The following is a 57,671-nucleotide window of genomic DNA, read 5'->3' as shown; positions in this document are numbered from 1 at the left end:
GGCCCTCCTGGACGATCCGGCCGTCCTCCATCACCAGGACGCGGTCGGCGTCCAGGACCGTCGACAGGCGGTGCGCGATGACGATCCGGGTGGCGTTGAGGGCCTTGGTGCTCTCGATGACCGTGCGCTGGGTGTCGTTGTCCAGGGCGCTGGTCGCCTCGTCGAGGAACAGGATCCGCGGACGGCGGATCAGCGCCTGCGCGAGCATCAGCCGCTGCCGCTGGCCCCCGGAGACCGAACCGCTGCCGGAGACGAGGGTGTGCAGCCCCATCGGCATCCGCCTGATGTCCTCGGCCAGCCCCGCCAGTTCGGCCGCCGCCATCACCTCCTCCGGCGAGTGCGGCTCGGTGCCGCTGATCACGTCCATGATCGAGCCGGTGAACGGCTGGGCGTGCTGGAGGACCACCCCGCACTGCCGTCGCACCGCGGACTGGTCGAGCGCGGCCAGGTCCTGACCGCCGTACAGGACGCTGCCGGAGGCCGGGCGGTCGAAGCCGATCAGCAGGCGCAGCAGCGTCGACTTGCCGCAGCCGCTCGGGCCGACGACCGCCACGAACTCCCCGGGCCGCACCGTGAGGGAGACGTCGTCCAGGACCAGCGGGCCGTCGTCGGAGTAGCGGAACGACAGCCGCCGCGCCTCCAGCGCGCCGGTCAGCGGACCCGGCCGGGTGCTCCCGGCACGCACCTCGGGCGCCGCCCGAAGCACTGGCTTGATCTGTTCGTACAGCGGCAGCGCCGCCACCACGGAGACGAAGGCGCCGGTCACCTGGGTGACGGCGGTGAGCAGCATGGTCACCGACGTGTGGAAGGCCAGGAAGTCCGCCGCCGACATGCTGCCCCGCGCCGGGCCCGCGAGTAGCACGAACATCAGCAGCGAGCACAGCGGCAGGTAGACCGCGCCGAGCACCGTGGTGAGGTTCCTGATCCGGCCCACCCGCTGCTGGAGCACCCGGCTGCGCGCGAACTGCTCCGCCCAGGCCGCGTAGGCGTAGTTCTCGGCCGCCGCGACGCGCAGCTTGGGCAGTCCGCGCAGGGTCTGGAAGGCCTGGTTGTTCAGCTTGTTGGTGAGCACCACGAGCCGCCGCTGCCAGCGCACCTGCCACACCCCGAGCCCCAGGAACACCGCCGCGACGACGGCGAGCATCCCGAGCGCCGCGAGCGCCATCGGCACGCTGAACCACAGCAGCAGCCCCAGGTTCACCGCGCCGACCGTGACGGACTGGGCGAGGGTGGGGCCGACGCCCGCGAGCATCCGGCGGATCGCGCTGATCCCCATCGCCGCGCTGGCCAGCTCGCCGGTGGAGCGACCGGTGAAGAACCGGGTCGGCAGCCGCAGCAGCCGGTCCCACACCGCGGGCTGGAGCGCGGACTCGACCCGGCCCTCCAGGCGCAGGACCGTCAGGTTCTGCAGCAGCAGGAACGCCGCCGCGACCACACTGCTCACCAGCACCGCCAGACAGACCAGCCCGATCAGCCCGGCCCGCGCCGTCGGCACGTACGCACCGAGCACCCGGCCGGTGGCGACCGGCACCAGCGCGCCGACCGCCACCGTCACCAGACTGCTCAGGAGCAGCGCCGTCAGATCGCCGCCGGTGCCGCGCAGCGTGAAGCGCAGCAGGCCCAGCGGGCCCAGCGGGCGGTCGGGCAGCGGCCGGTAGAACATCACCGCGCGCGGCTCGAACTCCGCCGCGTTGGCCTTCTCCACCGGTGTCTCCCGGCCGGTCGCCGGATGGACGGCGACATAGCCGCCGCGCCGCCACAGCAGCGCCACCGGCGCCCCGGACAGCGCCCGGTGGCCGACCAGCGGGCCGACGTTCTCCCGCCACCAGCGCCCGGAGAGCCGGACCGCACGGGTGCGTACCCGGGACGCCAGAGCGATCCGCTCCACCGGGTCGAGCCGGTCGTTCCCGGCGTCGCCGTGGCCCGGATCGGCGAGGGCGATCCCGTGGGCGCGGGCGACCAGACGGCACGCCGCGTAGGTGGCGTCCGCGTCGGCGGCCGTGGCACGCCGCGCCGACGGCCTGCCGATCGCGGCCAGCAGCGTGCGGTCCGCCTGGTCCCGCACCGCCTCACCGGCGCGGATCCCGGCCGCCGTACGGGTCTCGTGGGTGCGCTCCAGCTCCTCGATCCAGCGGTCCAGTGTGGTCAGCAGCCGGTACTGCTGGCCGACCATGGACTGCCACACCGCCGGGTCCACCAGCAGGTCGGCCGCCGCCTCCGCGCCGTACGGCGCCCCGTACCGCACGCTCCCGGGCGGCACCCGCATCCAGAACACGTCGTCGTCGGTGACGACCTCCGCCGCGCCCGCGCTGGCCAGCGGCGCCTGGAAGAGCACCGACAGACCGCGGCCGACGCCGAGGGCGAGGGCGTACTCCAGCGGGCTGGTGGTCGGCGGCACGTACCGCGGGTTGCCCCACTCGTCGTAGGACCAGGTCTCGGTGGCCGCGGGCTGGTACAGCTCGCGCAGCCCGATCCGGCGCAGCACGCACTCCCGCAGCGGCCGGGCCACCAGCGTGTGCCGGGCGCCGGAGACCGGGCCCAGCAGCAGCGTGCCCGCCTCCAGACGGCCGAGGTGGTGCCAGTGCCCCCGCCGCGCGGCGTCCACCGCGAACAGGTCGAGCGCCCCGGCCGTGACCAGCCACAGCACCTGCGGCCCTTCGAGGTCGAGCCGGGTGGACCCGGCGCAGTCCACCGCCGTACCCAGCGGCCCCAGGGCGCCGAGCACGAGGTCGCCTTCGGCCACGGACGTCATCTCACCGCTCCCGGACCAGCGCCGCGTACGCCCCACCGCGCGCCACCAGTTCGTCGTGCCGCCCGCGCTCCACGACCGTGCCGTGCTGGAGGACGACGATCTCGTCACTGTCGCGTACGGTGCTCAGCCGGTGCGCGATCACCACACAGGCGCAGCCGCGCCGCCGCAGGTTGTCCATCACCACCTGCTCCGTCTCCGCGTCGAGCGCGCTGGTCACCTCGTCGAGGACGAGGATGCTGGGGCGGCGCACCAGCGCGCGGGCGATCTCCAGCCGCTGCCGCTGCCCGCCGGAGAAGTTCCGGCCGTCCTGCTCCACCGGGCTGTGGATGCCGCCCGGCCGCCGCGCCACCACGTCGTACAGCGCCGCGTCGCGCAGCGCCTCCACCACCGCCTCGTCCGGGATCGACGGGTCCCACAGCGCCACGTTGTCGCGGACGCTGCCCTCGAAGAGGAACACCTCTTGGTCGACGAAGGAGACCGACGCCGCGAGCGCCCCGCGCGGGATGTCCTCAAGGCGCCGCCCGTCGACCCGGATCACGCCCTCCCACGGCGCGTACAGGCCGGAGATCAGCCGCGACACCGTGGACTTGCCGCTGCCGGAGCCGCCGACCAGCGCCACCTGCTGCCCCGGGCCCACGGTCAGGTCGAACCCGGTCAGCAGCGGCTTGTCCAGCGGGCTGTAGCCGAAGGAGACGTTCTCCAGCTCCACGTGCCCGTCCAGTCGGCGGGTGGCGTCGGGCCGGTCGCCCGCGCGCTCGTACAGCGGGTCGGCGCGGAAGTTCTCCACGTCCTTCAGCCGGGCCATGTCCGCCGCGAAGTCCTGGATGCGGCCCGCGACGCCGTTCAGCCGGGTCAGCGGCGCGGTGAAGCGGGTCACCAGCGCCTGGAAGGCGACCAGCAGACCCACCGAGAGATGCCCCTCGATCGCCCGCAGCCCGCCGATCCACAGGATCAGCGCGCTGTTCACCGTCGCCAGCGTCGGCGCGACCACCCCCAGCCACGCCGTGGGCACCCCGAGCCGCTGCTGTTCCTCAAGAGTGGTGGCGTGCTGCCCCGCCCACCTGCGGAAGTACCCGTCCTCCCCGCCGGTCGCCTTCATCGTCTCGATCAGCTGGAGCCCGGTGTAGGCGGTGTTGGTGAGCCGCGCGCTGTCGGCCCGCAGCTTCGCCGTACGCGTCGCGCGCAGCCGTACGACGACCCGCATGGCGACGAGGTTCAGCAGGGCCACGCCGATCCCGACGAACGTCAGCTGCGGGTCGTAGGTGTAGAGCAGCAGGGCGTACAGCACCACCACGACCGCGTCCACGCCCGCCGCCGCGAGGTCGCGGGCCAGTGTCTCGGCCACCACGTCGTTGGACTGGAGCCGCTGCACCAGGTCGGCCGGGCTGCGCTGGGCGTGGAAGGTGACCGGCAGCCGCAGCAGGTGGCGCAGGAACCGGGCGCTGGAGAGGGTGGAGGAGATGATCCGGCCGTGGTGCAGGTTGGCCTGCTGGAGCCAGGTCAGCAGCACCGTCAGCAGCACGCAGGCGCCCATGGCCGCGAACAGCGTGCCGAGCAGGGAGGTCTGACCGCCGATCAGGAACGTGTCGATGTAGGTCCGGCTGAGCGCGGGCACGGCGGCCCCGACCAGCACCAGCAGCAGACTGGCGAGAACGGCGGCGGGCAGCGTCCCGGCGGTGCCGCGCAGCCGGGCGGGCATCGCGCCCCAGACGCCGGGGCGGCGCCCGCCGCCGGTGAAGGCGTCGCCGGGCTCCATGGTGAGGACGACCCCGGTGAAGCTGCCGTCGAACTCCTCCAGCGGGAGGAAGCGGCGGCCCCTGCCGGGGTCGTTGACGAACACCCCGCGGCGTCCGAAGCGGCGTCCCATGCCGTCGTAGACGACGTAGTGGTTGAACTCCCAGAACAGGATCGCGGGCGCCGGGACCTCGGCGAGCGCCGCCAGGTCCATCTGCATCCCCTTGGCGGTCAGGCCGTAGGAGCGGGCCGCCTTCAGCAGGTTGCTGGCACGTGAGCCGTCGCGGGAGACGCCGCAGGCGATGCGCAGTTCCTCCAGCGGGACATGGCGGCCGTAGTGGCCGAGGACCATCGCGAGCGCGGCGGCGCCGCACTCCACGGCCTCCATCTGCAGGACGGTCGGGGTGCGTACGGTCCGTGCGCGGGCCCTGGGCACCGGGCGGCTCGGCGGGGCGGCGCGGCGTCGGCCACGGGTGGCGTGGGCAGGGGTCATGGCAGCAGCCAGTCGACGGGACGCTGGTCGGCCAGCCGGATCGCGCCGGTGGCGAGCGTCATGGAGGTGAGGGGGTGCGGCGGGCCGTCCGCCGAGGACCACCGGTAGCCGCTGTCGGTGCTGCCGGAGGTGTCCAGGCGGACGGTGACGGCGACCGGACGGCCGTCCTCGGTGAACTGCTCGCCCAACCGGGCGTCCCCGAGGAACGCGGCGATCCGCTGGGCGGACCGGGGCGTGGGGTCCACCGATGTCACCCGGCCGCGCAGCACGCCGTACCGGTCGGCGGGCACGGTCTGGACGGTCAGGTCCACGGCGGCGTCGGCGGGGATGGCGGCGGCCTGCTGGGCGGGGACGTACACGGTCGCGTACAGCGGGTCGTCCGTCCCTGCCGTCTTCTCCACGGCGGCCAGGTCGGCGCCGGTGGCGACGATCCGGCCGATGGTCGCGGCGAGCGCGGTGAGACGGCCCGCGGCGGGGGCGCGCACCACGGTCTCCCCGTCGGCCGTGCGGACCTTCAGCACGGGGGAGTCGGCGGGCAGCCGCGCGCCCTCCTTCGCGAGGACCGCGGTGACCTGCCCGGCGACCGGGCTCTGGAGGACGTAACTGCCCTGTCCGTGGGTGAGGATGGCGGGCGCGCGCACCGTGGCGGAGACGGTGCCGGTCACCGCCCACACGGACGCGGCGGCCAGGGCGAGGACCGTCACGGACAGCGCGAGCCAGCCCCGTGGGCGGGCGAGCCGTACCGGGAGGTCCAGCTCCTCCGGCGACTGGAGCTTGGCGAGGGCCTGTTGGCGGAACTGCACGGGATGTCCTCTGGGCGCCCCGTGGTCCCGGAACCGGGCGACGGCTCCGGGACCACGGGGACGCACCCGGGTGCGATCAGAGACCGGCGACCAGGTTGGTGACCGGCGCGGTGCTCAGGCCGGTGGCGCCCTCGACGGTGCCGACGGCGGTGTTCACCAGGCCGGAGACCGGGGCGATGCCTTCCACCAGACCGGTGACGGTGCCCACGGCGTTGACCTGGAGGCCGCCGGAGACGTTGTCGAGGTCGGCGTCGGCGATCTCGGCGGTCTCAACCTGGGGGGTGGAGTTCATGATGGAACTTCCCTTCCTATGGATGTCTCACAAGGGGGAGCGGCCCCTTCCGGGACCCCTTCCGGGGACGGGCGGGCGGGCCGCCACCGCGGCGCCGGGCGCCCCGGCGGGTGCCGTGGCGGGCCCCGCGGTGCGATGGATCAAAACACGCCGCCGCCGCGCCCTTCCAATCCATCACCCCCTCCCACCTGCGCACTTGACCCGCGGTAGCGGCCAACCGTGCAGAGCCGGGCACCGCTTGCCAGCGACTTCTTCACAGCCCGCGCGGGATCGTCGCAGCCGCCCCCTTGCCGACCCGCGGCCGATTCCGGCACTCCCGGCCCGAAGACGTGCCCGGCGGGGCGCGGTTGTGCAGATCCCACGGGCTCGGTGCCCCCGATGGGCAATCGGTGTGCAGATTCCCTGAAGCCGGGATTCCGCCCCGCGTTCGCGACGGACCGTCGTGGGCCGACTACCTCGGGTGCCGACCGGGCCGCGACGCGCCGTCAGCCCCGGCGCGCGGAAACGGAATTGAACGCCCCGCGCGCCCCGTCCGTACCCATGGCCGTCCAGGCGCCCCCGACAGTCGCCGACCGGCGGCCCCGCAGACCCCGTCCCCCAGGAGGTCGAGAAGGTTGAGTCACCAGCGAATGCCGAAGCGCAAGGCCGCGATAGCGGTGGGCGGCGCGGCGGCGCTCGGCGCGGCGGCCCTCCTGCTGCCGCACGCCAACGCCTCCCAGGACGGCACGACGGACCGCGCCGCGCCGAAGACCCTCAAGGCGGCTGACGCCTCCGGACTCGCCGCCCGGCTCGCCGGAGCGCTCGGCGACGCCTTCGCGGGCTTGTACGTCGACTCCGGCAGCCAGCGGCTCGTCGTCAACGTGGCCGGCGACGACGACCGCGCCGTCGCCCGGGCCGAGAGGGCCGGCGCGGAGGTGCGCCGGGTCGACAACAGCATGGGCGAACTGGAGTCCGCCGCGTCGACCCTGAAGAGCGAGGCCACCATCCCCGGCACCGCCTGGGCGGTCGACCCCCGCACCAACAAGGTCCTCGTCACCGCCGACTCCACCGTCACCGGCGACGACTGGAACCGGCTGGAGTCGACGGTCGACACCCTCGGCTCCGGCATGGCCACCCTCAAGAAGTCCGCCGGTACCTTCCGGATCTTCGCCTCCGGCGGCGACGCCATCTTCGGCGGCGGCGCGCGCTGCTCCCTCGGCTTCAACGTCACCGCCTCCGACGGCGCCCCCGCCTTCCTCACGGCAGGGCACTGCGGGGTCGCGGCGCCGCAGTGGTCCGACGCGCAGAACGGGGCGCCGATCGGCACCGTCGACCAGGCCGTCTTCCCCGGCGCGGGCGACTTCGCGCTCGTCCGGTACGACGACCCGGCCACCGAGGCGCCCAGCGAGGTCGACGTCGGCGGCGGACAGCTCGTCCCGATCGTGCGGGCCGCCGAGGCGGCGGTCGGCCAGCAGGTCTTCCGGATGGGCAGCACCACCGGCCTCTTCGACGGCACGGTCACCGGCCTCGACGCCACCGTCAACTACCCCGAGGGTACGGTCACCGGCCTCGTCCAGACCGACGTCTGCGCCGAGCCCGGCGACAGCGGCGGCTCCCTGTTCACCCGGGACGGCGGCGCGGTCGGCCTGACCTCCGGCGGCAGCGGTGACTGCACGGCCGGCGGCGAGACCTTCTTCCAACCGGTCACCACCGCCCTCGAAGCGGTCGGCGCGACCCTGGGCGACGCCCAGGGAGCCGGAGCAGACGAGGACGCGGCCCGCCAGGTGCCCGGCCACGGCGACGAGGTGGGCCTCGGCGCCCGCAGGGGGCACGCGCGGGAGAACTGACGCCACACCCCCGCAGACGTCCGCCGACCGCCCCCCACCAGCGGCGGCGGACACCGCGGTCCGGTCCTTCGGCGGAGGGGCCGGACCGCGTCGCGGGCGCGGGGGAGCGCCGGTCAGGCGTCCTTGCGCCCCCGCGCCCGCAACAGCAGCAGCGCCACGTCGTCGTCCCGTTCCTCCTCCGCCGCCTCCGGCCCGACCAGCGTGTCCGCCAGCTCGTCCAGGGGCAGGTCACCCGCCTCGGCGAGCCGTCGGCCCAGGGCGGCGAGGCCGTCCTCGATGTCGACGCCGGGCGTCTCGACGAGGCCGTCGGTGTAGAGGACGAGCACGGAACCGGGGGCGAGATCGACCTCCGTCGTCGGGTAGGCGGCGTCGCCGTCGATGCCGAGCAGCGGGCCCCCGGCCAGGTCGAGGACCCGGACCCGGCCGTCCGGGCGGCGTAGCAGCGGCGGCAGATGTCCCGCCCGCGCCATCACGGCCCGCCCGCGCACCGGGTCGAGGCGCAGGTACAGACAGCTGGCGAACAGGTCCGAGCCCAGGTCGATCAGCATCCGGTTGGTGCTGGCCATCACCTCCTGCGGGGACTGCCCCACGGCGGTGTACGCGCGGACGGCGGTGCGGAGCTGCCCCATCAGCCCGGCCGCGGTGACGTTGTGGCCCTGCACGTCCCCGATCACCGCCGCGGCCTGTCCGCCGGTGGGCACCAGGTCGTAGAAGTCGCCGCCGATGTCCATGCCCCGGGTGCCCGGCAGGTAGCGGGCGGCGGCGTCGATGCCGGGCAGCGGCGGCAGCGAGTGCGGCAGCAGCGCGTCCTGCAGCCCGTGCGCGAGCTGGTGCTTGGCGTCGTAGAGCAGCGCCCGCTCCAGGGCCAGCGCGATCAGCCCGCCCAGACTCGTCAGCACCGCCCGCTCGTCCGCCGGGAAGGAGTGCGGCTCGGCGTAGGCGAGCACACAGGTGCCCACCGGCCGCCCGGAGGCGATCAGCGGCAGGAAGGCCCAGGAGACGAACCCGTCAGGGGTGGCGGGCCGCGCCGGGTACAGCCGCTCCAGCTCCTCCCGTGACTCGAAGAACGCGGGCACCCCGCTGGTCAGCGCCTGCGCGCCCGGGGTCGTCGAGTCCAGCGGCAGCCCGTCGAACTGCTCCACCACGTGCGGGTCCGGATAGCCGCGGTGCCCCAGCACCCGCAGCCGCCCCGACGCCGTCCCCAGCAGCACCTGCGCCTGGCTGCCCACCGCGGGCGCGATCTCGTCGGCGACCAGTTGCACCACGTCCTGCACGCCCGCCGCCTGGGTCAGCGCCCCGGCCAGGCTCAGCACCTGCGACATGGTCACCAGCCGGGACGGCCCGTCGCCGGACCGGGGCGCGTCCCGCGCCAGCTCCGCCACCGCCCGTGCCCTGCTGATCCGCACGCTCAGCCCGGTCCGGCTCGGGTACATCCGGAACGACAGCCAGTCGCCCGGCGGGCGCAGCGCCACGAACGAGGTGACCTGCTGGCTGAAGAGGGCCGCGCGGTACCGGTCCTCGTACACGGGGTCGTTGAGCCAGGGCACCGACGCCCACAGCTGGGTGCCGACCAGCCGGTCCAGGGCCACGCCGAGCAGGTCGGCCGCGGCCGGGTTGGCGAACGTGATCCGCCCCTGCATGTCCAGCGAACACAGCCCGTACGGCAGCCGGGCCACCATCCGGGGCGCCTCGACCGACCCGAGCGTGCCGGAGGCGCTGTCGATCAGCGGGGCGGCCAGCAGGTCGGGCTCCGGGCGCACCGGCAGCCCCTCCCGGGTGGCCCGCTCCAGCCGGACGGCGAGCCGGTGGCAGGCGGCCGTCAGCTGGTCCCGCTCCCGCCGCGACAGCTCCGGGGGGTGGCCGCTGGGCCAGGTGATGAAGACCGCCCCGTACACCGTGTCCTCCGTCGCCACCGGCACCGCGGCCAGCGCGAACGGGTACGGCAGCACCACGGCCACCCGGGGGAAGCGGCGCGCCATCTCCTCCTCGTCGCCGACCCAGACCAGCGTGCGCTCCCGGGCCGCCTCGGCGACCGGGATCGGCGCCGCGAGGCCCACCCGCTCCCAGGGGGCGGCGAACGCCCGGGGCAGCCCCGCCATCACCGCCATCTGGAGTACCGGCTCGTCGGGGGTGAGCAGGTAGACCGCGCCGGAGTGCGCGTGGACGTCGTCCATCATGGCCGCCAGTGTCCGCGACAGCAGCGGCAGGCCGACCGGCAGCCGGGAGGCCGGTGCCTGCCAGCCGGTGTCCTGCCCCTCGGACACGCCGACCACCTCCTCGCCGTGCCACGCGACGGGCCCCGGATCAAATCTCTCTCTCCCACGCCGGTCGCGCACGGCGAACGCCCCGCCCTCCCGGCGGGCACCCCACACCCGATCCGGCCCCTGGCCGGAACCGGACGTCCGCCCCGGCCGCCCCACGGAACGCTCCCAGGGGCTGCGCCCGCGCCCCATAAGCGCTGTAATACCCACGTGGTCAGTCATGGTGCCGCAGGACGCAGGGCGGGAACGCCGCGGACCGAAGGTGCCCTGAAGGCGCTCATGGCCGAACCCGACTCCCCCGAACGGCGGCACCGGGTCCTGGAGCAGGCGCTCGTCTTCGCCGGGGCGTCCTTCGCCGCGGTCTACACCCCGAGCGAGGACGGTGCCTCGCTGTGCCTGGTCGAGTCCGCCGGGGTGCCCCGCACCCTGTACGGGCTGCGCGACGCCTACGCCGTGGACGGCCGCTCCCCGGCCGCCGACGCCCACCGCACCGGACAGGCGGTGTGGCTCGGCCCCGACGAGCTGGCCGACCGGGCCGACTCCCGGCGCACCCCGTCCCCCGCCTTCCACCTGGCCGCCCTGCCCGCGCACCGCGAGGACGAGGGCGGCTGCCTGCTCGCCGTCAGCGAGCGCCCGGCGGGCTTCGGCCCCGAGGAGCGCGGCAGCCTGGAGCTGATCGTCGACGCCGTCGTCTGCCCGGTCCCCGACTGGCACCCCGAGGGCGGCGAGCTGCCCCCGTACGCCTTCGGCCTGGCGATGGACAGCGGGCGGGTCCAGGTCGGCGACGGACTGCTGGAGCTGTTCGGACTACTCCCCGGCGAGTTCGACGGCCGCGTGGAGACCCTGCTCGGCCGCACCGTCCCCGAGGACCTGCCGTCGCTGATGTCCGTGGTGGAGGCCGACCACATGTCCATCGGCGAACGGGAGCTGGAGTTCCGGGTCCTCCGGCCCGCCGGGTCCCCCAAGTGGCTGCGGCTGCGCGGCCGACTGGTGCCCGGCGGCGAGGGCCGCCCCGCCCGGCTCGTCGGCAGCGTCGTCGACGCCTCCCAGCTGCGCTCCGACGTCACCGACGTCGCCCGCATCCAGCGGCTGGCCGCCGCGCTCGCCACCGCGGGCACCGTCCGCGACGTCAGCCAGGCCCTCGTCTCCGCGCTGCGCAAGCCGCTGCGGGCCGACCGGATCGCCCTCGCCGAACTGGAGCACGACCGGCTGGTGGTCACCGTCCTCGACCCGCCCGAACCCGAGTCCTGGCCGGAGGTGTGGCGCCTGGAGTGGCGCGGCGAGTGGCCCGACACGCCGGTCCGCACCATGCCCACCCTCGCCGCCGCGCTCAGCGAGGGCCGCACGCAGATCTGGCCCGCCGGGACCACCGCCCTGGAACCCGCGCTCGCCGGGGTCGGCCCGGGCGGCCTCGCCGTACTGCCGCTGCCCGCCGGGGGCCGGATGGTCGGCGCCTGCCTGATCGGCTGGGACAGCCCGCACGACTTCGGCCCCGACGAACGCGCCCTGCTCACCGCCGCCGCCGGACTCGCCGGGCAGGCCCTGCTGCGCGCCCACGCCTTCGACGCCGAGCACGAACTCGTCGGGATGCTCCAGCGCCAGCTGCTCCCGCGCCGCCTGCCCAGACTCCCCGGCGCGGAGGCCGTCGCCCGCTACCTGCCCGCCACCGCCGGTCTGGAGGTCGGCGGCGACTGGTACGACGTCATCCCGCTGCCCGACAACCACGTGGCCCTCGTCATCGGCGACGTCCAGGGGCACAGCGCGGGCGCCGCCACCCTGATGGGCCAGATGCGCACCGCGCTGCGCGCCTACGCCGCCGAGGGGCACCCCCCGGACGTCGTGGTCAGCCACGCCAACCGGCTCCTGGTCGACATGGAGACCGACCTCTTCGCCACCTGCGCCTACGTCGACGTCGACATGGAGGAGGGCTCCGCCTGGTGCGTGCGCGCCGGGCACCTGCCGCCGGTGCTGCGCCACCCGGACGGCGACACCGACATCGCGGAGGCCGAGGGCGGGCCGCCGCTCGGGGTGGTCGCGCAGGCCGACTTCCCCATGAGCCCGCTGCGGCTCACCCCCGGCAGCGTGGTCGCGCTGACCACCGACGGCCTCGTGGAGTCCCCGCACTCCGACCTCGACACCGGCATGGCCCACTTCGCCGCCGCGCTCGCCGCCGCCGACCCCGCCCACCTCGGACTGGTCGCCGACGCGCTGCTCGACGGCGCCCGGCGCAGCGACGACATCGCCCTGCTGCTGATGCGCTACGACGGCATGGCCGTACGCCCCCGCCGGGAGAGCTGGACGGTGTGGCGGGTCCCGGAGGCGGTCCGGCACGCCCGCCGCTTCACCCGGCGCACCCTGCGCTCCTGGGGCGCCGCCGAGCACGTGGACGCCGCCCTGCTGGTCGTCTCGGAGCTGGTCACCAACGCCCTGGTGCACACCGGCGGCCAGGTCCGCCTCGACCTCACCCTGCTCAGCGACCGGCTGCGCATCTCCGTCGCCGACGCCTCCCCGCGCACCCCCGTCAAACCGACCAGCATCGGCTGGGAGGCCACCGGCGGCCGGGGCCTGCTGCTGGTCGAGGCCATGTCGACGGCGTGGGGGAGTATGCCGGTCAGCGGCGGCAAACAGGTGTGGAGCGAGATCGCGTTGCACCGCTGAGCCGGGGGACTGGCGGGGCCGGTCCCGGGTAGGCGGGCCCGGACCCGACCCGACCCGACGACCGGGCGAACGGCCGGACAAAAGACCGTAACCGCAGGGTGGCGGCAAAGCGACGTCCGTCCGGGCCTTCGCCGCTAAGGTGAACCAGATGAAGGCTCTCGTGCTCTCCGGTGGAGCTGGAACGCGACTGAGGCCGATCACGCACACGTCGGCCAAGCAACTCGTGCCAGTCGCCAACAAGGCCGTGCTGTTCTACGGACTGGAGTCGATCGCGGCGGCGGGCATCACCGACGTCGGGATCGTCGTCGGGGACACCGCCGAGGAGATCAGGGAAGCGGTCGGCGACGGCTCCGCGTTCGGTCTGGACGTCACCTACCTCCCCCAGGAACGCCCGCTGGGGCTCGCCCACGCGGTCCTGATCGCCCGGGAGTTCCTCGGCGACGACGACTTCGTGATGTACCTCGGCGACAACTTCATCGTCGGCGGCATCTCCGGCCTCGTGGACGAGTTCCGTGCCACCCGCCCCGACGCGCAGATCCTGCTCACCCGCGTCTCCGACCCGCGCGCCTTCGGCGTCGCCGAACTCGGGCCCACCGGCCAGGTGATCGGCCTGGAGGAGAAGCCGGAGCACCCCAAGAGCGACCTCGCCCTCGTCGGCGTCTACCTCTTCACCCCCGCCGTCCACGACGCGGTGCGCGCCGTCACCCCGTCCTGGCGCGGCGAACTGGAGATCACCCACGCCCTCCAGCACCTCCTCGACACCGGCGCCGACGTGCGCTGCACGATCGTCAAGGGGTACTGGAAGGACACCGGCAACGTCGGCGACATGCTGGAGGTCAACCGCACGGTCCTGGAGTCCGTCGAGCGCCGTATCGACGGCGAGGTGGACGAGGCGTCCGAGACGATCGGCCGGGTGGTCGTCGAGGCGGGCGCCCGGGTGGTCAACTCCCGTGTCGTCGGCCCCGTCGTCATCGGCGCGGGCACCGTCGTCAGCGACTCCTACGTGGGCCCGTTCACCTCCGTCGCGGAGAACTGCCGCATCAAGGACAGCGAGTTGGAGTTCTCCATCGTGCTGCGGGACTCCACCATCGACGGCGTCGGCCGCATCGACAACTCGCTCATCGGCAGACACGCCGAAGTCACCACCGCGCCCAGCGTGCCCAGCGCCCACCGACTCGTCCTCGGAGACCACAGCAAGGTGCAGATCCACCCATGAACCTCCTCGTCACCGGCGCCGCCGGCTTCATCGGCTCCGCCTACGTGCGCGCCCTGCTCGCCGGCGGCGGGCCGGGCGCGCCCCGGATCACCGTCCTCGACAAGCTCACCTACGCGGGCTGCCGGGCCAACCTGCCCGCCGACCACCCCCGGCTCGACTTCGTGCACGGCGACATCTGCGACGCCGCCCTCGTCGACAAGCTCATGGCCGACACCGACCAGGTCGTGCACTTCGCCGCCGAGTCCCACGTGGACCGGTCCATCGACTCCGCCGCCGACTTCGTCCGCACCAACGTCCTGGGCACCCAGACCCTGCTGGACGCGGCCTACCGGCACGGCGTCGGACCCTTCGTGCACATCTCCACCGACGAGGTCTACGGCTCCATCGACACCGGCTCCTGGCCCGAGACGCACCCCCTGAGCCCCAACTCCCCGTACTCCGCCTCCAAGGCCTCCTCCGACCTGCTCGCCCTCGCCCACCACCGCACCCACGGCCTGGACGTCCGCGTCACCCGCTGCTCCAACAACTACGGGCCGCGCCAGTTCCCCGAGAAGGTCATCCCGCTGTTCATCACCAACCTCCTCGACGGGCTGACCGTCCCGCTGTACGGCGAGGGGCTCAACGTCCGCGACTGGCTGCACGTCGAGGACCACGTGCACGGCATCGAGCTGGTGCGCGCCAAGGGCCGCCCCGGCGAGGTCTACCACATCGGCGGCGGCACCGAACTGACCAACCGCGATCTCACGGCCCTGCTGCTGGAGGCGTGCGGCGCCGACTGGGACCGCGTCGAGTACGTCACGGACCGCAAGGGACACGACCTGCGCTACTCCGTCGACTGGTCCAAGGCCCGCGCCGAACTGGGCTACCGGCCCCGCCACGACTTCACCGCGGGCCTCGCCGAGACCGTCGCCTGGTACCGCGACAACCGCTCCTGGTGGGAGCCGCTGAAGCGGGGGCGCGCATGAGGTGGCTGGTCACCGGGGCGGGCGGGATGCTCGGCCGGGACACCGTCGCCGCCCTGACCCGGCGCGGCGCGGACGTGACCGGTCTGACCCGGACCGCCCTGGACATCACCGACCCCGACTCCGTCGAGCGGGTCTTCACCGCGCACCAGCCGGACATCGTCGTCAACTGCGCCGCGTACACGGCCGTCGACGACGCCGAGACCGACGAGGCCCGCGCCCTCGCGGTCAACGGCGACGGCCCACGGCTGCTGGCCCGCGCCTGCGCGGCGAGCGGGGCGCGGCTGCTGCACGTCTCCACCGACTACGTCTTCGACGGCGACACCCGCGCCACCCCCTACCCGGAGGACCATCCCCCCGCCCCGCGCACCGCCTACGGCCGCACCAAGCTCGCCGGTGAGCGGGCCGTGCTCAGCGAACTCCCCGAGCACGCCGCGGTGGTGCGCACGGCCTGGCTGTACGGCGTCCACGGCCGCAGCTTCGTCCGTACGATGATGGCGCTGGAGGAGAGCCGCGACACCGTCGACGTCGTCGACGACCAGCGCGGCCAGCCCACCTGGAGCGCCGACGTCGCCGAACGCCTCGCCGACCTCGGCCCGTTGACCGGCCCGGCCGCCGACGGCGTCTTCCACGCCACCGGCTCCGGCGAGGCCACCTGGTACGAGCTGGCCCGCGAGGTCTTCCGCGGCCTCGGCGCCGACCCCGACCGGGTGCGCCCCACCACCAGCGCCGCCTACCCGCGGCCCGCGCCCCGCCCCGCGTACAGCGTTCTCGCCCACGGCCGCTGGGCGGCGGTGGGCCTGCCCGAGCCGCGCGACTGGCGGGCCGCGCTGCACGAGGCACTGCCACGGATCCGCAGGAAGCACCAAGGAGTCCCCACGTGAAACGTCACGAGTTCCTCCGGGAGCTGCACAAGGCCACGGCCAACCGCAACTACCTGGAGATCGGCGTCAACGACGGCCGCAGCCTGACGCTGTCGCGGGTGCCGAGCATCGCGGTCGACCCGGCGCCCAAGGTGACGTCGGAGATCCGCTGCGACGTCCACCTGGCCAAGGCGACCAGCGACGACTTCTTCGCCCGCGCCGACCCGCTGGCCCACCTCAGGGGCGGTCGGCACCCGGTGCGCAACCTCGCCCGTGGCAGGCACCCGCTGGGCCGCTGGCGGCGCACCACCCTGGACCTGTCGTTCATCGACGGGATGCACCTGTTCGAGTACGCGCTGCGCGACTTCATGAACGTCGAGCGGTACTCCGACTGGTCGAGCGTGATCGTCCTCGACGACATGCTGCCGCGGAACGTGGACGAGGCGGCCCGCGACCGCCACACCGGGGCCTGGACCGGCGACGTCTACAAGGTCATCGAGATCCTGGCCCGCTACCGCCCCGACCTGGCGACCGTCCTCGTCGACACCCAGCCCACCGGCCAGTTGGTGGTCTTCGGCGCCGACCCGGGCAACACCGTGCTGCGGGACCGCTATGACGAGATCATCGCGGAGTACGAGGTGCCCGACCCGCAGAAGGTGCCCGAGTCCGTCCTCGAACGCGTCCGCGCGGTCCGCCCCGAGGAACTGCTCGGCGCCGAGTTCTGGCGCCCCCTCGTCCGGGCCCGGAACCGCGGCGTGCGCCGCTCCCGGGGCTGGAAGCCGCTGCGCGCCGCGGTGGAGCGCCTGGCCCCCAGCCCCTGAGCCAGTCAGGACCGCAGCTGCCGGTAGTGGGCGCGGCAGGTGTCGTACGACGGCAGGAGCCCGGTCTCCCGGGCCTGAGCCAGGGACGGCGCCGCCGCGTCCTTCGGCGACAGTACCGGGGTGACCTCCGCGGGCCAGTCGATGCCGAGGTCCGGGTCGAGCGGGTGCACCCCGTGCTCACGCTCCGGGGCGTACCCGGTGGAGCACAGGTACACCACCGTCGCGTCGTCGGTGAGGGCCATGAAGGCGTGCCCGAGGCCCTCCGCGAGGAACACCGCGTGCCGGGTGCCGTCGTCCAGCCGTACGGCCTCCCAGCGCCCGAAGTCCGGTGAGCCGACGCGCAGGTCGACCACCACGTCCAGGACGGCGCCGCGCACGCAGGTGACGTACTTGGCCTGCCCCGGCGGCACGTCGGAGAAGTGCACGCCGCGCACCACGCCCCGCCGGGAGACGGAGCAGTTGGCCTGCGCGAGCGTGAGGTCGTAGCCGGTGGCCTCGCGGAACTCCGTGCCCCGGTACCACTCGTGGAAGCTGCCCCGCTCGTCCGGGAAGACCTTGGGCTCCAGCACCCAGGCGCCCTCGATGTCCAGTGCGCGCATCCCCGTCACCTTCCCCTCGTCCACGCCGCCGACCGGCCCAGCACCCGCCGTGCCCGGCGCACCAGCCGCCGTACCCGCGGCGACCGCCGCACGCGCGCCACCCAGCCCCGTACCCCGCCCGGCCCGGCGTCCAGCGTCAGCGGCAGCGCCACGAACTCCGCCTCCTCGGCGAGCGGGTCCGGCCAGAGACCGACCCGCCAGGACTCACTGCCCGCGAGCTGCGCGGTCGGCAGTACGGCGTCCAGGACCACCCGCGGTCCCGAGGCCAGGGGGGAGAGCGTGCCGGGGGCGGTGACGGGCTGGTTCCCGGTCGCCGTCAGCCGCAGCAGCACCGTGGTGGCCTCGGGCACGTACAGCGGCAGCCGCGCCCGCAGCCGCCCGTCGGCGACCCGGACCTCGCTGACCCCGGCCCGGTCCAGCCGCAGCCGCCCCCGTGCCTGGTCCACGTCGAGCGAGAGGTTGCCGTGCGGGCTGGTGGCGTACGGCAGGACCACGTGCCCCGCGACCACCCCGGCGTGCGGCAGCGCCAGGGCGGCCCCGACGGCGGTCCTGGTCTCCTTGGTCCAGCCGCCCAGCCTGACCCGGGCGACCGCGTCCCACGCCCCGGCGGTCAGCGGCCGTCCGCTCGCCGCCCCGCCCGGGTCCACGGTGGCCCGCGCCCGCAGCACCAGGCGGACCCGGGAGCCGTCGTCGACCGGGACCGTCTCCCGGATGACCCGGGTCGGCTGGAAGTGCGGGGCGGAGCTGGCGCGTTCGCGCACCACCAGGTCGAGCGTGGCCTGCTCGAACCGGGCGGCGTTCACCGCGCCGAGCCACTCCACCGCCTCGGCGACATCGCGCGGCGGCTCGTCGGGCGGGGGCTCGGCGGCGTCGGCCGGGAAGGTCATCGGCGTACCGTCCAGCGTCAGTTCGGCGGCCAGCTCGACATCCAGGACCCCGTCCCGCCACTCGACGCCCTCCGTGGTGGCCGTCAGCCCCACCGCGGACTCCCACTCGGCGAACGCCACCACGTCGTCGTAGCGACCGGCGGCGGCCAGCCCGGCGATGATCCGCTGGACGGGCTGGAGCCCGGCCGCGACGCCGGGCCCGAAGCGCTCGACGACGACGGCGTGGATCTCCTTGAACAGCTCGCGGCGGAAGTCGTCGGGCGCCGTCAGCAGACGGCGGCCCCGCAGCCGCTCCACCATCTCGTTGCGCAGCCAGCGGCGCAGCAGCCGGTCCCGCAGCGGGCCGGGCTCGGTGTACCGCTCGACGACGTCCAGGGCCTCGCGCAGGTTGCCGAAGTACCCGGCCGGGTCGAACCGTTGGAAGCCCGCGTTGGAGCCGTCGTCGCGGCGGGTGTGGTAGTAGCAGACGTAGTCGCTGAGGACCGCCACGTTGCCGGCGCGCAGGTACGCCTCGGTGACGAAGACGTGGTCCTCCAGGCGCCGTCTGCCCTCGGGGAAGCGCAGGCCGGTGCGGTCGAGGAAGGCGCGGCGGACCATCTTGTGCGGGGTGAGGCTGTCGATCAGCGGGGCGTCGGCCACGGTGGCGCGCGGCCGGTTGACGCGGAACAGCTCCACCGGCACGCCGCGGCCCTGGCCCGCCATCTTGCCGACCACCACGTCCGCGTCGTGGGCCACGCCGTAGTCGTACATCCGCTCCAGGGCCTCGTCGCCGAGGTGGTCGTCGTTGTCGACGAACATCACGTACTCGCCGCGGGCGGCGGCGATGCCGACGTTGCGGGGCTTGCCCGACCAGCCGGAGTTCTCCTGGTGGATGACGCTGACCCGGGGATGCTCGGCGGCGAGCGCGTCGAGCCGGGCCGGGGTCCCGTCGGTGGAGCCGTCGTCGACGAAGATCACCTCGTACGTGTCGGGTGGCAGCGACTGCCTCAGCAGCGACGCGACGCACTCCTCGATGTAGCGGCCCGGGTTGTAGACCGGGACGACGACACTGACTTTGACCGGCATGTGCTACTGGGCCCCCTGGGTCGCTTGCCGTTCACCTGTGGGCATGGTGGACGTGGCCCGATGCTAACGCCGCCGGGGGAGTGGTCGTGGCAGGAGGGCGCGTGGCCCGCGTGAGCGGTGTGGCCGACGCGGGCCGCGCGGTCGGTCAGCCCGCCGACGGGCCGGTCCAGTCGGCCGGTACCCGGGCGAGGCGGACCCGCTGCGGGTGGTCGCCGACGGGGACCGAGACGGTCTTGCGGCCGGTGGCGAAGTCGATCGCGGTGACCTGGTCGGCGCCGCTCTCGGAGATCACACAGGACTTGCCGTCGCCGCTGACGGTAGCCCAGTAGGGCTTCGCGGCGGGCACCAGCGGGCCCTCCTGGAGCGTGGCGCGGTCCACGACCGTGGCGTAGTCGTCCATCGTGCCCGCGACGCACAGCTTGCTGCCGTCCGGCTTCATCGAGATGCCGTGGTGGCGTGAGTCGTTGACGAACGTGGTGCGGTCGTCGTCGGTCGCCGGGTTCTTCGGCAGGGTCTTGGTCCGGGTGATGCGGTCGGTGGCGACGTCGTACTCGAAGAAGCCGTTGAAGAACGACACCTGGAAGTACAGCTTGGACTCGTCGGGGCTGAACGCCGCGGGCCGTACCGCGTCGGAGTGGTCCTTCAGCCCGATCGCGTCCAGCCGCGACCGCATGTCGACCACCTTGACCTGCTGGAACGTCCGCGCGTCCACGACGGTGATCTTGCGGTCGCCCTTCGTCCAGTCCAGCCAGGGCGCGTCGAGGTCGGTGTTCACCTCGCCGATGGACATGTTCCAGATGTAGTCCCCGCCGCCGGTGAAGACGTTCTCGTGCGGCTTGTCGCCGGTGGCGAACCTGCCGACCTGCGCGCCGGTGTCGATGTCCAGCACGTGCACGGTGTTGGCGGTGGAGGCGGAGACGGCGACCCGCGTGCCGTCGGGGGAGACCGCCATGTGGTCGGCGCGGTAACCGGAGACCGGGAAGCGCCAGTTGACGGCGCCGGTGGCGACGTCGAGGGAGACCACGTCGGCGAAGCTGGGCCGGGAGACGACCATCGAACGGCCGTCCGGGGTGGCGTACATGTCGTCCACGAACTGGTCGTGGCCCTCGCCGACGCTGTTGCGGATCGCCATGAAGTAGATCCACCGGATCGGGTCGGCGTTGATCTCGGCCATCCGCTGGGCCTTGTCGGGGACGACGTTGATCCGGCCGATCCTCGCGAAGTCGCCGGAGGACTTCAGCACGTCGGCGGTGCCGTCCCAGTTGTTGCCGACGAACAGCACCTCGCGCAGCGCGGTGGGACCGGGGTCGGCGGTGGCGGCGCTCGCGGGGGCGGCCAGGGTCAGGGCGAGGGCGGCGGCCACGGAGCAAAGGTGCCTGGGTCTGATGGCAGGCATGGGTGCTCTCTCCTCGGAGGGGGAAATCTGAATACGAGCACGTTCAGAGTGAACTTACTGAAAAGTAAGGAGGGTTGGCCTTCACCACAAGACCGCGTACACGACAAAATTGGGGATCAACTGACGGGGAGCGGGACGGGGAGCACGGGGAGGCACCACGTGGCGGGCAGGCTCAGGGCGCCGACCGGCCGGTACGGCGGCAGGTCCGCCGAGGAGCGCGCGGCCGAACGCCGCGCCCGCTTCCTCGACGCGGCGCTGCGGCTGTTCGGCGACACCCCCGGCTACCGCGCCACCACCGTCGCCGCGCTCAGCGAGGCCGCGGGCCTGTCCACCCGCCAGTTCTACGAGGAGTTCCGCACCCTGGAGGACGTTCTCGCCGCCCTGCACCTCCAGGTCAACGACTGGGCCGAGCAGGCCGTGTTCGCGGCGGTCGCGGACGTGGGCGGGGTGCCGCTCGCCGAGCGGGCCGCCGCGATCTTCCGCGCCTACGCCGCCAACGTCACCGCCGACCCGCGGCGCATCCGCATCACCTTCGTGGAGATCGTCGGCGTCAGCCCGCGCCTGGAGGAGCAGCGGCTGGCCCGCCGCGCCCGGTGGGTGGAGCTGCTGTGCGCCGAGGCCGACGCGGCGGTGGCCCGCGGGGAGGCCGCGCCCCGTGACTACCGGCTCGCCGCCACGGCGTTCATCGGCAGCGTCAACGGACTGCTCCACGACTGGAACGCCGGGTGGGTCGACGCCACGCTGGACGAGGTCGTCGACGAACTGGTCCGTCAGCTGCTGTGCATCGTGCGCCCGACGGCCTGGGACCCCGGCGCGTGAGCCCCAGGCCCCCGGGTCTCCGCGCTACTCGTCCCAGGCCTGGATCAGCGTCTGCTCGGTGATCTTCCCGTCGCGCAGCGAGACCATCGACTCGGCGAGCACGCGCACCCCGTCCGGGTACTCGCAGGACTCGCTGAACGCGAGCTGGTCGCCCTGCACGACGCAGTGGTCCAGCCTGTGGGTCATGTCCCGGCTGTAGACGTCGTCGAGGAAGGAACTGATCTCGTCCCGGCCGCGCATCTCCCTGGGGTGGCTGGGCTGGGTGTTGTGGTCCACGACGCGGACCCGCGCGTCGTCCGCGTAGAGGGACAGCAGGGTCGACGCGTTCTGCTCCTCGATGCCCCGGCGCAGCGCCTCGGTGTCGAAGCCGGTGCCTGCCGCAGTGCCCATGGTGACCTCCTCCAACAGCCGCGACCCGGTCGGCGCGGGCCGCGGAAGGGCCTCACTACGAGCCTCCTCCGCCTCCCGCCGCCCGGCAAGCGCAGGCCGCCCGCTGCGCCTCACGGGTGACCGGCGCCGAGGCCCCGTGTCCGGGCCGGGTCCGGTGCCGTTGCAGAAAGCATGATCTCAACACGTCGTATCGTCGCTGCCGTCGGTCTCGCCGCCGGTGTCGCCTCGCTCGCCGCACCGGCGGCGGGCGCCGCCGAGGCGCAGTCCAAGGGCACCGGCAAGATCAGCCCGCTGGCCATCGTCGACTCGCTCCAGGTCAAGGACATGCCCGTCCGCTACCGGGACGCCCTGCCCCTGCCCTCCCAGCAGGTGGCCCAGCTCAGGCGTCTCAAGGAACTGGAGCAGGTCGCGGGCCCGGTCGCTCCCGTCGTCGGGCTGGTGCACGGCATCAGGTAGCCAGCCCCCCGTGGCGCCGGACGGCTCAGCCCGCCGTCGCCAGGAACTGGGTGGCCGCCAGCTCCGCGTAGAGCGGGTCGGCGGCCACCAGCTCGCGGTGGGTGCCGACCGCTCTGACCCGGCCCGCGTCCATCACCACGATCCGGTCCGCCATCGTCACCGTCGACAGGCGGTGCGCGACCACCAGCACCGTCGTCGCCCGCGCCACGTCGGCGACCGTGTCCCGCAGCGCCGCCTCGTTCACCGCGTCCAGCTGCGAGGTCGCCTCGTCCAGGAGCAGCAGCCGGGGACGCCGCAGCAGCGCGCGGGCGATGGCCACCCGCTGCCGCTCCCCACCCGAGAGCCGGGTGCCACGGTGCCCGACCAGCGTGTCCAGACCGGCGGGCAGCCGCGCGACCAGCCCGTCGAGCCGGGTCGTCTTCAGTACCCGGGCGAGGGCCGCGTCGTCGGTGTCCGGGTTGCCGAGCAGCAGGTTGTCGCGGAGCGAACCGGACAGCACCGGCGCGTCCTGCTCCACGTAGCCGATCGCGGACCGCAGCCGCGGCAGCTCCCACGCGCCGACCTCCCGGCCGTCCAGCGTGATCACCCCGGACTCCGGGTCGTAGAACCGCTCTATCAGCGAGAACACCGTCGTCTTGCCCGCGCCCGAGGGTCCGACGAACGCGGTCATGCCGCGCGGCGGCACCGCGAAGGTGACCCCGTGGTGGACGTACGGCAGATCGTCCGCGTAGCGGAAGCGGACGTCATGGAAGGCGACCGCGGCCGGTTCCGCCGCCTCCTCCGGGAGGGGCGCCGCCGGGGCCCGCTCCTCGGCGGGCAGCCGCAGCGCCTCCTGGATCCGGGTGAGCGCCGCCGCGCCGGTCTGGTACTGCGTGATCGCGCCCACCACCTGCTGGATCGGCGCCATCAGATAGAAGACGTACAGCAGGAACGCCACCAGCGTGCCGATGTCGATCGCGTCGGTCGCCACCCGCGCCCCGCCCACCGCGAGCACCGTGATGAACGCGCCCTGCATCGCCAGGCCCGCCGTGTTCCCCGCCGCCGCCGACCACTTGGCGGCGCGCACGCTCTGCCGCCAGGAGTCCTCGGCCGCGGTGTGCAGGGTCCGCTCCTCGCGGTGCTCGGCGCCGGACGCCTTCACCGTGCGCAGCGCGCCCAGCACCCGCTCCAGCGAGGCGCCCATCACCCCGACCGCGTCCTGCGCCTTCCTGCTGGCCCGGTTGATCCGCGGCACGATCACCCCGAGCACCGTGCCCGCGCCCAGCACCACGGCGAGCGTCACCGCGAGCAGCACCGGGTCCACGAACCCCATCATCACCACGGTCGCCACCAGGGTGAGCCCGCCGGTGCCGAGGCCGACCAGGGAGTCCGTGGTGACCTCGCGCAGCAGGGTGGTGTCCGAGGTGATCCGGGCCATCAGGTCGCCCGGCTCACTGCGGTCCACCGCGGGTATCCGCAGCCGCAGCAGATACGACGACAGCGCCTTGCGCGCGCCGAGCACCACCGACTCCGCGGTCCGCCGCAGCACGTACGAACCCAGCGCGCCCACCGACGCGTTGGCCACCACGAGGCCCGACATGAGCAGCAGCGCGCCGGTGATGGTCCGGTCGTGGGCGAGGTCGTCGATCAGCTCCCGGGCCACCAGCGGCAGCAGCAGACCGGTGGCGCCGGTGAGGAGGGACAGCAGCGCCCCGGTGAGCAGGGACCAGCGGTGCGGTGCGACATAGCCGAGCAGCAGCCGCCAGGGCGGCGCACCGGCTTCGGTGGGGGCGATGCTCACGGGTCTCCTTCACAGGCCGGGCGAGGAGTTCAGGCTACGCGGGGCCACTGACAACCGGCCGCGGACGGCCGCGACGGCTGACGTTACCGATCAGTCGCGCGTACGGTCGGAGACGACGGAAGCCGCCGAGGAAAGGGCCAGCGCCATGGCGCAGGAAGTACGTGGTGTGATCGCACCGGGGAAGGACGAGCCGCTCCGCGTCGAGACGGTCGTCGTACCGGACCCGGGGCCGGGGGAGGCCGTCGTCCAGGTGCAGGCGTGCGGGGTCTGCCACACCGACCTGCACTACAAGCAGGGCGGCATCAACGACGAGTTCCCGTTCCTGCTCGGCCACGAGGCCGCCGGGGTGGTGGAGTCCGTCGGCGACGGCGTCACCGACGTCGCCCCCGGGGACTTCGTGATCCTCAACTGGCGCGCGGTGTGCGGGCGGTGCCGGGCCTGTCGGCGGGGCCGCCCCTGGTACTGCTTCGACACCCACAACGCCGCGCAGAAGATGACCCTCGCCGCCACCGGCCAGGAGCTGTCCCCGGCGCTCGGCATCGGCGCGTTCGCGGAGAAGACGCTGGTCGCGGCGGGCCAGTGCACCAAGGTCGACCCCGCCGTCTCCCCGGCCGTCGCCGGACTGCTGGGCTGCGGCGTGATGGCCGGGATCGGCGCCGCGATCAACACCGGCGACGTCGGCCGCGGCGACACGGTCGCCGTGATCGGCTGCGGCGGCGTCGGTGACGCGGCCGTCGCGGGCGCCCGCCTCGCCGGGGCGGCGAGGATCATCGCCGTCGACATCGACGACCGCAAGCTGGAGCTGGCCCGCGGCATGGGCGCCACCCACACCGTGAACTCCGCCCAGACCGATCCCGTCGAGGCGATCCGCGAACTGACCGGCGGCTTCGGCGCGGACGTCGTCATCGAGGCCGTCGGCCGCCCGGAGACCTACCGGCAGGCGTTCTACGCCCGCGACCTCGCGGGCACCGTCGTCCTGGTCGGCGTCCCCACCCCCGAGATGAGGCTCGAACTGCCGCTCCTCGACGTCTTCGGCCGCGGCGGCGCGCTCAAGTCCAGCTGGTACGGCGACTGCCTGCCCTCCCGTGACTTCCCCCTGCTCATCGACCTGCACCAGCAGGGCCGGCTCGACCTCGGCGCGTTCGTCACCGAGACCATCCAGCTGGACGAGGTGGAGAAGGCGTTCGAGCGGATGCACGCCGGCGACGTGCTGCGCTCGGTGGTGGTGCTGTGATGGCCGCCCGCGTCGAACGCCTCGTCACCTCCGGGCAGTTCCGCCTCGACGGCGGCACCTGGGACGTCGACAACAACGTCTGGATCGTCGGCGACGACCACGAGTGCGTCGTCATCGACGCCGCGCACGACGCCGACGCCATCGCCGCGGCCGTGGGCGACCGGCGCCTCACCGCGATCGTGTGCACCCACGCCCACAACGACCACATCGACGCCGCGCCCGCGCTGGCCGACCGCACCGGCGCCACGATCTGGCTGCACCCGGACGACCTGCCGCTGTGGAAGCAGACCCACCCGGACCGCGACCCCGACGCCCACCTCCAGGACGGCCAGGTCATCGAGGCCGCGGGCGCCGACCTGACGGTCCTGCACACCCCCGGGCACGCGCCGGGCGCGGTCTGCCTGCACGACCCGGGCCTCGGCGTCGTCTTCACCGGCGACACCCTTTTCCAGGGCGGTCCCGGCGCCACCGGCCGGTCCTCCTCCCACTTCCCGACGATCATCGACTCGATCCGCGACCGGCTGCTGACCCTGCCGCCCGGCACCAGGGTCCTCACCGGCCACGGCGACGCCACCACCATCGGGGCCGAGGCCCCGCACCTGGCGGAGTGGATCGACCGGGGCCACTGACGACGACCCCGCCCCACGGAAGGATCTCCCCAGGAAAGACGACAGAAGATGTCCGGCTTCCCCGGCACCCTCGTAGTGAGCACACCGAAGAACGCCACAGGAGGCCGGACACATGACAGCACCACTGACGGACAAGGTCGCGCTGGTGGCGGGGGCGAGCCGGGGAGCCGGGCGCGGCATCGCCGTGGAACTCGGCGCCGCGGGCGCCACCGTCTACGTCACCGGCCGCACCACCCGCCAGCACCGCTCGGAGTACGACCGCCCCGAGACGATCGAGGACACCGCCGACCTGGTCACCGCCGCGGGCGGCCGGGGCGTCGCCGTACCCACCGACCACCTCGACCCCACCGCCGTACGCGCCCTGGTCGACCGGATCGCCGCCGAACAGGACCGCCTGGACATCCTCGTCAACGACATCTGGGGCGGCGAGAAGCTCTTCCAGTGGGACACCCCCGTCTGGGAGCACGACCTCGACAACGGGCTGCGGCTGCTCCGCCTCGCGGTGGAGACCCACGCCGTCACCAGCCACCACGCCCTGCCGCTGCTGCTGCGCCGCCCCGGCGGACTGGTCGTCGAGATGACCGACGGCACCGCCGAGTACAACCGCGACACCTACCGCGTGAACCTCTTCTACGACCTCGCCAAGGCGTCCGTGCTGCGGATGGCCTTCGCGCTCGGCCATGAACTCGGCCCGCGCGGCGCCACCGCCGTCGCCCTCACCCCGGGCTGGATGCGCTCGGAGCTGATGCTGGAGACGTTCGGGGTGCGCGAGGACAACTGGCGCGACGCCCTGGAGAAGGTCCCGCACTTCGCGATCTCGGAGACCCCGCGCTACGTCGGCCGCGCCGTCGCCGCCCTCGCCGCCGACCCGGACGTGGCCCGCCACAACGGCCGCTCCCTCTCCAGCGGCGGCCTCGCGCGGGAGTACGGCTTCACCGACCTCGACGGCAGCCGCCCCGACGCCTGGCGCTACCTCGTCGAGGTGCAGGACGCGGGCGGGCCCGCGGACACCACCGGCTACCGGTGAGCCGCCGGACCGTGTGACCCGTACAACGTGTTTGGTCGGGCCCGCCGTACAACCTCCGGCCCTCCGGTCCCGTCTAACGGGCAGACACCGCATCCGGAAGGCGAGGGAGCTCATGGGGGACAAACGCAGACGGGGAGCCGTCGTGCTCGGCGTCACCGCACTGGTGGCGCCGGTCACCGTCGTCGCGGGCGCCGGTACGGCGCAGGCCGCGAGCTGTACGACGCAGGCGGGCCCGTACCAGAAGCAGGTGGAGAAGTTCCTCGGCCGACCGGTCGACGGGAAGCAGTCGGCGGCCGACTGCAAGGCGATCAGGGCGTTCCAGACCAAGCACGGCATCAGGCCGAACGTCGGCTACGCGGGTCCCATCACCTGGGGCGTGATGGACCTCATGCGCAAGCAGAAGGCGGTCGGCAGCAACCCCAACAAGGCCGGTAAGTGCCCGGTGAACAAGGGCCGCATCGCCTGTGTGAACCTCAGCCTCCAGCTGAGCTGGATCCAGGACGGCAAGAAGCTCGTGTACGGGCCCGTGCCCGTGCGCACCGGCCGCGACGGCTACGAGACGCGCACCGGCCTGAAGAAGGTCTACTGGCGCCACATCGACCACGTCTCCACCCTCTACGACGTGCCGATGCCCTACAGCCAGTTCTTCGACGGCGGCCAGGCGTTCCACTCGGCGAAGCTGAGCATGTGGAACCCGCCCGGCTCACACGGCTGCGTCAACATGACCACCACCACGGCCAAGAAGTACTGGTCGCTGCTGAAGACGGGCGACGACGTCTACGTCTACGGCCGCAAGCCCGGCACGTGACCAGCGACACGGTCCGAATTGCCGGATTCGCTCCCGAATACTCACAGCACCTTCACCCCGTGACTCGTATGCTGCACAGCATGTCCACCACTGTTGAACCCCTCTCCGAGCGATCGGCCGCGGAGGTCAACGAGGAGATCCGGGCCCTGTGGCGCCGGGCGGGCGGGACACTCAACACCGAGCAGCGCGCGGAGTACCAGCGCCTCGTGATGGAGTGGGCCGCCGCGGCGCCCCAGTCGGCTCGCGCCGCCGCCTGACCACCGCGGGCATCCGCCGTCACCCGGCGCCCTGACCGGCGCCGGGCCAGTCCGTCTCCTCACCACCGACGCCAGTCGTCACCCCCACGTCGCCGAGTAGTGCCGCTGGTAGGACCTGCGGTCCTGCTCGGCGCGGATCCACCGGCTCGCCACCAGCGCGACCAGGCTCCCCGCGACGATCAGCAGACCGGGCCCGACGTTCCGCGGGTCCGACAGCCGCGACAGCAGCGCCGTCGCCCGCACACCCCCGTCCACCGGAGCCGTCGACCCCGGCGTCGCCGCACCCGGCGCCACCGCGCCCCGCGTCGCCGCCGCGGACGGCTCCGCCGACGCGCCCGCCCGCTGGTCCTGACCGCCCGCGCCGCGCGGCGCCGACACGATCAGGTCGAGACCGAGGGCGTCCAGCGCCTCCGTCACGGGCTGGAAGAACGTCGTACCCCCCGCCGCGCAGTCACCGCTGCCTCCCGAGGTCACCCCCAGCGCGATCCCCTCGGCGAACAACGGGCCGCCGCTGTCGCCGGGTTCGGCGCACACGTCCGTCTCGATGAGGCCGCTGACCGTGCCCTCCGGGTAGTTCACGGTGGCGTCCAGCGCGGTCACCCGGCCGTCCCGCAGCCCGGTCGTGCTGCCGCTGCGGAACACCCGCTGGCCGACCGCGGGATCACCCAGACCGGTGATCCGCACCCCGCGCCCCGCGCCCACCGCGACCACGTCGGCACCGTCGCCCGCCCGGCCGTCCGCGTACGCGACCAGCGAGAAGTCGTCGCCGGGGAAGCTGCCGCGGACCGTGCGGCCCACCTGCTGGCGGCCCCGGCTGTCGGCGAACCAGACCGAGCCGGTGGGCCCGCAGTGCCCGGCGGTGAGGATGAAGTCCCGTCCGCCGTCGGTCACGTTGAACCCCGCCGAGCAGCGCCCGGCCGTCGACAGGATCTGCCGCGCCCCGTTCAGCCGGGTGGTGAAGGCGCCCTCGGCGCGCTCCATGCGCACGGCGCCGTCCATGCCGTCGGCGAGGTCGGTCATCCGCGACCAGTCGGCGGCGGAGACGGTGCTGTCCCCGCGGACCACGACCTCGTTGGCGCGGTAGTCCACCGCCCACGCGGTGCCCGGCACCCGGGGCGCCGCCCGCAGCGCGGCCGTGGCCGACTCCAGGTCGACCGTGCTGTGCCGGACGACCTTCGGCGCCGCGCCCGCCGCCCGCACCTCGGCGGCGGCCCGCCGGTCGGTGACCGCGACGACCGGCCGCCCGTCGTCCCCGATCCAGCTGCCCGCCGTACGGGCGGTGCCGAGCCGGTCCAGGAGCGGGGCGGCGGGCGCGGCGAGGGCACCGGCCGTGCCGCGCGGCCCGGGGGCCGCCGGGGACTCGCTCGCGACGGCCCGGGTCACCATCACGGTGCCCAGGAGCAGTCCACCGACGGCCGCCAGCCGTGTCACCCGCCGGACGATCCGTCGTCGTGCGTGCCTCATACGTGGCTCCCGAACCCCGAACGCGCGGCGTCAGCACCGCGGGGCGCCCGGTGGTCGGGCGCCCCCCGTCCATACGTGCCGGGGCCCGCGGGTGTTCACCGCGCCGGGCGGTCGGCTCACCTCTTCAGCGCCACCCCGCCGAACATGGCGACCTCCTCCGGCTCCGGCCCGTCCGCGGGCTCCGGACGCCAGCGGGAGCACGACACCACACCGGGTTCGAGGAGTTCGTAGCCGTCGAAGAACCGGGCCACCGCCTCGGGGGTGCGCTGGGTCAGCTTCGGGGTGCCGTGCTCGTTCCAGAACTTCACCGCCTCGTCCACGTCGGGCATCGCCGGGCTGGTGATGGTGTGCGACAGCACCAGGTAGCTGCCGGAGGGCAGCCGGTCCATCAACTGCCGGACCAGGGCGTACGGGTCCTCGTCGTCGCCGACGAAGATGACCACGCCGAGCAGCACCAGCGCCACGGGCTGGCTGAAGTCGAGGGTCCTCGCGGCGTGTTCGAGGATCCTGTCGACGTTGCGCAGGTCCTCGTCGAGGTAGTCGGTACGGCCCCCGGGGGTGCTGGTCAGCAGGGCGCGGGCGTGCGCGAGGACCAGCGGGTCGTTGTCGACGTAGACGATCCGCGACTCCGGGGCCGTGCGCTGCGCGACCTCGTGGGTGTTGTCGGCGGTCGGCAGCCCGGTGCCGATGTCCAGGAACTGGCGGATCCCGGCCTCGGTCACCAGGTGGCGCACGGCCCGCCCGAGGAACAGCCGGTCCGCGCGGGCGTAGTCGCCGATGCCGGGGTGCAGCTGGCGGATCTGGTCGCCCGCGGCGCGGTCGACCTCGTAGTTGTCCTTGCCGCCGAGCCAGTAGTTCCAGATCCGCGCGGTGTGCGGCTGGTTGGTGTTGATGCGCTCGCGCAGCGTCTCGGCGACGCCGTCCGTCGCGGCCGGGTTCTCGGTCACGGGTCAGCTCCTGGGATGCCTGGTGCGTGGTGCGGGGGGTCAAGGAGCAATCTAGACGCCCGTGTTGATCTTTTACGGCCGGTCCCCGGTTTTTCCGCCGGGGCGCCGGGACCTGGTCCGCCGTAGACTCCGGGTATGGACGAGACGCTGCTGGGACAGCTCGGGGACGGCAAGTACCTCCTGCTCATCAGCCACCGCAAGGACGGTACGGGCGTGCCCACCCCGGTGTGGGTGGTACGCGACGGCGACGGGGCGCTGGGGGTGTGGACGGCCGCCGACTCCTGGAAGGTCAGGCGCGTCCGGCGGCGCGCGGACGTCCGGGTCGCCGCCTGCGACCTGCGCGGCAACCCCCGCGGCCCGGAGTACCCGGCCACCGCCGAGATCGTCGACGCCGCCACCGTCGCCCGCTACCGCAAGCTGATCGCCCGCAAGTACGGCGTCGTCGGCCGCCTCACGCTGCTCGGCAGCAGGCTGCGGCGGGGCACCTCCGGCACCGTCGGCATCCGGGTGACGCCGGAATCCTGAGGCCGGGTCAGCTCCAGGGCCGGTAGGGCTCGTCGAGCAGCTGGAACACCGGCTCGCCGCGCACCGGGTCCTTGGCGGTGGACAGCCGCACCCGGTCGCCGCTGTGGATGCCGACGGGCGGGCCCATGACCCGGCCGCGGACCACGAACCCCTCGGCCATCTCGATCAGGGAGACGTTGCGGGCGGCGGGGGTGTTGCGGTGCACCACGCTGGAGTGGCGGACCGTGCCGACGCCCTCGCTGCGCTCCTGGCGCAGGTCGCTGCCCTGGCAGACCGGGCACAGCAGTCGGTGGTACATGGCGGTGCCGCACCAGGTGCAGCGCTGGTAGAGCAGCGCCTCCTGCTCCGGGGCGGCGTGGTCGAGCAGGCCCGCCGCGGTCCCGGCGCCCTGCGGGGCGGCGCCCGTGGGGCGCGGGGCGGACTGGTGGTAGGTCGGACGTCCGAAGTGGTGCCCTGAGTCGTGTCCTGTGTGGTGGTACACGCTGGTCAACTCCCTGCGTTCGGCCGGAGATCCCCCGTGCGCGGCTCACCCGCGCACGGACGTGCCCGGTCGCCGTGCCACCGTGCACGCGCACAGCGTATGGCACTCAGTGTCAGCCGTAAAGGGACTCGGTACCACTCATTCGGGCCTGAGTCGCACTCCGGAAGAGTGCCTCTCGCCGCCCCTTGCGTCCCGCGTGCCGCGCCCTTCTGAAAATGCTGGCACTCAGTGCCGAACAGGGAGGGAATCGGAGGTCCCGAAGAGGCACCGCTTAGCCTTTCGGGACCGTTCCGCACCCCTGGGAGAGCCGTATGCCGTCCACCCGCCCCCGCGTCCTGTACGTGACCGACCTGGCCTACCAGGCGCGCGGGCGCCGCTACTGCGACGAGGACATCCGGCTCACCGCCCGGCTGCGCGAGGAGTTCGACCTCGCCCTGTGCCACCCGCTGGACGCCGTCGCGCTGCTGGACGCCTTCGACGCCGTGGTCGTCCGCAACAGCGGGCCGGTGCTCGGCTACCAGGCGGCGTACGAGGAGTTCCGCGCGCGGGCGCTAAGCACCGGCGCACGGGTCTACAACCCGCTCACCGGCCGCGCCGACATGGCCGGGAAGCAGTACCTGCTCGACCTGACCGCCGCCGGGATGCCCGTCATCCCCACCATCGACAGCACCGCGCACCTGGACCGGCTGCCGCGGGCCGAGCGGTACGTCGTCAAGCCCAGGCTCGGCGCCGACTCCATAGGCCTGCGGGTGCTGTCCGCCGGGGAGCTGTCCGGCCTGGCCGACGACGGCGTGCTGGTGCAGCCGTACGTCGACTTCCGCTACGAGGTCTCCTTCTACTTCGTCGACCACGACTTCCAGTACGCCCTGCACGCCCCGGACCCCGACCGGCGCTGGCGACTGGAGCCGTACCGGGCCACCGTCGAGGACATGGAGTTCGCCCGCCGCTTCATCGACTGGAACGGCATGGAGCACGGCATCCAGCGGGTGGACGCCTGTCGCGCGCCGGGCGGGGAGCTGCTGCTGGTGGAACTGGAGGACCTGAACCCCTACCTGTCCCTCGACGCCCTCCCGGACACCACGCGGGACGCCTTCGTCACGGCGTTCAAGGCGTCCCTGCGGCGTTTCCTCGCGGCCTGAGGATCAGACGCGGTCGGTGTCCGGTGCCATGACCCGGGCCACCGCGGCGGAGACCTGCCGCTGCACCGCGTCCGGCAGCGGATCGCCCTGGACGGCGGTCACCAGGTCGTCGGCCAGCCGGTGCAGCTTGGTGTTGGTGTTCTGCGAGGCCGCCACCAGGACCTCCCACGCCTGCTCCGGGTTCAGCCCGAAGGACGCCATCAGCACCCCGCGGGCCAGGTCGATCACCGGCCGGGTCCGCATGGCCCGGCGCAGCTGGACGACCTCCACCCCGAGGTCGCGGTCACCGTCGCCGCCCGCCGGGGGTGGGGCGAACATGCTGAGCGTGCCGGTCAGCGCCAGCAGCCGCCCCGCGGCGGGTCCGGCGGCGCGGACGGTGACCGTCCTGCCGTCGGCCAGGGCCTGCTCACGCACGGCGAGCAGGGTGTTGAGGGTGGAGCAGTCGCAGAACTCCACCCCGGCGAGGTCCAGGTCGATGCCCTCGGGGGAGTCGGTCAGGGCCTCCCGGAGGATCTGCTGCACCTGGTCGTCCACCGGCAGACCCAGCTCCCCACGGAGGGTCACGAGGGTGCGGGCGCCCTCGGACCGGGTCTCGGCCAGCAGGCCGCCTGGAACCACCGGTGCGACGAGAGCGCCGTCGCCGCGCGCCGCGACGGCATCCGCTGACAGGGGTGAGGCGGAACGCGCGGACTCCGGCATAGCCACCTCTTTTCGTGTCTCCAGGTCGTACGCCCTCAGGCTCACCCCATCCACGAGAACACGTCAAGGGATACCGGAAACAAAATTCAGGCTTTGGTATGCGGGAACCGGGGGACCTATGCTGGCTCCATGGGTGGAGTGCCGGAGCCGCATACGGGATGGACGTTTCTCACCAATCATGCACGAGTACTGGCCGCCATCGCCGACGATCACAACGCCCGCATCCGAGACATCGCGGCGTACTGCCGCCTCACCGAGCGGGCCGTGCAGAAGATCATCAGCGATCTGGAGCAGGACGGATACCTGTCGCACACCCGCGAGGGGCGCGGCAACACCTACCGGATCGAGCCCGCGAAGGTGCTGCGCCATCCGGCCGAGTCGGGGCTGACCGTGGCCGCCCTGCTCGCGCTGCTGGTCCAGGACGAGGCCCACCGCTTCCAGGGCATCGCGGACGACGGCACACGCCCCGCGGAGACCTGAACCGGTCTCAGGGGACGTCACCCGGCACCCTGATGTCGAGCACGCACACGTCGTCGCGCCGCTCGCCCTCCAGCATCGCCGACAGCAGCGGGCTCAGTGAGCCGGGCACCTCCGAGTGCCGCTCCCTCGTGGCCAGGGCCAGCCGCTCCAGACCCGCGTCGATGCACTCACCCGGGCGCTCCACCAGGCCGTCGGTGTAGAGCAGCAGCCGGTCGCCCGGTTCCAGACGGCACTCCGCCTCCTCGAACGCGGGCGTGGCGCCCGCCCCGAGCAGCATCCCGGCCGGGCGGTCCAGGTAGCGCACCTCGCCGCCCCGCTTCAGCAGCGGCGGCAGATGACCCGCCTGCGCCCACACCAGGCGCCGCTCCTCCGGATGGTAGCGGGCCAGCACCAGGGTGGCCGTGCCGTGGGAGTCGTGGGAGTGCAGCAGCAGCGTGTTCAGACGGCTGAGCGCCCCGGTCGGCGACGAGCCCGTGCTCACCATGCCCTTGGCGGTGAAGCGGAGCTGCGCCATGGTGGCGACGGCGTCGACGCCGTGCCCCGCGACGTCGCCGACCACGAACAGGGCGGTACCGTCCGGCAGTTCGATCGCGCTGAACCAGTCGCCGCCGACGTACAGCCCCGACTGCGCGGGCAGGTAGGCCACTTCGACGCGGAGCCCCGCCAACCGCACGGGCTGACGGCGCGGCAGCGGCAGCAGCGCGTGCTGGAGACGGCCCGCGAGCGCCCGTTCGGCCTGCAGGACGCCGTGCTGCACCAGGATGGCCCGCTCGCTCTCCACCAGGGCCAGTTCCGCGCTGCGCTGCGCGGTCAGGTCCTGGACGAAGCCGTGCACCTCGACGGGGCTGCCGTGCACGTCGGTCGTCGCCTCCGCGACGGCCCGCAGATGCCGGACCGCCCCGCCCGAGCGGACGCGGAACGGCACGTCCATCGGGCGCCCCTCGCCCACCAGGGCACGGACGGCGCCGGTGAACAGCGGGCGGTCCTCGGGCACCGCCAGCTCCGGCAGGGCGGTGAGGGGGAGCGGGGCGGCGTCGGGGTCGAGGCCCAGCACGGTGTGCACCTGGTCCGACCAGAGCGCCTCGTGGGTGACCAGGTTCCAGTTCGCCCAGCCGAGGTTGCCGAGCCGCTGCACGTCCGAGAGCCGCCGCTCCTGCCGGTTGGACGGGTCGAGCCGGGGCCAGGTGACGATGAGCCCGTCGCCGAGCCGCTCGGCCCGCACCGCGTAGCTGACCGGCTCCGCCGCCCTGGCGCCCACCACGAACGGCTCCGCCTCGTACGGCTCCCCGCTCTCCAGGACGCGCCGCAGCCCCGGCCAGAGCGCGTCTCCCGCGCCGGGCCAGCACTCCCGCAACCGCAGCCCGGTCAGGGGACGCCCGGGATAGCCGAGGAGGTCGGCGGCCTCCGGGCTGGCGGCGACGACGTGGTAGTCGTCGTCCGCCTCCCGCGCCCCCCGCGGCAGCGGGCGCAACAGCGCCACGGCGCCCGGCAGCACGTCCAAGACGGCCGCCACGGCGTCGAGGGCGTGCCGCTGTCCGGCGGGCGCGAGATCACGCACCCGCCCGGCGCACAGCGGCACGGCGGCCCGCAGCAGTTCCCGCTCCTCCGGGTCGAAGGGCTCACCGCGCTCGCGCAGCACCGCGAGGGCGGCCTCCGGGCGGGGACCAGCGGGCACCGGCAGCCAGGCGAGGGACCCCCGGGGTTCCGGCGGATCGCCGGTCAGCGGGTACCTCTCGTGGTCCCCCGCGTCGTCCGCCAGCCAGCGCGGCTCACCGGTGCTCAGCACGTCCGGCGGGGCGAGCCCGCCGGTCCCGAGGAGCGGCGGCACCCGGCGCCACCGCGCGGCCAGCGCGTCGTCGGTTCCGGCGTGCCCGGCCAGCTCAAGACCGCCGTCGGGCCGCGGCACGTAGACCAGGACGGCGTCGGCGCCGACGGGTGGCCCGAGGTGCTCCCGCAGGCACGCGGCCAGCTCCCGCCAGGTGCGGACGGTGACGAGTGCCGCGCCGAGCCGGGCGAGCGCACCGGACCGGTCGTGCGTCACCGGGGCGTCCGCGCAGGCCGTGTCGGTGGGGGGCCGCGGGGTGGCGGAGGTGTCCACGCCGGACGGGTGCCGGGCCAGGCCGCCGAGGGTGATCCAGCACTCCTCGATCAGGGTGCGGTTCCCGGCCTTGGCGCGCTGCGTCAGCTCCTCGAAGGCGGCGTCGGCGGAGCACCCGGTGAGCGCCATGACGGCGCCGCGGGCGCGCTCCAGCACCGCCGACGTCGCGGCCGCCTCGGCCGCGGCGCCGCGCTCCGGGGGGACGACCGGCTCGCTGGTCACGCGTCGAGCATCGCACACGGGCACACCGCTGGTCGCGGCCTCCGCCGCACCCGGGTCCGCCGCCGGTCAGCGCGCCGCGTTGTGGTCCGCGAGCGCCTGGGTGACCGCGCGGACGCTGCGGGCGATGTGCTGGAGCTGGAGCACCTCGGCGGCGTAGAGCCTGATGGTGTGCTCGATGACCGACTCCTGCGCACCGAGCCGGGGCAGCTCCGCGCGGGCGGTCTGGAGGGCGGTGCGGACGGTCCGGATCTCCTGCTCGACCTGGATCTGGGCGTGCCGGGCGAGCAGCACGGGATGGCGCAGGAACACCGGGTAGCTCGCGTAGCGGGCGGGCACCAGCTCACGCAGCCACCTGGCGGCGGAGCGCTCCCAGTCGTAGCTGCCGGGGGTCTTGACCTGGCAGGGCCAGTCCGCGCTGGTGCGCGTGGACGTCAGGGGCATGTTCATCGCTTCCGGTGTGCTGGGCGGCGGCATCCGCGAGCAGTATTTATATATGCCGTCCGGTTGGCAAGGCGCATGAAAACATTCATATGCCTCGCGTGCGCGGATCCACGTGCGCGGTCACGTGGGCAGGAAGAACTGGTTCTGCTCCGCGATGTGCTCGTACGCCTCAAGCCGGGCCTGCGTCCGCTCCGGGTCGGCGTCCGTCATGGCCTGGAGCAGCGCGGCGGCCAGCACCCCGGGCGCCGCGTAGGAGTCGAACACCAGCCGGGACCCGGTCCCGGTGGCGAAGGTGACGTCCGCCGCGTCGGCCACCGGACCCAGGGCCAGGTCGGTGATGAGCGCGACCCGCAGCCCCGCCTCCCGGGCCACCCGCACCGCGGTCAGCGTCTCCTGCGCGTGCCGGGGCAGCGAGAACGCCAGCACCCAGGAGCCCCCCGCCTCCCGCGACTGGAGCAGCGCGTCGTAGGCGACGGTGCCGCCCCGGGTGACCAGCCGGACGTCGGGGTGGATGCGGCGGGCGGCGTAGCCGAAGTACTCGGCGAGGGAGGCGGAGATCCGCAGCCCCAGCACGGTCAGCGGCGTCGACGCGGACAGCTCGCGGCCGACCTCGATCACCCGGCTGGGGTCGGCGAAGTCCCGGCGCAGGTTCTCCAGGTTCCCGACCTCGGCGTCCACGGCCGCCTGGAGTTCGTTGGCGGTGTTCTCCTCCGCCGTCGCCGGTCCCTGGGCGAGGGTGCCGAGCGCGATCGACTGGAGCTTCTCCCGCAGCGCGGGGTAGCCGCTGAACCCGACCGCCGCCGCGAACCGGGTCACCGACGGCTGGCTGACCCCGACGCGCTCCGCGAGGTCGGTGATCGACAGGAACGCCGCCTCGGTGAGGTGCTCGATCAGGTACTGGGCGATGCGCCGCTGCCCCGGCGACAGCCGCGGCCGGTCGAAGAGCGCCCTGAGCTGGGAGGCCGGGGCGGCCTCCGCCTCCGGAACCGCCTTCCCCGAGGTGATCGCGGATGCCTGTGCGCGTGCCTGCTGCGGCGATGGCACCGGTGCCCCTCTCGCTTCGTCCCGCAAGGAGTCTCAACATAGCTCACCCACCGTGCTGACCAGGGCCGGATCAGGGTCAAGGCCCAGCGGACCAGCGGCGGTAGAGCGTGGTCGAGCAACCGACCCGGTCCGCCTCGCGGCTGCCCGGGAGCAGGTCCGCCAGTGGCCCCCGCGCCCTCGCGGCGGCCGTCCCCGACACCACCGGCACCCACCGCCACCGCACGGCCGGCGCTCCGGAACCCGCATCTCGGCCGCCACCTGGCCCCACCCCTCCCACCCGGGCCCCCGGCGGGCCGAACGGCCCGGTTCAGGGGACCGATGGCGGACCGTCCTGCCCCGGTCGGCCCTGCTTGCCGGTCCTCCCGAAGAGCGAGCATCGAGGCAGTGGGGACACATCCACACGAGGTTGAGAGAGGGAGACCGCGATGACGGCGGCAGCGAAGGAACCGGCGGCAGCGGCTTGGCGCGGATTCACCGGGACCCGGTGGCAGGAGCGGATCGACGTACGCGACTTCATCCACGCCAACTACACGCCCTACGAGGGCGACGCGTCGTTCCTGGCCGGGCCCACCGAGCGCACCCGCACGGTCTGGGAGAAGGTGAGTTCCCTCTTCCCCGAGGAGCGGCGCAAGGGAATCCACGACGTGGACGCCGCTACACCGTCCACGATCACCGCGCACGCCCCGGGCTACATCGACCAGGAGCGTGAGCTGATCGTCGGACTCCAGACGGACGCCCCGCTCAAGCGCGCGATCATGCCCAACGGCGGACTGCGCATGGTCGAGAACGGGCTGCGCGCCTACGGCTACGAGCCCGACCCGTTCGTCCAGAAGGTCTTCGGCACCTACCGGAAGACCCACAACGACGGCGTCTTCGACGCCTACACCCCCGACATGCGGGCCGCCCGCAAGGCCGGGATCATCACCGGCCTGCCCGACGCCTACGGCCGCGGCCGGATCATCGGCGACTACCGGCGGGTCGCGCTGTACGGCACCGACCGGCTGATCGCCGGCAAGCGCGCCGAGCGCGCCCTGCTGGACGCCCGCCCGTCCACCGAGCACGTCATCCGCGACCGCGAGGAGATCGCCGAGCAGATCCGCGCCCTGGACGAGCTGAAGCGGATGGCGGCCAGCTACGGCTGCGACGTCACCCGGCCCGCCGCCACCGCCCGCGAGGCCGTGCAGTGGCTGTACCTCGGCTACCTGGCCGCGGTGAAGGAGCAGAACGGCGCCGCGATGTCGCTGGGCCGCACCTCCACCTTCCTCGACGTCTACCTCCAGCGGGACCTCGCGGCGGGCGTCATCGACGAGGAGCGCGCCCAGGAACTCGTCGACGACTTCGTGATCAAGCTGCGGATCGTGCGCTTCCTGCGCACCCCCGAGTACGACGCCCTGTTCTCCGGCGACCCGACCTGGGTCACCGAGTCCATCGGCGGCATCGGCGACGACGACCGCCCGCTGGTCACCCGGACGTCGTTCCGCTTCCTGCAGACCCTCTACAACCTCGGCCCCGCCCCCGAGCCGAACCTGACCGTGCTGTGGTCGCCGCGGCTGCCGGAGGGCTTCAAGGAGTTCTGCGCCCAGGTGTCCATCGACACCAGCGCCGTCCAGTACGAGTCCGACGAGCTGCTGCGCCCGCACGCCGGTGACGACACGGCGATCGCCTGCTGCGTCTCGGCGATGGCGGTCGGCAGGCAGATGCAGTTCTTCGGCGCCCGCGTCAACCTCGCCAAGGCGCTGCTGTACGCGGTCAACGGCGGCCGGGACGAGATGTCCGGCGACCAGGTCGCGCCCGAACTGCCCGCGCTGACCGGGGAGTACCTCGACTACGACGAGTTGTCCGGGGCGTACGACAAGGTCCTCGACTGGCTGGCCGGGACCTACGTCGACGCGCTCAACGTCATCCACTACATGCACGACAAGTACGCCTACGAGCGCATCGAGATGGCCCTGCACGACTACCCCGTGCACCGCTACATGGCCTGCGGCATCGCCGGTCTCTCGGTCGCCGTGGACAGCCTGTCGGCCGTCAAGCACGCGCGTGTGAAGGTCGTCAGGGACGAGACCGGGCTCGCCGTCGACTACGAGGTCGAGGGGGAGTACCCCGCCTACGGCAACAACGACGACCGCGCCGACATGCTCGCCGTCGACCTGGTGGAGGCGTTCATGGCGAAGGTGCGCAAGCACCCGACCTACCGGGACGCCGAGCACACCCAGTCGGTGCTGACCATCACCTCCAACGTGGTCTACGGCAAGCACACCGGCAACACCCCGGACGGCCGCCGCGCCGGACAGCCGTTCGCGCCGGGCGCCAACCCGATGAACGGCCGCGACAAGCACGGTGTCGCCGCGTCCGCGCTGTCGGTGGCGAAGCTGCCGTTCGAGCAGGCCAAGGACGGCATCTCGCTGACCACGACCATCACCCCGCAGGGGCTCGGCAACCACCCCGGCGACCGTGCCCACCACCTCACCGGCATCCTCGACGGCTACATGTCGGCGGGCGGCTTCCACATGAACGTCAACGTTCTGGACCGGGCCACCCTGGAGGACGCGATGGAGCACCCGGAGAAGTACCCCGAGCTGACGATCCGGGTCTCCGGGTACGCGGTGAACTTCGTCCGGCTGACCCGGGAGCAGCAGCTCGACGTGATCAGCCGCACCTTCCACGGATCGCTGTGACCACCGTGGACACCGGTACCGATGTGAACGCCTCGCCCGGGTCGGTCCCCGGGCGGGCCGTTCACGGCCGGATCCACTCCTGGGACCTGTCCACCGGCGTGGACGGTCCCGGGACCCGGTTCGTGCTCTTCGTCAGCGGCTGCCCGCTGCGCTGCCTGTACTGCGCCAACCCCGACACCTGGCACATGCGGGACGGCAAGGACGCCACCGTCGACGAGGTGATGGCCGAGATCGACAAGTACCGCGCCTTCCTCACCACCGCCGGGGGCGGCGTCACCATCACCGGTGGCGAGGCGCTGCTCCAGCCCGCCTTCACCGGCGCCCTGCTGCGCCGCTGCAAGGAGGCCGGACTGCACACCGCCCTGGACACCTCGGGCTTCCTCGGCGCCCGCGCGAGCGACGCGCTGCTGGCCGACACCGACCTGGTGCTGCTGGACATCAAGTCGTTCAACGCGGCGACCTACCGGAAGCTGACCGGCGGCGAACTCGCGCCGACGCTGTCCTTCGCCACCCGCCTGGACCGGCTCGGGAAGCGGATGTGGATCCGCTACGTGCTGGTCCCCGGCTGGACCGACGACGCCGAGGCGATCGACGGGCTGGCCCGGTTCGTCGCCGGGCTCGGCTCGGTGGAGCGCGTGGACGTGCTGCCGTACCACACGCTGGGCGCCGCGAAGTACGAGGCGCTGGGGCTGCCCCTGCCGTTGCGGGGCACCCCGTCGCCCGACCGGGACCTGGTGGAACGGGTACGCGGACAGTTCCGGGCCCATGGACTGACCGCCTGCTGAACCGGGGAACGGGAGAACGCCCGACAACTGAACACACGGTCCAGTACGCACCGGCGTCCGTCAGGACGACCGGTGCGCGGCCATTGACGCACGGAGGTGACGGGCATGACCGCGAGGGTCCCGACACAGGAAGCACAGACGGCACGGACACGCACACCGGGCGACCTCGGACGCCGGATCGCCCAGCGGCGCACGGTGATGGGGCTGACCCGTACGGCCACCGCCCTGCGGGCCGGGATGGCCCCCAGCTACCTCCGCTACCTGGAGGAACGGCCCGGCGCGGCACCGGACGCGGGCGTGCTGGTCAGGCTGGCGGGCGTGCTGCGCACCACGGTCACCGAGCTGACCGGCGGCGACACCGACCTGCCGCCGGGCATCGGCCACGCCTCGCCGCACCCGGCGTTCACCGAGCTGACCGAGCGGCAGTGCTGGGAGCTGCTGTCGACGCACGGCGTGGGGCGGATCGCCGTGAACACCCGGGAGGGGCCGGCCGTCGTGCCGGTCAACTACGACGTCGTGGACGGCGCGGTCGTCCTGCGGACCCGGCCGGGCTCGACGCCCGCACTGGCCGTCGGCCGCCGCGTCGGCTTCGAGACCGACCGCGTCGACGACGCCCTCAGCCAGGGCTGGAGCGTCCTGGTCCGCGGGGAGGCGGAGGCCGTCATGGACCCCGCCGTCGCCCGCCTCCTCGACGACCGCGCCTACACCCGCCCCTGGGCGGGCGGCGGCCGCCCCCTGTGGATCCGCATCGAACCCCGCGTCATCACGGGCCGCCGCATCACCACCTGACCGACGCCGCACGCGCCCACCCGCCGAGCTGTGGCGCGGGGCGCCCGGGCGTGGGCGTATCGCTCGCGCCCGCGGGCCGATCTGCGGCGCGGTCCGTCCGGGCGCTGACCCGCTGGGGTACCGCGCTCGCGCGCCGACCCGGGAACCGGCCCGCCCAGGCGCGCCCGGCCCCTCCGTCCCCCGGGCCGTTCGACACGGGAACCGCCCCGGTGGCCAGGCCACCGGGGCGGTTCCCGTCAGGGCGGGGGCGGTCAGTACGCGGACCGCATCAGCTCCTGCATGTCGTCCAGCATCGGCATCCGCGGGTTGGCGGGGGCGCACTGGTCCTCGTAGGCGTTCATCGCCTGCTGGGGCAGGGCCGCCATGAAGGCCTTCTTGTTGACGCCGACGGCTCCGAAGGACGGTTCGATGCCGACCGCGTCGCGCAGCCGCTCCACCGCCGAGGCCAGCGACTCCACGCCCTCCTGCGGGGTGGCCGCGGGCAGGCCCAGCGCGACGGCGATCTCCTGGAAGCGCTCGGGGGCCCGGTAGTTCTCGTACTTGGGCCAGCCGGTCAGCTTCGTCGGGACGGTGCCGTTGTAGCGGATGACGCGCGGCAGCAGGATCGCGTTGGTCCTGCCGTGCGCCACGTGGAACGTCGCGCCCAGGGTGTGCGCCATGGCGTGCACGATGCCCAGGAAGGCGTTGCCGAACGCCATACCCGCGATCGTGCCCGCGTTGTGCATCTTCTCGCGGGCCTCCGCGCTGTTCGCCCGGTCGTTCACCGCCGCTTCGAGGTTGCCGAAGATCAGCCGGATCGCGTGTAGCGCCAGACCGTCGGTGAAGTCGTTGGCGTACACCGAGACGTACGCCTCGATCGAGTGGGTCAGCGCGTCGAACCCGCTGTCGGCGGCGAGCACCGGCGGCAGCTTGGTGGTCAGCAGCGGGTCGATGATGGCCACGCTGGGCGTGAGGGCGTAGTCCGCCAGCGGGTACTTCTTGCCCGACGCCGGGTCGGAGATGACCGCGAACGGCGTCACCTCGGCACCGGTGCCCGACGTGGTCGGCACGCACACCAGGCGGGCCAGCTTGCCCAGCTCCGGGAAGCGGAAGGCGCGCTTGCGGATGTCGGAGAACTTCTGCCGCATGTCGGCGAAGTCGATGTCCCTGCCCGCCGCCTGCTGCTCGTACAGCAGCCACATCACCTTGGCCGCGTCCATCGGCGAACCGCCGCCGAGCGCGATGATCGTGTCCGGCCGGAAGTCACCCATCAGCCGGGCGCCGCGGCGCACCGAGTCGATGCTCGGCTCCGGCTCGACGTTGTCGATGACCTGTATGGTGACCGGCTCGCGGCGCCGCTGCAGGACCCGGTTGACGCGGTCCACGTAGCCGAGGTTGGTCATGGTCGCGTCCGTGACGACGGTGACCCGGTGCACGTCCGGCATGGACGTCAGGTAGCGGATCGCCTGCGGCTCGAAGTAGATCTTCGGCGGGACCTTGAACCACTGCAGGTTGTTCCGGCGGGTGGAGACCCGCTTGACGTTCAGCAGCTGCGCCGCCGAGACGTTGTTCGACACCGAGGTTCCTCCCCAGGAGCCGCAGCCCAGCGTCAGCGAGGGCAGCAGGCCGTTGTAGATGCCGCCGATGGCACCCTGCGAGGAGGGCGCGTTGACGATGACGCGGACGGTCTTCATCCGGCCGCCGTAGGCCTCGGCGAGTGCCCGGTCCTCGGTGTGGATCACCGCGGTGTGACCCTGGCCGTGGAAGGCGATCATGTCGGCGGCGAGATCGAAGCCCTGCTTGTCGTCCTCGGCCCGCAGCACCGCCAGCACCGGGCACAGCTTCTCCCGGGTCAGCGGCTCGTCCGGGCCGACGCGACCGGCCTCGACGAGGATGATCGAGGTGTCCTTCGGGACGCTGAACCCGGCCTTCTCGGCGATCCACACCGGGCTCTGCCCGACCGCCGCCGCGTTGACCTTCGGCTCGCAGCCGCCGCCCTTGGTCTTGTCGGCCGGGAACAGGAACTTCTCCAGCTTCGCCTTCTCCTCGGCGGTCGCCACGTGGGCGTGCAGGCGCCGGAACTCGCTCACCGCGGCGTCGTAGATCTCGGTGTCGAGGATCACGGCCTGCTCGGAGGCGCAGATCATGCCGTTGTCGAACGACTTCGACAGCACCAGGTCGTTCACGGCCCGGCGGACCTTGGCGTCCCGGTGCACGTACGCGGGGACGTTGCCCGCGCCGACGCCCAGGGCGGGCTTCCCGGCCGAGTAGGCGGCCTGCACCATGGCGTTGCCGCCGGTGGCCAGGATCAGCGCGACGCCCGGGTGGTGCATCAGGGTGTTCGTCGCCTCCAGCGACGGCGTCTCGATCCACTGCACACACGCCTCGGGGGCGCCCGCCGCGACGGCCGCGTCACGGACGACGCGGGCGGCCTCGGCGCAGCTCCTCTGGGCGGAGGGGTGGAAGGCGAAGACGATGGGGTTGCGGGTCTTCAGCGCCATCAGCGCCTTGAAGATCGTGGTGGAGGTCGGGTTGGTGACCGGGGTGATCGCGCACACCACGCCCACCGGCTCCGCGATCTCGACCATGTCGTCGATGTCGTCGCGGGCGATGACACCGACCGTCTTCATCGGGCCCATGCTGTGCGTGACGTGCTCGCAGGCGAACATGTTCTTCGCGGCCTTGTCCTCGAAGACACCGCGACCGGTCTCCTGGACGGCGAGCTGGGCCAGCGCGGTGTGCCGGTCGAGGGCGGCCACCGACGCCTTCTTGACGATCTGGTCGATTCGCTCCTGGTCGAACTCCTCGTAGTCGGCCAGGGCCTTGAGGCCCGCGGCGACCAACCGGTCCACGGCGACCGCGATGTCAGTCGGCGCTCCGGGCGTGGCTTCGTCAGGGGTGCCGACGTCTTGCCGGGTCATGGATGCCTCCGCTGCTGCGCTGTGATGGCCGTCGGAACCGCCGACGGCTCGTGGGTGGGAGAGCACCGGGGGAACGCTGCCCTGCCGACATCCACTCTTCCTCCCCGGCACCCTCCTCCGGAGTGGCCGATGGTCCCCTCCGCGACCTGACCGTCCCCCCGGCCGGAGGGACCAACGGACCCGGTGCGCCGGGACCTTCCGGCCAGCGCGAAGGCCGGGCCCCACCGGACCCGGCCTCGTCGTCGCGCGGTCCCGCGCGGCTCACGCCGTGGGGCCGCCCCGCCACGGCGGCGGGGTCGCGGTCCGGCGTGCCACCTCGCCGCGGTGGCTGAGCCGGTCGGCCCGGGCGCGCAGCAGATCGTGCAGGCGGTCCGCGAGTTCCCGGGCGGACGGCTCCTCGTCGTGGACGACGATCAGCTCGCCGCCGACCCGGATCTCACCGCCCGCCGACCACGGCGACGCGGTGTGCGTCGCCGTCGCCCGCACGATCCGCACCTCCCCGGTCACGGCGGGCAGTCCCGGCCGGTCCAGGGCGGAGTCGATCTTGGCGCGGAGGTAGGCGAGGTCCTCCTCGGGGACCGCGCCGCGGGTCCGCACCCGCACACCGCCGGCGTCGTGGGCCGCGCTGTTGCCGATGCTCATCTGGGTCTCCCGGGGGTCGGGTGGTGCGGGACGGGGCGGTGGTCAGTCGTGCGGGACGACGGCCACCGGACAGGGGGCGTGGCGCAGGGCCGCGTGGGCGACGGGGCCCAGCCGCCACGGCTGGTGCGGTCGGCGTCGGCGTCCGACGACGACGAGACGGGCGTGCGCCGACGCGGACAGCAGCACCGACGCCGCCGGGCCCACCGCCGTCTGCTCGACGGCGGGGACGTCCGGGTACTTCCGCCGCCAGGGTTCGAGCGCCGCGGCGAGCCGCTCGCCCTCCGCGGCCCACGGCCCGGCGCCCGGCCGCCAGGAGGGCGGCAGCGCCCGGACCGCGCGGACCCGGCCGCCCTGCGAACCGGCCTCCGCGAAGGCCAGCTCCAGCAGCGGGTCGGCGTCCGGACCGGGGTGCTGCACACCGGCCACGATGTCGTCGTGGTCCGCGGCCGGCGGGTGGCCCCAGCCGGTCTCGACGGCGGAGTCACCGGCCCGCACGGTCACGGCCGGGCAGCGCGCCAGGCTCAGCACGCGCAGGCTGATCGAGCCGAGCAGGAAGCTGGCGACCGAGCCGTGCCCACGGCTGCCGAGCACCAGCAGGTCGCCGCCCTCGCCGTGCGCCAGCAGCGCCTCGGCGGCGGGCGCCGACACCAGCTCGGTGGCGACGGTCAGGCCGCGGTGGCGGTGCCGCAGCTCCGCCGACATACGGTGCAGCACCTGTTCGCCGTAGCACTGCTTGCTGCGGGCCTCCTGCGGGATCGGCACGTCCAGGGGCTGGGTGGTCCAGGAGTGCAGCAGCAGGAGCGGGGCGTGCCGGTCGAGGGCCGCTCGGGCGGCCCACCATGCGGCGGTGACGCTCGCGGGCGAGCCATCGAGTCCGACGATCACCGGTGCGGTCATGGCCCACCTCCAGGTCCGTAGGACGTGGGGCGGCCGAGTGCGGGACCACCCCTCCGGCCCCTTCTCCTCCTCCAGAGTGGCCCGCGCGCCGATGCCGGGGCAGGGCCGTTCGGTGCGCCCCGGGGGACCGTCCGGCCCCCTGCGTGCCGTACCGGGACCGGCTGACGCTGGAGGCGGTGGCGGGCCGGTCGCCCGGTCCGCGGAGGGGAGAGCAGCGATGCGTGGCCCGGTGGTGGCGGGCGCCCAGGCGCCGACGCCCGACGAGAGCCTCCCGGAGGCGGCCCGCGACGCCTACCGGCTGCCGTCCGAGCGGGTGGCGGACGGCCTCGGCGTCGACCCGGCGGCCGGGCTCAGCGCCGCGCGGGCCGCCGAACGCGCGGCCACGCACGGGCCGAACCGGCTGGCCGAACCCGCCCGGCGGCCCGGGTGGCTGCGCTTCCTCGACCAGTTCCGCAACTGGCTCATCGGCGTGCTGCTGCTGGCCGCCGTGGTCGCGGCGGCCCTCGGCGACCTCAAGGACGCGGTGGTGATCACCGTCGTCGTGCAGATCAACGCCGTCCTCGGCTACGCCCAGGAGCGGCGCGCCGAGCGCAGTCTGGAGGCGCTGCGCCGGATGCTCGTACCGACCGCGCGGGTCCGCCGTGACGGGACGGAACAGCAGGTCGAGGCGGGGTCGCTGGTCCCCGGGGACGTGGTGCTGCTGGAGGCCGGCGACCGGGTACCGGCCGACGGCCGGCTCACCGTCGCGGAGTCGGTGGAGGTGGCCGAGGCCGCCCTCACCGGCGAGTCCCAGCCGGTCGTCAAGAGCACCGCCGCGGTGGGGGCGGCCGGCGCCGGTCCCGTCCCGCTCGCCGAGCGCACCGGCATGGTGTTCATGAACACCGCGCTGACCCGGGGCCGCGCCGAGATGGTCGTCACCGCCACCGGGATGCGCACCGAACTCGGCGCCATCGCGGAGGCGTTGCGCACCGGCGCCGAACCGCCCAGCCCGCTCCAGGTCCAGCTGGACAGCCTCGGCCGACGGCTCGCCCTGCTCAGCGGGGTCGCGGTCGTCCTGTACGCCCTCAGCGCCCTGGTGCGCGGCGAGCCGCTGGCGGACATCGCGCTGCGGGCCGTCGCCCTCGCCGTCGCCGCCATCCCCGAGGGACTGCCCGCCGTACTGGCGCTGACCCTCGCGCTCGGCGTGTACCGGATGGCCCACCGCGGCGCCGTCGTCAAACGGCTCGCCTCCGTGGAGTCGCTCGGCGCGGCGACCGTCGTGTGCAGCGACAAGACCGGCACCCTCACCCTCAACGAGATGACCGTCCGCGCCCTGTGGACCGCCGGACGCCACCACGACGTCACCGGCGAGGGGTACGGGACCCGGGGCGCCGTCCGCGCCACCGACGGCACCCCCGCCGGGCCCGGCGTCGGCGAGGCGGTGCTGCCGTTCGCGCTGTGCAACGACGCCCGCCTCACCGGCGACGGCTTCCTCGGCGACCCCACCGAGGCCGCGCTGGTGGTGCTGGCCGCCAAGGCCGGACTGGACGCCGACGCGCTGCGCGCCCGCGCCCCCCGCACCGCCGAGCTGCCGTTCGACCCGGCCACGAAGTACATGGCCACCTTCCACACCGGCGCCGACGGGCGCACCCACGTGGCGGTGAAGGGCGCGGTGGACGTCCTGCTGGAGCTGTGCGACGGCGTCCGCGTCGAGGACGGCACCCGGCCGCTCGACGACGGGCGGCGCGCCGAGATCCGTGCCGTGACCGCGCGGCTGGGCGGCGCCGGGCTGCGCGTGCTCGGCGCCGCCACCGCCGTCCAGGACGGCGAGCCGACCGACCCGCCCCGGCTGCCGCGGCTCACCCTCACCGCCGTCGCCGGGATCGCCGACCCGCCCCGGCCCGCGGCGAAGGAGGCGATGGCGCTGTGCCGGTCGGCGGGCGTCGCCGTGAAGATGATCACCGGCGACCACGCGGACACCGCGGCGGCCGTCGCCCGCGAACTGGACATCCCCGGCGAGGTCGTGACCGGCGCCGACCTCGACCGGATGACGGCGGCGGACCTCGCCGCGCGCGTCGACGGCATCGGCGTCTTCGCCCGGGTCGCGCCCGAGCACAAGGCCGCCATCGTGCGCGCCCTCTCCGAGCGCGGGCACGTCGTGGCGATGACCGGCGACGGCGTGAACGACGCCGCCGCGCTGCGCGCCGCGCACATCGGCGTGGCCATGGGCGGCACCGGGACCGACGTGGCCAAGGAGGCCGCCGACATGGTCCTCACCGACGACGACTTCGCCACCCTCGTGCGCGCGGTGCGCGAGGGCCGGGCCATCTACGCCAACATCGTCAAGTTCGTCCGCTTCCAGCTGGCCACCAACATCGGCGCCATCCTCACCCTGCTGGTCGCCTCCCTCGCCGGGCTGCCCGCCCCGCTCACCGCCGCCCAACTGCTCTGGATCAACATCATCATGGACGGGCCGCCCGCCATGGCGCTCGCCGTCGACCCGGCCCGCGACGACGCCATGCGCCACCCGCCCCGCGACCCGGGCGAGCGCATCCTCGACCTGCGGCGGATGCTGGCCATCGGCCGCGCCGGCGCGGTCATGGCCCTCGGCACCGTGACCCTGCTCGCCGCGGCCCGCGAGCGGACCGGCACCGACACCGCGCTGACCATGGCGTTCACCACCTTCGTGCTGTTCCAGCTGTTCAACACCCTCAACGCCCGCGCCGACGACGGCCCCGTCCTCGGCCGCCACCAACTGCGCAACCGCATCCTGTGGCTGTGCCTCGCCGGTGTCCTCGCCGTGCAGGTCGCCGCCGTCCACCTGCCGTGGGCCCGCACGGTCTTCGGCACCGTCCCGCTGACCGCCGCCGACTGGCTGGTGTGCCTCGGCACCGCCGCCACCGTCGTCGTCGCCGAGCTGCTGTGGCGCCGGGTGGCCCCGGCGGCCCGGCGGGCGCGGGGGAGCACGGGGTGAGACGCCCCCTGACCGCCGTACCCCGAGCCGGGTCCCCGAAGGGCCCGGCTCCGGCGTGCCAGGGCCGGGACCAACGGGGCCGAACGGTCCCCGTGGGCACCCCGGCAGACCTATGCCGCGGCCGTCGCGGCGGCGGGACGCTGTGGGGGAGAGAGCGGACCGAGCACAGGAGGTGTGCCACATGCTTCCGCCCGTAGTCGCCGGAGTCGATGGATCCCCGGAGAGCCTGGCCGCGGCCGAGTGGGCCGCCCGGGAGGCCGAGCGCCGCCGGTGCGGCCTGCGCCTGCTGCACGCGCACGAAGGGGCGAGCCGACCGCACGGCACCGACCCGGCGGACGCGGCGCTGCGCCACCTCGCCCGGCGCGCGCTGCGCCGCGCGGAGGAGCGCGTCGACGGAGCCTGCCCCGGACTGCGCCACGACGACGAACAGGTCCTCGGACCGGCGACCACCGCCCTGCTGACCGCGGCCGGCCGCACCCAGCTGCTGGTGCTCGGCTCCCGCGGCCTGAGCGGCTTCACCGGGTTCCTGGTCGGCTCCGTCGCGCTCGGCGTCATCGCCCGCGCGACCGCCCCCGTCGTCCTGGTACGCGCCGACGAGCAGGCCACCGACTCGCACCTGCCCGCCGCCGACGGCAGCGCCACCACCAGCACCCCCTACCGGGACGTCGTCCTCGGCCTGGACGTCACCCAGCCCTGCGACGAGGTCATCGAGTTCGCCTTCGACGCCGCCCGGCTGCGCGGTGCCCGGCTGCGCGTGGTGCACGCCTGGCAGCCGCCGTCCGTGTTCGGGCTCGGCCCGGGCGACATCGCCCTCGTCGACAACCCCTACCAGGCGGAGGAGTGGCAGAACTTCCTGTCCGCCGTACTGCTCATGTGGCGGGACAAGTTCCCCGAGGTACCCGTACTGGAGACGGTGGTGCGGGAGAAGCCCGCGACCGCCCTGGTGCGCGCCGCCTCCGAGGCCAGCCTGCTGGTCGTCGGCCACCAGCTCACCGAACGTTCCATCGGCCCGCGCACCGGCCCGGTCACCCATGCCGTCGTCCACCACGTCGGCTGCCCGGTCGCCGTCGTCCCGCACAAGTGAGAGGCCAGCCACGATGAACGCACCCATCAAGTACGTGTACGCATTCGGCGAGGGCGACCGGGACATGGCCGCGCTGCTCGGCGGGAAGGGCGCCGGGCTCGCCGAGATGACCCGGCTCGGCCTCCCCGTGCCTCCCGGGTTCACCGTCACCACGGAAGCCTGCCGCACCTTCCTGGCGAGCGGCGCGGAGCCCCCGGAGCTGGAGGCACAGACCGCCGCCGCGCTCGCCGCCCTGGAGGACGCCATGGGCCGCCGGCTCGGCGCGCCCGACGACCCGCTGCTGGTCTCCGTGCGCTCCGGCGCCCGGTTCTCCATGCCGGGCATGATGGAGACCATCCTCGACATCGGCCTCAACGACGACTCCGTCGTCGGGCTCGCCAAGTCGTCCGGACGGGAGCGGTTCGCCTGGGACTCCTACCGCAGGCTCGTGCAGATGTTCGGGCACACCGTGATGGGCGTGGACGGCGACCTCTTCCAGGACGCCATCGCCGCGCACCGCGCCAAGCTGGCCGTCACCGCCGACCAGGACCTCGACATCGAGGAGCTGCACGTCCTCACCGAGGAGTTCAAGGGCATCATCCGCCGCGAGACCGGCGAGGAGTTCCCGCAGGACCCGGCCGAGCAGCTGCGCCGCGCCGTCCGCGCCGTCTTCGACTCCTGGAACGGCGAACGCGCCCGCGTCTACCGCCACCGCGAGCACATCTCCGAGGACCTCGGCACCGCCGTCAACGTCCAGGCGATGGTCTTCGGCAACCTCGGCGCCGACTCCGGCACCGGCGTCGCCTTCACCCGCGACCCCGCCACCGGCGAACGCGGCATGTACGGCGACTACCTGCCCGACGCCCAGGGCGAGGACGTCGTCTCCGGCGTCCGCGACGCCGTCCCGCTCGCCGAGCTGAAGCGGCTCGACGCGAAGTCGTACCTCGAACTCGGCGACCACCTGCGCACCCTGGAGAACCACTACCGCGACCTGTGCGACGTCGAGTTCACCGTCGAGCGCGGCAGGCTGTGGATCCTCCAGACCCGGGTCGGCAAGCGCACCGCGCAGGCCGCCTTCCGCATCGCCCGCGACCTGCGCGAGGAGGGCGCGATCAACGCCGACGAGGCGCTGGTCCGGGTCGACGGCGCCGCCCTGACCCGGCTGATGTTCCCCCGCTTCGACGTCCACTCCGACGACGTACCGCTGGCCCGGGGCGTGCCCGCCTCGCCGGGCGCCGCCGTCGGCGCCGTCGTCTTCGACTCCGCGACCGCGCAGCGGCGCGCCGCCGAGGGCGAGGACGTCGTCCTGGTACGCCGCGAGACCACCCCCGACGACCTGCCCGGCATGATCGCCGCGCAGGCGGTGCTCACCAGCCGCGGCGGCAAGACCAGCCACGCCGCCGTCGTCGCCCGCGGCATGGGCAAGGTCTGCGTCTGCGGCGCCGAGTCCCTCACCGTCGACCCCGTCGCCCGGCGCCTCACCACCGCCACCGGCACCGTCGTCGCCGAGGGCGACGTCGTCTCCGTCGACGGCACCACGGGCACCGTCCACCTCGGCGCGCTGCCGCTCACCGCCTCCGAGGTGGGGGAGGCGCTGGAGAACGCCACCGCCACCAGCGAGGTGACCGCGGCCGTCCTGGACGCCCTCGCCCACGCCGACGCCGTACGCCGCCTGGAGGTGCGGGCCAACGCCGACACCCCCGAGGACGCCGTCCGCGCCCGCGCCCTGGGCGCCCAGGGCATCGGCCTGTGCCGCACCGAGCACATGTTCCTCGGTGAGCGCAGGTCGCTGGTCGAGGCGATGATCCTGGCCCGCGACGACGCCGCCCGCGCGGAGGCGCTCAGCGCCCTGCTGCCGCTCCAGCGGGCCGACTTCACCGGCATCCTCGCCGCGATGAACGGGCTGCCCGTGACGATCCGGCTGCTGGACCCGCCGCTGCACGAGTTCCTCCCCGACCGCACGGAACTCGCCGTCCGGCTGGCCACCGTCGTCCACCCCGACCCGCACGACCGCGAACTGCTCGCCGCCGTCGAGCGGATGCACGAGCAGAACCCGATGCTGGGCCTGCGCGGCGTCCGCCTGGCACTGGCCGTGCCCGGACTGGTCGCCATGCAGGTGCGGGCGATCGCCGAGGCCGTCGCCGAACGGCGGCGCGACGGCGGCGACCCGCGCGCCGAGATCATGATCCCGCTGGTCGGGACGGTCGAGGAGCTGCGCCTGGTGCGCGCCGAGACCGAGCGGGTGCTCGCCGAGGTCACGGAGGAGACCGGCGAGGACCTGGACCTGCCCATCGGTACGATGATCGAACTGCCGCGCGCCGCGCTCACCGCGGGCCGCATCGCCCAGGTCGCCGACTTCTTCTCCTTCGGCACCAACGACCTGACCCAGACCACCTGGGGCCTGTCCCGCGACGACGCCGAGGGCTCCTTCGTCCCGCTCTACCTGGACGAGGGCGTCTTCGACGTCTCGCCGTTCGAGACCATCGACCGGGAAGGCGTGGGCAGGCTGGTCGAGATCGGCGTCGAGGCCGGACGCGCCGCCAACCCCCGTCTGGAGACGGGCGTCTGCGGTGAGCACGGCGGCGACCCCGAGTCCATCCACTTCTTCCACCAGGCGGGCCTGGACTACGTCTCCTGCTCGCCGTTCCGGATCCCCGCGGCCCGGCTGGAGGCGGGCCGCGCGACCCTCACGGAGACGGAGACCAGCGACACCCGCTGACCGTCCGCGCAGTCGGCCGACCCTCGGCACCCCGGTGTGGAGCAGCCGGGCTGCCGGGGGTCCGGCCTGTCGGGGGCTTCCCAGGACCGAGCGTGCCGGTCCTAGGAAGCCCCGTCGCCGCTGCTCCGGGCCAGCGGCGGCACCACCAGGTCCGCCCGCCCCCGCGTGGGGGCGATGAGGTCGGCGTTGCGCTGGTCGCTGCCGAGGGCCCAGGCCTCCGCCGCCTCGCGCGGCTTGCCGTACCGCTCGTGGCGGGCGACGAGGCGACGGACGCGTTCGGGCTCCGGGAGTTCGCAGAACCACACCTCGTCCAGTGCCGCCCGCACCCGACGCCACGCGCCCGTGTCCAGCAGCAGGTAGTTGCCCTCCGTCACCACCAGCCGGACCGACGGCACGACCGGGACCGCCCCGGCGAGCGGCTGTTCGAGCTCCCGCTCGAACCCGGGCGCGTACACCGTCTCCCCGGACTCCTCGCGCAGCCGTCGCAGCAGCGCCGCGTACCCGCCCGCGTCGAAGGTGTCCGGCGCGCCCTTGCGGTCCAGGCGGCCCAGCCGCCGGAGCTCGACGTCGGCGAGGTGGAAGCCGTCCATCGGCACCCGCGCCGCCCACGGCCCGCCACCGCCGTTCAACTCCCGCACCAGCCGCTCCGCGAGCGTCGACTTGCCCGCGCCGGGGCTGCCCGCGATCCCGAGGACGGCCCGCCGCCCGGCGCCGGGGAGGGCGCGGGCCCGGGCCAGCAGGGCCTCGAAGGTCAGGGGCGCCGTCTGATCGTCGTCATGCACACCGCCGAGTCTCCCAGCCGCGCGCTTTCCTACAAGTGCGCATCATGTGGTCCTCGTTACCCACTCAAATCCCGCCCGTGGGGAACGGTGTCCCTATGAAGGATCTCGGTCTGCCCGAAGGCATCCTGGCCTGTCTCTTCGACCTCGACGGTGTCGTCACCAGGACGGCGGTCGTGCACGCCGCCGCCTGGAAGGCGACGTTCGACGCGTTCCTGCGGAACCGCGACGGCGAGGACTACCGGCCGTTCGACGCCCACCACGACTACGACGAGTACGTCGACGGCCGCCCCCGCGCCGACGGCGTCCGCACCTTCCTCGCCTCCCGCGGCATCCACCTGCCCGACGGCGCCCCCGACGACCCACCCGACGCGGCCACCGTGCACGGCGTCGGCAACCGCAAGAACGAACTCCTCCTGGAGAAGATCCGCACCGACGGCGTCGAGCCCTACGACAGCACGCTGCGCTACATCGACGCGGTCCGCGCCCGGGGGCTGCGCACCGCGATCGTCTCCTCCAGCGCCAACACCCTCGACGTGCTGCGCTCCCTCGACGCTGAGCGCCTCTTCGACGTCCGCGTGGACGGGGTCACCGCCCGGGAGCGGAACCTGCCGGGCAAGCCGCACCCCGACACCTTCCTCGCCGCCGCCCGCGACCTCGGCGTCACCGCCGCGCAGTCGGCCGTCTTCGAGGACGCGCTCGCCGGGATGGACGCGGGCCGCGCGGGCGGCTTCGGGTACGTCGTCGGCGTCGACCGCGTGGGCCAGTCCGACGCCCTGTACGCGCACGGCGCCGACGTCGTCGTCAGCGACCTCGCGGAGCTGGGAGGCACGGAGTGATAGCGCAGCGGTCGTACGCCGTCGAGCCGTGGACGGTGCGGGAGACCTCCCTCAACCTCGACGTGCTCGCCCAGAGCGAGTCCGTCTTCGCCCTCTCCAACGGCCACGTCGGCTGGCGCGGCAACCTCGACGAGGGCGAACCGCACGGGCTGCCCGGCAGCTACCTCAACGGCGTCCACGAGGTGCACCCGCTGCCGTACGCCGAGGCCGGGTACGGCTATCCGGAGTCCGGGCAGACCGTCATCAACGTCACCAACGGCAAGGTGCTGCGGCTCCTCGTCGACGACGAGCCCTTCGACCTGCGCTACGGGCGCCTCGTCAGCCACGAACGCGTCCTCGACCTGCGCCGCGGCGTCCTGGAACGGACCTGCGAGTGGACCTCACCGGCCGGGACCACCGTCCGGGTCCGCTCCACCCGGCTGGTCTCGCTCACCCAGCGGGCCATCGCCGCCGTCGCCTACGAGGTGGAACCCGTGGGCCGCGCGGCCCGGGTGGTCATCCAGTCGGAGCTGGTCGCCAACGAGTCCCTGCCCGCGCCGGAGGACGGCGACCCGCGCCAGGCCCGCGTCCTGAAGTCGCCCCTGGAGCCCGAGGAGGACCACACGGCGGGCTCCCGGCTGCGCCTCGTGCACCGCACCCGGCACAGCGGGCTGCGGGTCGCGGTCGCCGCCGACCACGTCGTCACCGGCCCCGACCGCACCACGACCAGCAGCGAGAGCAACGTCGACGTGGCCCGCCTCACCGTCACCTCGGTGCTGGAGCCCGGCCAGCGGCTGCGGGTGGAGAAACTGGTCGCGCACGGCTGGTCCGCCAACCGCTCACGCCCCGCGATGAGCGACCAGGCGGAGGCGGCGCTCGCCGCGGCGGCGCACAGCGGCTGGCCGGGACTCCTCGCCGAGCAGCGGGCCTACCTCGACGACTTCTGGGCCCGCGCGGACGTCGAGGTCGACGGCGACGAGGAGATCCAGCAGGCCGTCCGCTTCGCCCTGTTCCACGTCCTCCAGGCGGGCGCCCGCGCCGAGGGCCGTGCCATCCCCGCCAAGGGACTCACCGGCTCCGGCTACGACGGCCACGCCTTCTGGGACACCGAGACCTTCGTCCTGCCGCTGCTCACCCACATCTCGCCGGACGCCGTCGCCGAGGCGCTGCGCTGGCGGCAGTCCACTCTGCCCGCCGCCCGCGAACGCGCCGCCCAACTCGGTCTGCGCGGCGCCGCGTTCCCCTGGCGGACCATCGAGGGCTCGGAGGGCTCGGCGTACTGGCCCGCGGGCACCGCCGCCTTCCACGTCAACGCCGACATCGCGGACGCGGTGGTCCGCTACGTCACCGCCACCGGCGACACCGCCTTCGAACGGGACACCGGCGTGGAGCTGCTGGTCGAGACCGCCCGGCTGTGGCGCTCGCTGGGCCACCACGACCACCAGGGCGTCTTCCACGTCAACGGCGTCACCGGACCCGACGAGTACAGCGCCATCGCCGACGACAACACGTACACCAACCTGATGGCGCGGGGGAACCTGCTGGCCGCCGCCGACGCCGTCGAACGGTACCCGGAGGAGGCGGCCCGGCTCGGCGCCGACGACGAGGAGAGCGCCGCCTGGCGGGACGCGGCCAAGGCCGTGCACATCCCGTACAACCGCGAACTCGGCGTCCACGAGCAGCACGCGGGCTTCACCCGCTACCAGCGCTGGGACTTCGAGGGCACCGCGGCCGACCAGTACCCGCTGATGCTGCACTTCCCCTACTTCGACCTCTACCGCAAGCAGGTCGTCAAACAGGCCGACCTGGTCCTCGCCATGTACACCTGCCACACCCACTTCGACGCGGAGCACGTCGCCCGCAACTTCGCCTACTACGAGTCCCTGACCGTCCGCGACTCCTCGCTGTCGGCGTGCGTCCAGGCCGTCGTCGCCGCCCAGGCCGGGCATCTGCGCCTCGCCCACGACTACACGGCCGAGGCCGCGCTGATGGACCTGGGGGACCTGGAGCACAACACCCGCGACGGACTGCACATCGCCTCCCTCGCCGGGACGTGGCTGGCGCTGGTCGCCGGGTTCGGCGGGATGCGCCGCGAAGGGGCCACCCTCAGCTTCGCGCCCCGGCTGCCGGAGAAGTTCAGCCGTCTCGCCTTCACCCTGCAGATGCTCGGCCGCCGACTGCGGGTGGAGATCGCCCCCGACAAGGCCACCTACACCCTGCTCCACGGCGGCCCGCTCACCCTCCACCACCACGGCACCCCGGTGACCGTACGCCCCGACGACCCCGCCGTCCGCGACGTCCCGCCCCCGGTCCACCGCCCCGCGCCCGAGCAGCCCCCGCACCGCGGCCCCGCCGTCCGCTGACCGCACGGGCGGCGGGGGCGTCCGGCCCCCGCCGGACCCGCTTCCCCCGGACGGGGGAGGTTGGCGGTCACGTAACGGGATACGCGGAGGAGGATCACCGGGACGCGAGGCGACAGGGAGGCAGCGATGGGCACGAACCCCGAACCGATGGGGGACGACGTGTACCAGCCCACCGGGACCAACGAGGAACAGGAGGACGCCGCGCCCCTGGACCTCGAGGACGCCGTCGACGAACGGGACTACGACGCCATCCTGGACGAGGGCTACTCCCCGCCGGAGAAACCGCTCGGCGTCACCAAGCACGGCACGACCGCGGCCGAGCAGCACGACGGCGAGACCCTCGACGAACGCCTCGCCCAGGAGGTCCCCGACGCGGCCGTGCCCGCCGGGGACGGCATCGGGGACCTGGCCGGCGGGGACGGCGAGCCGGTCGACCCGGAGGCGGGCGGCGCACGCGCCGGACGCCTGGTCGCCCCCGACGAGGGCCTGCGCTCCGACACCACCAAGGAGGAGGTCGCCCAGGACGTGGGCATCGACGGCGGCGCGGCGGGCGCGGAGGAGGCCGCCGTCCACGTCACCGACGACGACGAGATGCCGTAGGACCGCTCGAAGCGCGGGGGCGCCGCACGGGCGCCACGTCCCTCGTGCCCCTGGAGTAGACCGGGGCCTGGTCGCCCGAGCCGGAGCCGGTGACGTTGATCGTGCCGCAGACGTCCA

46 protein-coding genes (1 of these 46 running past the window's edge) are annotated in these 57,671 nt (G+C 73.8%); 25 read left to right on the top strand and 21 right to left on the bottom strand.

Annotated features, from left to right (window positions below):
* From ABZ659_RS25225 to ABZ659_RS25210, 4 genes are all read right to left on the bottom strand, one after another.
* Window positions 1-2,752 carry the 5' portion of an NHLP bacteriocin export ABC transporter permease/ATPase subunit gene (locus ABZ659_RS25225; RefSeq protein WP_360224130.1) on the bottom strand. 68 nt of this gene lie to the left of the window's left edge, so 2,752 of the gene's 2,820 nt are visible here — the first part of the coding sequence; the start codon lies at window positions 2,750-2,752; the stop codon falls past the left edge of the window.
* Window position 2,753: 1 nt separating this feature from the next.
* Entirely contained in the window at window positions 2,754-4,979 is a 2,226-nt protein-coding gene (locus ABZ659_RS25220) for an NHLP family bacteriocin export ABC transporter peptidase/permease/ATPase subunit (RefSeq protein ID WP_360224128.1), read from the bottom strand.
* Window positions 4,976-5,782, bottom strand: coding sequence for an HlyD family efflux transporter periplasmic adaptor subunit (locus ABZ659_RS25215; protein ID WP_360224126.1), 807 nt, complete (start codon window positions 5,780-5,782; stop codon window positions 4,976-4,978). Before ABZ659_RS25215 ends, ABZ659_RS25220 begins: the two co-directional genes overlap by 4 nt.
* A gap of 76 nt (window positions 5,783-5,858) precedes the next feature.
* On the bottom strand, window positions 5,859-6,074 hold the full coding sequence (locus tag ABZ659_RS25210) for a type A2 lantipeptide (protein ID WP_360224124.1): 216 nt from the start codon (window positions 6,072-6,074) through the stop codon (window positions 5,859-5,861).
* Between the two features lie 614 nt (window positions 6,075-6,688).
* Here ABZ659_RS25210 and ABZ659_RS25205 point away from each other — a divergent pair.
* Complete coding sequence (locus ABZ659_RS25205; protein WP_360224122.1) at window positions 6,689-7,900, top strand: S1 family peptidase; 1,212 nt, start codon at window positions 6,689-6,691, stop codon at window positions 7,898-7,900.
* A 113-nt stretch (window positions 7,901-8,013) separates the two neighbouring features.
* Here the strand turns inward: ABZ659_RS25205 and ABZ659_RS25200 are convergent, their stop codons facing one another.
* A complete protein-coding gene (locus ABZ659_RS25200; protein ID WP_360224120.1) occupies window positions 8,014-10,173 on the bottom strand; it encodes a SpoIIE family protein phosphatase in 2,160 nt (719 codons plus the stop codon).
* 267 nt (window positions 10,174-10,440) lie between these two features.
* Here ABZ659_RS25200 and ABZ659_RS25195 point away from each other — a divergent pair, with 267 nt between their 5' ends.
* From ABZ659_RS25195 to ABZ659_RS25175, 5 genes are all read left to right on the top strand, one after another.
* Window positions 10,441-12,819, top strand: coding sequence for a SpoIIE family protein phosphatase (locus ABZ659_RS25195; protein ID WP_360224118.1), 2,379 nt, complete (start codon window positions 10,441-10,443; stop codon window positions 12,817-12,819).
* 148 nt (window positions 12,820-12,967) lie between these two features.
* Complete coding sequence (locus ABZ659_RS25190; RefSeq protein ID WP_360224116.1) at window positions 12,968-14,035, top strand: glucose-1-phosphate thymidylyltransferase; 1,068 nt, start codon at window positions 12,968-12,970, stop codon at window positions 14,033-14,035.
* Window positions 14,032-15,000, top strand: a complete 969-nt coding sequence (gene rfbB, locus ABZ659_RS25185) for a dTDP-glucose 4,6-dehydratase (protein WP_360224114.1) — start codon at window positions 14,032-14,034, stop codon at window positions 14,998-15,000. The genes ABZ659_RS25190 and rfbB overlap by 4 nt, the downstream gene beginning before the upstream one ends.
* Complete coding sequence (rfbD, locus tag ABZ659_RS25180) at window positions 14,997-15,881, top strand: dTDP-4-dehydrorhamnose reductase (RefSeq protein ID WP_360224112.1); 885 nt, start codon at window positions 14,997-14,999, stop codon at window positions 15,879-15,881. Before rfbB ends, rfbD begins: the two co-directional genes overlap by 4 nt.
* A complete protein-coding gene (locus tag ABZ659_RS25175) occupies window positions 15,878-16,681 on the top strand; it encodes a class I SAM-dependent methyltransferase (protein ID WP_360224110.1) in 804 nt (267 codons plus the stop codon). The genes rfbD and ABZ659_RS25175 overlap by 4 nt, the downstream gene beginning before the upstream one ends.
* A gap of 5 nt (window positions 16,682-16,686) precedes the next feature.
* On the opposite strand, the gene rfbC is transcribed toward ABZ659_RS25175, so the two are convergent.
* The 3 genes from rfbC to ABZ659_RS25160 all read right to left on the bottom strand — a co-directional run bounded on the left by rfbC (window position 16,687) and on the right by ABZ659_RS25160 (window position 20,628).
* On the bottom strand, window positions 16,687-17,280 hold the full coding sequence (gene rfbC, locus ABZ659_RS25170) for a dTDP-4-dehydrorhamnose 3,5-epimerase (protein ID WP_360224108.1): 594 nt from the start codon (window positions 17,278-17,280) through the stop codon (window positions 16,687-16,689).
* A 5-nt stretch (window positions 17,281-17,285) separates the two neighbouring features.
* The gene (locus ABZ659_RS25165) at window positions 17,286-19,232 is read right to left on the bottom strand and encodes a glycosyltransferase (RefSeq protein ID WP_360224106.1); all 1,947 of its coding nucleotides are present in this window, start codon (window positions 19,230-19,232) and stop codon (window positions 17,286-17,288) included.
* 145 nt (window positions 19,233-19,377) lie between these two features.
* Complete coding sequence (locus ABZ659_RS25160) at window positions 19,378-20,628, bottom strand: YncE family protein (protein ID WP_360224104.1); 1,251 nt, start codon at window positions 20,626-20,628, stop codon at window positions 19,378-19,380.
* 159 nt (window positions 20,629-20,787) lie between these two features.
* On the opposite strand from ABZ659_RS25160, the gene ABZ659_RS25155 reads away from it, so the two are divergent.
* A complete protein-coding gene (locus ABZ659_RS25155; RefSeq protein WP_360224102.1) occupies window positions 20,788-21,447 on the top strand; it encodes a TetR/AcrR family transcriptional regulator in 660 nt (219 codons plus the stop codon).
* Window positions 21,448-21,471: 24 nt separating this feature from the next.
* On the opposite strand, the gene ABZ659_RS25150 is transcribed toward ABZ659_RS25155, so the two are convergent.
* Window positions 21,472-21,837, bottom strand: coding sequence for a nuclear transport factor 2 family protein (locus tag ABZ659_RS25150; RefSeq protein ID WP_360224100.1), 366 nt, complete (start codon window positions 21,835-21,837; stop codon window positions 21,472-21,474).
* A 171-nt stretch (window positions 21,838-22,008) separates the two neighbouring features.
* Here ABZ659_RS25150 and ABZ659_RS25145 point away from each other — a divergent pair, with 171 nt between their 5' ends.
* Window positions 22,009-22,293, top strand: a complete 285-nt coding sequence (locus ABZ659_RS25145; RefSeq protein ID WP_360224098.1) for a hypothetical protein — start codon at window positions 22,009-22,011, stop codon at window positions 22,291-22,293.
* Between the two features lie 25 nt (window positions 22,294-22,318).
* Here the strand turns inward: ABZ659_RS25145 and ABZ659_RS25140 are convergent, their stop codons facing one another.
* Window positions 22,319-24,073: an ABC transporter ATP-binding protein gene (locus tag ABZ659_RS25140; RefSeq protein WP_360224096.1), complete on the bottom strand. Its 1,755-nt coding sequence runs from the start codon at window positions 24,071-24,073 to the stop codon at window positions 22,319-22,321.
* A gap of 145 nt (window positions 24,074-24,218) precedes the next feature.
* Here ABZ659_RS25140 and ABZ659_RS25135 point away from each other — a divergent pair, with 145 nt between their 5' ends.
* From ABZ659_RS25135 to ABZ659_RS25115, 5 genes are all read left to right on the top strand, one after another.
* Window positions 24,219-25,307: an S-(hydroxymethyl)mycothiol dehydrogenase gene (locus ABZ659_RS25135; protein ID WP_360224094.1), complete on the top strand. Its 1,089-nt coding sequence runs from the start codon at window positions 24,219-24,221 to the stop codon at window positions 25,305-25,307.
* Window positions 25,307-25,936: an MBL fold metallo-hydrolase gene (locus tag ABZ659_RS25130; protein WP_360224092.1), complete on the top strand. Its 630-nt coding sequence runs from the start codon at window positions 25,307-25,309 to the stop codon at window positions 25,934-25,936. Before ABZ659_RS25135 ends, ABZ659_RS25130 begins: the two co-directional genes overlap by 1 nt.
* Window positions 25,937-26,048: 112 nt before the next feature.
* A complete protein-coding gene (locus tag ABZ659_RS25125; protein ID WP_360224090.1) occupies window positions 26,049-26,963 on the top strand; it encodes an SDR family oxidoreductase in 915 nt (304 codons plus the stop codon).
* 112 nt (window positions 26,964-27,075) lie between these two features.
* Window positions 27,076-27,771: a L,D-transpeptidase gene (locus ABZ659_RS25120; protein WP_360224088.1), complete on the top strand. Its 696-nt coding sequence runs from the start codon at window positions 27,076-27,078 to the stop codon at window positions 27,769-27,771.
* A gap of 68 nt (window positions 27,772-27,839) precedes the next feature.
* On the top strand, window positions 27,840-28,028 hold the full coding sequence (locus ABZ659_RS25115) for a hypothetical protein (protein WP_360224224.1): 189 nt from the start codon (window positions 27,840-27,842) through the stop codon (window positions 28,026-28,028).
* A gap of 78 nt (window positions 28,029-28,106) precedes the next feature.
* On the opposite strand, the gene ABZ659_RS25110 is transcribed toward ABZ659_RS25115, so the two are convergent.
* Window positions 28,107-29,492: a S1 family peptidase gene (locus ABZ659_RS25110; RefSeq protein ID WP_360224086.1), complete on the bottom strand. Its 1,386-nt coding sequence runs from the start codon at window positions 29,490-29,492 to the stop codon at window positions 28,107-28,109.
* A 116-nt stretch (window positions 29,493-29,608) separates the two neighbouring features.
* On the bottom strand, window positions 29,609-30,439 hold the full coding sequence (locus ABZ659_RS25105) for an SAM-dependent methyltransferase (RefSeq protein WP_360224084.1): 831 nt from the start codon (window positions 30,437-30,439) through the stop codon (window positions 29,609-29,611).
* A 135-nt stretch (window positions 30,440-30,574) separates the two neighbouring features.
* On the opposite strand from ABZ659_RS25105, the gene ABZ659_RS25100 reads away from it, so the two are divergent.
* A complete protein-coding gene (locus tag ABZ659_RS25100) occupies window positions 30,575-30,964 on the top strand; it encodes a PPOX class F420-dependent oxidoreductase (protein WP_360224082.1) in 390 nt (129 codons plus the stop codon).
* A 7-nt stretch (window positions 30,965-30,971) separates the two neighbouring features.
* On the opposite strand, the gene ABZ659_RS25095 is transcribed toward ABZ659_RS25100, so the two are convergent.
* The gene (locus ABZ659_RS25095) at window positions 30,972-31,331 is read right to left on the bottom strand and encodes a zinc ribbon domain-containing protein (protein ID WP_360224222.1); all 360 of its coding nucleotides are present in this window, start codon (window positions 31,329-31,331) and stop codon (window positions 30,972-30,974) included.
* A gap of 425 nt (window positions 31,332-31,756) precedes the next feature.
* Here ABZ659_RS25095 and ABZ659_RS25090 point away from each other — a divergent pair, with 425 nt between their 5' ends.
* Window positions 31,757-32,584, top strand: a complete 828-nt coding sequence (locus ABZ659_RS25090; RefSeq protein ID WP_360224080.1) for a hypothetical protein — start codon at window positions 31,757-31,759, stop codon at window positions 32,582-32,584.
* A gap of 3 nt (window positions 32,585-32,587) precedes the next feature.
* Here ABZ659_RS25090 and ABZ659_RS25085 read toward each other — a convergent pair whose 3' ends face one another.
* Entirely contained in the window at window positions 32,588-33,283 is a 696-nt protein-coding gene (locus tag ABZ659_RS25085; RefSeq protein ID WP_360224078.1) for an ANTAR domain-containing protein, read from the bottom strand.
* Window positions 33,284-33,412: 129 nt separating this feature from the next.
* Here ABZ659_RS25085 and ABZ659_RS25080 point away from each other — a divergent pair, with 129 nt between their 5' ends.
* A complete protein-coding gene (locus ABZ659_RS25080; protein WP_360224076.1) occupies window positions 33,413-33,763 on the top strand; it encodes a helix-turn-helix domain-containing protein in 351 nt (116 codons plus the stop codon).
* A 7-nt stretch (window positions 33,764-33,770) separates the two neighbouring features.
* On the opposite strand, the gene ABZ659_RS25075 is transcribed toward ABZ659_RS25080, so the two are convergent.
* The 3 genes from ABZ659_RS25075 to ABZ659_RS25065 all read right to left on the bottom strand — a co-directional run bounded on the left by ABZ659_RS25075 (window position 33,771) and on the right by ABZ659_RS25065 (window position 37,568).
* Complete coding sequence (locus tag ABZ659_RS25075) at window positions 33,771-36,083, bottom strand: SpoIIE family protein phosphatase (RefSeq protein ID WP_360224074.1); 2,313 nt, start codon at window positions 36,081-36,083, stop codon at window positions 33,771-33,773.
* 66 nt (window positions 36,084-36,149) lie between these two features.
* The gene (locus ABZ659_RS25070; RefSeq protein ID WP_360224072.1) at window positions 36,150-36,530 is read right to left on the bottom strand and encodes a hypothetical protein; all 381 of its coding nucleotides are present in this window, start codon (window positions 36,528-36,530) and stop codon (window positions 36,150-36,152) included.
* Between the two features lie 114 nt (window positions 36,531-36,644).
* Window positions 36,645-37,568: a MurR/RpiR family transcriptional regulator gene (locus ABZ659_RS25065; RefSeq protein WP_360224070.1), complete on the bottom strand. Its 924-nt coding sequence runs from the start codon at window positions 37,566-37,568 to the stop codon at window positions 36,645-36,647.
* Window positions 37,569-37,993: 425 nt separating this feature from the next.
* Between ABZ659_RS25065 and pflB the strand changes: the two genes are divergently transcribed.
* The 3 genes from pflB (at window position 37,994) to ABZ659_RS25050 (ending at window position 41,820) form a co-directional block, all read left to right on the top strand.
* Window positions 37,994-40,246 carry a formate C-acetyltransferase gene (gene pflB, locus ABZ659_RS25060; protein ID WP_360224068.1) on the top strand — a complete coding sequence of 751 codons (2,253 nt, stop codon included), beginning with the start codon at window positions 37,994-37,996 and terminating at the stop codon, window positions 40,244-40,246.
* 5 nt (window positions 40,247-40,251) lie between these two features.
* Complete coding sequence (gene pflA / locus ABZ659_RS25055; protein WP_360224220.1) at window positions 40,252-41,031, top strand: pyruvate formate-lyase-activating protein; 780 nt, start codon at window positions 40,252-40,254, stop codon at window positions 41,029-41,031.
* Between the two features lie 105 nt (window positions 41,032-41,136).
* On the top strand, window positions 41,137-41,820 hold the full coding sequence (locus ABZ659_RS25050; protein ID WP_360224066.1) for a pyridoxamine 5'-phosphate oxidase family protein: 684 nt from the start codon (window positions 41,137-41,139) through the stop codon (window positions 41,818-41,820).
* Window positions 41,821-42,071: 251 nt separating this feature from the next.
* Here the strand turns inward: ABZ659_RS25050 and adhE are convergent, their stop codons facing one another.
* The 3 genes from adhE to ABZ659_RS25035 form a co-directional block, all read right to left on the bottom strand.
* Entirely contained in the window at window positions 42,072-44,720 is a 2,649-nt protein-coding gene (adhE, locus tag ABZ659_RS25045) for a bifunctional acetaldehyde-CoA/alcohol dehydrogenase (RefSeq protein ID WP_360224064.1), read from the bottom strand.
* Between the two features lie 261 nt (window positions 44,721-44,981).
* Entirely contained in the window at window positions 44,982-45,362 is a 381-nt protein-coding gene (locus ABZ659_RS25040; protein WP_360224062.1) for a hypothetical protein, read from the bottom strand.
* A 42-nt stretch (window positions 45,363-45,404) separates the two neighbouring features.
* Window positions 45,405-46,259, bottom strand: coding sequence for a universal stress protein (locus tag ABZ659_RS25035; RefSeq protein WP_360224060.1), 855 nt, complete (start codon window positions 46,257-46,259; stop codon window positions 45,405-45,407).
* Window positions 46,260-46,476: 217 nt separating this feature from the next.
* Here ABZ659_RS25035 and ABZ659_RS25030 point away from each other — a divergent pair, with 217 nt between their 5' ends.
* From ABZ659_RS25030 to ppdK, 3 genes are all read left to right on the top strand, one after another.
* Complete coding sequence (locus tag ABZ659_RS25030; protein WP_360224058.1) at window positions 46,477-49,212, top strand: HAD-IC family P-type ATPase; 2,736 nt, start codon at window positions 46,477-46,479, stop codon at window positions 49,210-49,212.
* Between the two features lie 181 nt (window positions 49,213-49,393).
* The gene (locus ABZ659_RS25025; RefSeq protein ID WP_360224056.1) at window positions 49,394-50,296 is read left to right on the top strand and encodes a universal stress protein; all 903 of its coding nucleotides are present in this window, start codon (window positions 49,394-49,396) and stop codon (window positions 50,294-50,296) included.
* Between the two features lie 13 nt (window positions 50,297-50,309).
* Entirely contained in the window at window positions 50,310-52,994 is a 2,685-nt protein-coding gene (ppdK, locus tag ABZ659_RS25020; RefSeq protein WP_360224054.1) for a pyruvate, phosphate dikinase, read from the top strand.
* A 101-nt stretch (window positions 52,995-53,095) separates the two neighbouring features.
* Here ppdK and ABZ659_RS25015 read toward each other — a convergent pair whose 3' ends face one another.
* Entirely contained in the window at window positions 53,096-53,776 is a 681-nt protein-coding gene (locus tag ABZ659_RS25015) for a nucleoside/nucleotide kinase family protein (protein WP_360224052.1), read from the bottom strand.
* Between the two features lie 95 nt (window positions 53,777-53,871).
* Here ABZ659_RS25015 and ABZ659_RS25010 point away from each other — a divergent pair, with 95 nt between their 5' ends.
* From ABZ659_RS25010 to ABZ659_RS25000, 3 genes are all read left to right on the top strand, one after another.
* Window positions 53,872-54,612 (top strand): beta-phosphoglucomutase family hydrolase, encoded by a 741-nt coding sequence (locus ABZ659_RS25010; protein WP_360224050.1) that lies wholly within the window; start codon window positions 53,872-53,874, stop codon window positions 54,610-54,612.
* Complete coding sequence (locus tag ABZ659_RS25005) at window positions 54,609-56,954, top strand: glycosyl hydrolase family 65 protein (RefSeq protein WP_360224048.1); 2,346 nt, start codon at window positions 54,609-54,611, stop codon at window positions 56,952-56,954. The genes ABZ659_RS25010 and ABZ659_RS25005 overlap by 4 nt, the downstream gene beginning before the upstream one ends.
* A 126-nt stretch (window positions 56,955-57,080) precedes the next feature.
* Window positions 57,081-57,554, top strand: coding sequence for a DUF5709 domain-containing protein (locus ABZ659_RS25000; RefSeq protein ID WP_360224046.1), 474 nt, complete (start codon window positions 57,081-57,083; stop codon window positions 57,552-57,554).
* The last annotated feature ends 117 nt before the right edge of the window (window positions 57,555-57,671 follow it).

Origin of the sequence: Streptomyces sp. NPDC006997, assembly GCF_040635175.1 — a bacterium.
In the GTDB taxonomy this organism is placed as follows: domain Bacteria; phylum Actinomycetota; class Actinomycetes; order Streptomycetales; family Streptomycetaceae; genus Streptomyces.
The sequence above is the reverse complement of the archived record's forward strand: the minus strand, read 5'-3'. Positions and strand labels throughout refer to the sequence as shown.

What these genes read in the sequence shown, in the direction of transcription:
- ABZ659_RS25070 (WP_360224072.1), bottom strand. Translation starts at nt 36,530, where the DNA reads ATGAACATGCCCCTGACGTCCACGCGCACCAGCGCGGACTGGCCCTGC.
- ABZ659_RS25010 (WP_360224050.1), top strand. Translation starts at nt 53,872, where the DNA reads ATGAAGGATCTCGGTCTGCCCGAAGGCATCCTGGCCTGTCTCTTCGAC.
- rfbC (WP_360224108.1), bottom strand. Translation starts at nt 17,280, where the DNA reads ATGCGCGCACTGGACATCGAGGGCGCCTGGGTGCTGGAGCCCAAGGTC.
- ABZ659_RS25050 (WP_360224066.1), top strand. Translation starts at nt 41,137, where the DNA reads ATGACCGCGAGGGTCCCGACACAGGAAGCACAGACGGCACGGACACGC.
- rfbD (WP_360224112.1), top strand. Translation starts at nt 14,997, where the DNA reads ATGAGGTGGCTGGTCACCGGGGCGGGCGGGATGCTCGGCCGGGACACC.
- ABZ659_RS25035 (WP_360224060.1), bottom strand. Translation starts at nt 46,259, where the DNA reads ATGACCGCACCGGTGATCGTCGGACTCGATGGCTCGCCCGCGAGCGTC.
- ABZ659_RS25210 (WP_360224124.1), bottom strand. Translation starts at nt 6,074, where the DNA reads ATGAACTCCACCCCCCAGGTTGAGACCGCCGAGATCGCCGACGCCGAC.
- ABZ659_RS25125 (WP_360224090.1), top strand. Translation starts at nt 26,049, where the DNA reads ATGACAGCACCACTGACGGACAAGGTCGCGCTGGTGGCGGGGGCGAGC.
- ppdK (WP_360224054.1), top strand. Translation starts at nt 50,310, where the DNA reads ATGAACGCACCCATCAAGTACGTGTACGCATTCGGCGAGGGCGACCGG.
- ABZ659_RS25110 (WP_360224086.1), bottom strand. Translation starts at nt 29,492, where the DNA reads ATGAGGCACGCACGACGACGGATCGTCCGGCGGGTGACACGGCTGGCG.
- ABZ659_RS25195 (WP_360224118.1), top strand. Translation starts at nt 10,441, where the DNA reads ATGGCCGAACCCGACTCCCCCGAACGGCGGCACCGGGTCCTGGAGCAG.
- rfbB (WP_360224114.1), top strand. Translation starts at nt 14,032, where the DNA reads ATGAACCTCCTCGTCACCGGCGCCGCCGGCTTCATCGGCTCCGCCTAC.
- ABZ659_RS25165 (WP_360224106.1), bottom strand. Translation starts at nt 19,232, where the DNA reads ATGCCGGTCAAAGTCAGTGTCGTCGTCCCGGTCTACAACCCGGGCCGC.
- ABZ659_RS25000 (WP_360224046.1), top strand. Translation starts at nt 57,081, where the DNA reads ATGGGCACGAACCCCGAACCGATGGGGGACGACGTGTACCAGCCCACC.
- adhE (WP_360224064.1), bottom strand. Translation starts at nt 44,720, where the DNA reads ATGACCCGGCAAGACGTCGGCACCCCTGACGAAGCCACGCCCGGAGCG.
- ABZ659_RS25090 (WP_360224080.1), top strand. Translation starts at nt 31,757, where the DNA reads ATGCCGTCCACCCGCCCCCGCGTCCTGTACGTGACCGACCTGGCCTAC.
- ABZ659_RS25160 (WP_360224104.1), bottom strand. Translation starts at nt 20,628, where the DNA reads ATGCCTGCCATCAGACCCAGGCACCTTTGCTCCGTGGCCGCCGCCCTC.
- ABZ659_RS25130 (WP_360224092.1), top strand. Translation starts at nt 25,307, where the DNA reads ATGGCCGCCCGCGTCGAACGCCTCGTCACCTCCGGGCAGTTCCGCCTC.
- ABZ659_RS25040 (WP_360224062.1), bottom strand. Translation starts at nt 45,362, where the DNA reads ATGAGCATCGGCAACAGCGCGGCCCACGACGCCGGCGGTGTGCGGGTG.
- ABZ659_RS25080 (WP_360224076.1), top strand. Translation starts at nt 33,413, where the DNA reads ATGGGTGGAGTGCCGGAGCCGCATACGGGATGGACGTTTCTCACCAAT.
- ABZ659_RS25025 (WP_360224056.1), top strand. Translation starts at nt 49,394, where the DNA reads ATGCTTCCGCCCGTAGTCGCCGGAGTCGATGGATCCCCGGAGAGCCTG.
- pflB (WP_360224068.1), top strand. Translation starts at nt 37,994, where the DNA reads ATGACGGCGGCAGCGAAGGAACCGGCGGCAGCGGCTTGGCGCGGATTC.
- ABZ659_RS25100 (WP_360224082.1), top strand. Translation starts at nt 30,575, where the DNA reads ATGGACGAGACGCTGCTGGGACAGCTCGGGGACGGCAAGTACCTCCTG.
- ABZ659_RS25135 (WP_360224094.1), top strand. Translation starts at nt 24,219, where the DNA reads ATGGCGCAGGAAGTACGTGGTGTGATCGCACCGGGGAAGGACGAGCCG.
- ABZ659_RS25220 (WP_360224128.1), bottom strand. Translation starts at nt 4,979, where the DNA reads ATGACCCCTGCCCACGCCACCCGTGGCCGACGCCGCGCCGCCCCGCCG.
- ABZ659_RS25190 (WP_360224116.1), top strand. Translation starts at nt 12,968, where the DNA reads ATGAAGGCTCTCGTGCTCTCCGGTGGAGCTGGAACGCGACTGAGGCCG.
- ABZ659_RS25120 (WP_360224088.1), top strand. Translation starts at nt 27,076, where the DNA reads ATGGGGGACAAACGCAGACGGGGAGCCGTCGTGCTCGGCGTCACCGCA.
- ABZ659_RS25030 (WP_360224058.1), top strand. Translation starts at nt 46,477, where the DNA reads ATGCGTGGCCCGGTGGTGGCGGGCGCCCAGGCGCCGACGCCCGACGAG.
- ABZ659_RS25150 (WP_360224100.1), bottom strand. Translation starts at nt 21,837, where the DNA reads ATGGGCACTGCGGCAGGCACCGGCTTCGACACCGAGGCGCTGCGCCGG.
- ABZ659_RS25145 (WP_360224098.1), top strand. Translation starts at nt 22,009, where the DNA reads ATGATCTCAACACGTCGTATCGTCGCTGCCGTCGGTCTCGCCGCCGGT.
- ABZ659_RS25115 (WP_360224224.1), top strand. Translation starts at nt 27,840, where the DNA reads ATGCTGCACAGCATGTCCACCACTGTTGAACCCCTCTCCGAGCGATCG.
- ABZ659_RS25085 (WP_360224078.1), bottom strand. Translation starts at nt 33,283, where the DNA reads ATGCCGGAGTCCGCGCGTTCCGCCTCACCCCTGTCAGCGGATGCCGTC.